We start from the raw sequence: 57,671 nt of genomic DNA, 5'->3' as shown, positions 1-57,671 counted from the left end.
TTGACACTCGGATATGTACTGACGGGGCGTAAAAAATGAAAATTCAGGACAACTCTATAATTCGTCCGAAGCCGGTTGCAGAACATGCGCTGTGCTCGCAAGACTACCTCATTCCTACTGATTCGATATCCCTGGCCTGGGAACACCTGGATATGGCGTTACGCCGACGCGCGGGCGGCTTCATTATATGTGGACCGTGGCGAATTGGTAAATCGTCGGCCATTCAGTATCTGGAGATGACCGCAAAAGCTAAATACAAAGGTCTGTATTCGGCCACCTTGGATGGTGAAACCAAATTATACGTATCGGAGCGCGATTTTTTTGCAGATATTTGTCAAGAGCTTGGGGTTAAAACGAGCGGCAGCTCTGGTGAGTGTAAAAGACGTGCGGTGGACCAAATGATTTCGATGGGCCAGTGCAACGCAAAGCGTTTGTTTTTGCTATTTATCGATGAGCCACATAAGTGGACAGATTTGCAGCTAAACTGGCTGTGTGAAATCTACGACAAATTGGAGCGCCACAACGTTAGGCTTATCTCAGTGATGGTAGGGCAACAAACTCTGGTAGAGTTTAGGAAAAATTATATCGAGCGGGCGAATGGTGTGGTGGTTGATCGCCTCATGCGGCAAGTCGTCGAGTTTCATGGCATCAGGGATCTTGAAGAGCTAAAGATGGTTTTAGGCGGGTATGACTCGATGTTCGAGTCTAATCCAGAATGGCCATTTACACGTTTTTTCTTTCCGCAAGCCTATTTAGCTGGCTTTCGCCTACAGGACGCAACCGAGATTATATGGAGTGCCTTTGTCGATGTAATTGATGCAAATGGTAAGATTTTAGAGTATTGGATTCCGATGAAGCATCTCACTATGCTAGTAGAAGCTCTGTTTGAAGACTACTGTTATAAAGATGCGCCTGATTTCACAATTGATAGGGGGTTTATTGATTTTTTGATTGGACAAGGTGATTTTTTAGTCTATTTGTCGGCTCTTGCCAGTCCATCGTCGAGGCGTTGCTATGATAGTGAGTAGTCTTAATTACTTAATTAATGCTGATCGGTCAGCTCGGCCGAATGAGCAAAGTTGCTTATCCGGTCTAACAGTTGATCGGCATGAGTCGATTTATTCCGTGTTATCACGATTTGCTCTCGAAAATACATTGAGGAAGCGAGATCTTATTAGTCTGTTTAAAAGCCGAATGCCGAGTTATTACTCCGGCTCAAGAGGCTTGGGTAATCTAGTACTAATCAAGCCTGATCAGGTAATGTGTTGTTTTGGTGTTTCCGAGTCACAGCTCAATGAGATGTTTTTTTCATGGCATCCTGTACTAAGGGTGACCATTAACTGTTTGTATTTTCGATATTGCTCCATCTGCGCCAGTGTACATCGGCATTACACCATTTTTCAGGCCGAAGCACTTCGAAAATGCCCCTTCCATTTGTTGTACTTAAGAACTGACTGTGCTTATTGTGGCGAATCGATGTTGTACGATTGGAACAGTCGGCTGTTGAGTTTTCCATTTCGCTGTGCTCACTGCCACGAACCTCTAGGAGTAAAACATGGAGGTAAAGTTTTTTTTGACCTGCACACAGAAGAGCGGGCTCGGCGATTGGCATGGGTGAATGGGTTGCGAAGTGCAGTACAGCCTATAAATGACGCTAATGTTTGCGCCAGCGGTGCGGATGAAAATGCGTGTCCTGGCTACCTGGTTTACGGTGCTTGTAATTCCGACTTTGATCAATGGTGCGCCATGGTGAACCTACCATTGCACGGACGGAATTGGACGGATAAGGATTGGAGCAGTTGTGCCGGTTATATTCAGATCAGAGGCGCGCGGGTCAGAATGGGGCGCAAACGGGTTGCGGATGATGCCGCTAGCGACTCAGCAGAACTTACCAGTTACCTCGTGCAATGCTTGAAGTCTATTTTACGTAATCTGCGCAAATGCTGGAAAATCGAGTCCCAACCCTTCGGAGAGGCCAGGCCAGTAGACACGCAAAATAGCTTGCAACGCTACCGCGAGGAGGCGTTCGGCCTGCTCTTAAGGCATTGGTGTGGAGAATCCAATCTAGCCAATGTGCCGGGTCATTTGGAGGGCAACAGCTTCTCGTGGTCAGTGATAAACAATTGGCTTTCAGCCACTGCAAAAAGCGTCGATAGGCGGGCGGGGCCCACGGCTGTCCTCTCCTGGTTTCTTGCACACCAATTCTGCGACTGGGTTGTTGAATCGATCACGACGATCGCTCGGATGATTGATCGGCCCTCCGCCATACCGGACAGCTGCCTGCTTGAGCAAATTCAGTTGCCTCGAAAACCACTGTGGTTGGTGGCATTCATCGAATCGGCAGCATGTACCTCATACCGTGTGATCCATTACCAGCACTACCCTTCATGTCTGTCCTCTGCTGAGGTCTGGTATGGCGCAAATAATATGGGCTGAAAAGATTCGCTTCAGTGCCAATCTTGCATTGATAGCTTTTGCAACACTGTCTGGAGAGTTTGACGCCATTGCGGTTCCAAGATCCGGTGCTGGCGTATTAACTTTGCCCGGGGAAGGAATAACGGTTGGTGCGCGCTACGGTACTCATGATCGGGATTTTGCAGCGGTAACGCGACCTTTCTCTTCCCTTGCCTTTGTGTCCTGGCGCTCTGCCCACCACTTCAATCACGCTCGGGTTCTGCCGATTCGTTCTGCTGCGGGTCGTCGGGAGGCAATAGAGACGTGGCTCGACTATTGAGCAGGGAGCCGGCTTGAAAGTAACCCATGACGGTGGTGACGCTGCGATGTTCGGTCATGGCCATCACCTCGCCCATTGGCACGCCTTGACGACCCGCCTCGGTGACGAACCCAGAGCGCAAACTGTGTGCCGCCCAATCGCCTTCGAGACCGGCCAATTTGGCGCGGCGCTGGACGATACGCGCCACCTGGTCGCTCGACAGCCCATCGGCGCTGACCTTGCCACCTTTATACAGGCGGCGGAACAGCGGCCCAGCGTCGGTCGGTGCCGCCTTCAGCCAGGCCGACAGTGCTTGGGCGGCCGGGCCGCGCAGCGGTTTTTCCCGGCGAACGCCGCTGGTGTCGGTCTTGGTGACGCCCAAGGTGTAGACCCAGGTATCCGCATCCAGTTGGCGCACATCACCGACTTGCAAACCGACCACTTCCGAGCGGCGCCGGCCGCCACCACTCCAGGCGAGCAGCAGCAGGGCACGATCGCGAACTCCCCGTACACCGTCGTCGCAGGTGGCGAGCAGCGCCTGCAGCGGTTCGAGCACCGCGGCTGTTTTTTTGCGCACCTGAAGCCCTTGACGGTTTTGCGCCTTGCGTGCCTCGCGCAGCAGCGTTTTGACTGGAGCGGCTTCGGTCGGGCTGCTCCAGCCATTGAGTTGGTGCCATTTGCTGAGCACGGCCAGGCGATGACTGACCGTGTTGTAGGACAGTGGGCCAGGTTTGGACTTGATGCCCGCGTCGACCAGCGCTGCGTCGATCGCCGGTGGCAGCAGGTGAGTCCAGGTGCCGTCTTCTAGCGGCCGTGCCAGATGATCGAGGATGAATTGAAGCGCAACGGCCGCTGGCAGTGGTGCGTCGCCGAGCAACTGGCCGTAACGCAATTGCAGCCAGGCCGACCAGTAGGCGAGGGCGCTGCGGTAACTGCGCACGGTGTTGGCCGCCGTACCGGCGGCAAGAAACGCCGCTGCGGCGTGCTGGGCGTTTACGGCCAGGGCATGCAGGTCCAACGGGGTATCTTCGACCAACGTCAATTGTTTTGTAATAATTATTACGTTCAACGTATTATAATTCCAGTTAAAAAATTATAGAGTCGGATAAACTTTATTTATCAGATCTAATATAGCCGGAGGTGGGCCATGGCGGTAGGGGTACCGGAACACGAGGTGTTTGCCGCCGCCGATGCGGTGTTGGCGCGCGGTGAGCGCCCGACCGTCGAACGGGTTCGCCTGGAGCTGGGGCGTGGCAGTCCGGCCCGGGTTGGTAGCTTGCTCGATCAGTGGTGGGAGCAACTGGCTGGGCGCCTGCGCGGAGAATCCCGCCTGCCCGGGTTGCCCGCGGAAGTGGCGCAGGCCTTTGTCGCAGTGTGGCAGCAGGCCATTCATTCAGCCCAGGGCGTTGCCGAGCGGGCGCTGATCGAGCAGAGACAGGTGCTGGCCGCAGAGCTTGAACGGGCGGCAGCGGTCGAAGAGCAAGCGCGCCAAGACGCGGCACAGTTTCGTCATCAGGCGGCGCAGGCGGTGGCCGCACGCCAGGCGGTCGAGTTGCGCCTGGTCGACCTGGAGCTGTTGTTGGCTCAACGCAAGACGCAGGTTGAAGACTTGCAGCAGCAGCGTGAAGGTTTGCTGCGGGAGCGCCTTGAAACACAACAGCACAATCAAGCGTTACAGCAGGATCTGCAGGAGACTCGGCGCCGGGCCGAGCAGGAGCGCGTGGCGCAGGAGAACTATGTGCGTGGCGTGGAAGATCGTGCGCTTCGCGAGGTTGACCGGGCGCGGGAGGAGGGCAAAGCCGTGACGGCCCAATTCAAGGAAGCGGGGCGGCAAATCGAGCAGTTACAGCGACGCCTGGAGTCGGCTCAAGCCGAGCTCAGCCAATCTCAGCAACGTGCCGCAGCGCAGCACGCCCGTGCCGATACGCTGGAGCAGCAACTGAAACAGGGGCGCGAGGCTCCAGCGGCCAAGCGCAAGCCCCGTACACACAAAGCCGTTCCGAAGCAGGCTGCTGAATGAAAGTGAGTGATCCGCTGCGTCCCTCCTTTCAGCGCGAAGCCGGAGCGAAGCTCTTCGGCCGTGAAGCGCAGAGCCGGATTCAACTGCCGGGATACTGGCCGCCATTAGTCAAGGGATCATGATGGTGTCCCGGTGCGGCCCATAACCATACATCACCGTTTACGTTTAGCGCGGCCTTGCCAGGCCGCCTCTACAATTTCCGGCTGATTGTTTTCGTACAAAATGCGTAACGCATTGTCGGAGAACCGAGGATGCTTTTGGCTCCCGAACTCGAACGTCATCATATTCGCTTGGTCGTTATCTATCTCTAACATCACGCGTAAGGCTTTGCATTTATTGAGGCTCAAACCAAGCTTGTCAGCGAGGGCGGTAGGGCTGAGATGGTATTTTTTCTGCAAGTCAACTTCCCGAATGGCACCAGCTGCTTCCGGATCATCACCTGAAACATACCGAACCGGCGCTCCATCCCTTTTGGTGAAGTGAACCCGAAGTGTTGGGCCTTCGCCGGTGACATTGCTAGCCAGAGCGATCAATCTAGGGAAAACCTGGTCTACCTGAGTACCGTCCTTGATCGCCTTCTCAATACGGTCAATGTCGCGCTCTGATACTTTCACGGTCTCACTTACATGAGCTTCCATCGCCAATAGCGTACGGATACGACCGCGAGCCTCGTCCCTCGCTCGTTTGTTCGGCGCCAATAACTCCGCAATGTGCCGAAATTCGCGATCTACCAGAACATCGAAACTAGGTAGCGCCGTGGTGGATAGCGGTAGTACACGAAGCGGGAGGTTGTTCGCGAGGGTGTCGGCGAAGTGCTCGACTAAAACTTCATCCAGCGTGGTAAGTAGGGCGCGGGCGGAGACAAACAAGGCATCCTCCGGAACCACGATCATCCAATGCTGCGCAGCATCTCGCATGGTATCCATCGCCCGGATAGCACCCGCTTGCGCTCCAGTCATATAGCCATTGGACGTGGCTACATTCAGAGCCTTATCAAGGCCTATCGCGATTCCTCGCTCTTTATCGAAGACCTGCTTTGCCTTTTGCACTAGCAATGCTTTGGTGAGCATCTCACTGCTGTGTTGCAAGTGAAGCAGTACAGACTCCGTTCGTCCCAAGTCGTCATGCCCATTGAACACCTCCAAGCCGCGGCGAAGGGAGGCGATGGCCTTATTCTTGAGTGTCCGGGCTTCTCGCTTCAGCTTCATCGATCTGCATCCATGGAGTGGGCTTTCAAGTATCAAAATGATAGCAGCCACCTTCGGGAACCTCGGATCAAGAGGCGAGCTATTTTGCAGTCAGCTTCACATCCCCAAGAAGGGGGCGGCCATTCTTTCCAGCCTGAACGCTATTGGCTGCCTGCAATCAGTCCCACGCGTTGTTATTCGCAGGTTCCGTAAACGGGTTACCAGATTTTTTTGCGAATAGGCTAGTGGGGAATAGTCCTCAATAGCGGGGAAAAGTTCGCTATTTTCAGTGGGTTAATTTTTCCTGTTGGTGGGGTAATAATTCCGGGACTTTTGACTGAAACAGAATGAGAAGCTTTAATGATAAAGTTTTGATCGGATTTCCCCTCCTCGATGGTTGTCATTCGCTGTGCCGAACAGCGCTTGGTTTCTTATATAAGGACTGGTGTCCGCAAAGTTAAAAGGTCGCGGAACCATTCAATTAGAAGAACTTACGTGGGATACCTGTTGAGAGGCCAGAGAACGTCTTCAATTGGCCGGTTTCTGCCTGCCACGACCGGCTGAAACCGACCCAGGCTGTGTGAAAACGCCTGCGATTGTCTAATCTTCTGATCGCCTAGATCGTGGTGGGGACGATCATGAAGCGATTCATCGAAGGTGAGTCTCGGACGCAAGTCACCTTGCTGCCGGAGTGCCTGGACGATTACGTAGCCGAAGAAAATCCAGTGCGCGTGGTCGACGTTTTCGTCGATGAACTCAACCTGGGTGCACTTGGTTTTGAGGGCGTCGATCCTGCTGCAACGGGTCGCCCCGCCTACCATCCAGCGGTCTTGCTGAAGATCTATATCTACAGCTACCTCAATCGTATTCAGTCCAGTCGCCGGCTTGAGCGTGAAGCCGAGCGCAACGTCGAGTTGATGTGGCTAACGGGGCGTTTGGCTCCGGATTTCAAAACCATTGCCGACTTTCGCAAGGACAACGGCAAAGCCATTCGCAGCGTATGCCGCCAGTTCGTGGTGCTTTGTCGTAACCTCAATCTCTTCTCTCAATCGATCATCGCCATCGATGGCAGCAAATTCAAAGCCGTCAATAATCGCGACCGCAACTTCACCCAGGGCAAAGTGAAGGCACGCATGCAGCAGATCGAGCAGAGCATTGATCGATATCTGGCGGCAATGGATTCGGCGGATCGGGCAACGCCCGAAGTGGCTGAAGCCAAAGCCGAGCGGCTGAAAGAAAAGAATGAAACCCTGAAACAGCAGATGCAGAAACTCAAAGACATCGAGGCGCAGCTTCACGACAGCCCAGACCAGCAAATCTCCCTCACCGATCCAGATGCACGCTCAATGGCCACGAGCGGCCGAGGCACCGGAACGGTTGGCTATAACGTACAAACGGCCGTCGATGACAAACACCATCTGATCATTGCCCATGAGGTGACCAACGTTGGCAATGACCGGACGCACTCAGCAATATGGCGAACCAGGCGCATGAGGAGATCAGTGCCGAGTCGCTGACGGTGGTAGCCGACCGAGGTTATTACAAGGGTCTGGAAATCCTTGCCTGCGAGCAGGCTGGTATCACCACCTTCGTACCGAAACCCCTGACATCAGGCAGCAAAGCCGAAGGGCGATTTGGTAAGCAGGACTTCATCTACCTTGCCGCATCGGACGTGTATCGATGCCCTGCGGGACAGTTGCTGACCCGGCGGCATTCTTCAGTGGAAGACGGCATGTTATTGCACTGTTACTACTTCTCGGGGTGCCAGTCCTGCTCAATGCACAAGCAATGTACGACGGGTAAGGAGCGCCGGGTAAAGCGCTGGGAACATGAAGCCGTAGCCGATGCAATGCAGGTACGGCTTGAAAATGATCCAACGATGATGAGGCGCCGCCGACAGACCGTTGAACATCCATTTGGAACGCTCAAATACTGGATGGGGAGTACCCACTTCCTGACCAAAACCCTGCCGAGGGTAAGCACCGAGATGAGCCTTCATGTGCTGGCCTACAACCTCAAACGAATGATGAGCATCTTCGGTATCTCAGGACTGCTTGAAGCGATCAGGGCGTGATCCACCCGCTTGATCGTCCGTGAGTTGCTGTTTGGGCCGCTGACGCGGCCCAAACAGCACTAACGAACGCCTATGTAACTGACTAGGGCAATTCGCGATTCCGTCTGTTGGTTTCGCAGGCAACGCCCGTAGCTCTCAGCTTTCGAAGTGTTCAGTGCGTTTTCACACAGCCTGGACCCATAGCAGCCGCTTAGGGGATGGACGTAGGCATGCAGCCTGTCGCGCTGTGCTTTGGTAGTGCCGACCCGAGCCTCCGCAGCCTCATGGCTGTAGCGGCCATCGCTTGTTTGATCATCTCCACCATCCTGAGCCTGTTGGTAATTTGAATACTGGCAAAACTGTGCTATGAAGTTGAGCAACGCAAGAAATGACGGGACAAGGACACATAGTGCAGAGCTTCAACTACATCTCCTTCGGAAATCGGAATTATCTCGCAGGGAACGACAATGAGATCTCGATGGGTCGGGGGCGCATGTTCGAATACACGCCAACCGACATTGAGAAGCGGCTTGAAATCCTCGACACCACAGCGATCGCCTTTCTGGAAAAGCTACCGACCTTTTTGTGTAGCGAGATCAAGCGAGTTAGAGACCGCGTCTCGATGCTCATCAAATACGGTCGAATTTCCCAAACTACGCCCGGGGTAAAAGAAGTCTCCACCCTATTCGAGACAGCGATCGATTTCGGTGAGGTCGAGTTCGACGACATCGAGACAGCCCAGATGGTGTTCGGCGCGGATCTATTCCAGCTCCACCGCACTCACTGGGCTGTCCGTGAAGGGGAAGCGCAGATGGTGTTGCGCCGATTGGCCAATCTTAAGCCCGCCCTTGCTCATCTCATTGACACGCCTGAGGCGCCTCGCGCCGAAGATACAACGGTCCAGCCTCCGCCTCGCGATAAAAAGATCCTTGGCATCGCCGATAGCGTGGAGTCCTTTCTTCAACTGCTCTACGCCTCGCCGGGAAAAGACGCGAGCGAAACTTTCTTCCGAGGTCATAGTAACGCCAGTTATGAGCTGACGCCTTCACTGCTGCGCAAATGGGAAAATGGTGACTGGATGTTTATGCCGAGCGAGGACCGACTCTGCAAGGAACTATTAATTGCGCATTACGATGAATTCCAGGGCGATCAGTATTGTTTTGACCGCCTTGTGCGCATGCAGCACTACGGCTTACCTACTAGACTGCTCGACATCTCTAGCAATCCCTTGGTCGCGCTTTTCTTCGCCTGCTCTGGCAAAAAAGACCAATCGGAATTTGACGGTGAGGTCATCGTCTTCAAAGTCGAGTCGCAATTGGTAAAATATTTTGACTCGGACACCGTTAGTTGCCTTTCAAATCTCTCCAACCTCACGTATGCGCAGAAGAATGACATCGATCTCGGTCTCGATAAGGACGCATTTAATGGAACTGACGTCGTAGGTAAACTGCTCCACCACATCAAGTCGGAGAAAGGTTTTTTCGAGGGGCGGATTGTCCCAGACCACATAAGTTCTATCATCTGCGTAAAAGCAAAACGAACTAATACGCGCATCAAGTCGCAGTCCGGCGCATTTCTGCTGTTTGGGCACGAGGCTGCGCTTCCTGATGCCGGCCAGGATGGGATTGAAATCGCCCGAGTCACGATCCAAAACAAACCACATATTCTCGAACAGCTCGACCGAATCAACATCAACGCAACAACCGTCTATCCGAGCATCCAAGAAACTGCTGTTCATTTGCGGGATAAGCATCAGGTTCCGCGACCTCGCAAACAAGACGCTGTTGCAGCGGCCAATAACTCTCCAGAAGTCTAATGCGACGGCCACGTTCAAGGTAGATAGCGATGTCCGCTTCGGGTCGATTTTAGCCGGTTACGACAGGCAGCAATTGGCCGAAAGAAGCCTGCTATGCTGTACGGGCAGCAAATATCAAAATTCGAGGGGCAATTTTACTGGCCGATTAAGTACCTGCCGTCACCAGCAGTCCTAGTCGCTTTGCTTCCAGATGTGACATGTATTCTACGGGCTGAAATTCAACTGAGAAGTTAGACTTGCTACGAGAGCCTTGCCAGAGCTGGACGTGTTCATTTTGCCCTGCGAGAACTAACGCGATGATCTCAATCGCAGTTAGGGGCATGTCGGGGCCGAAGTAGATGCCGGTGAGTGCTTCGGAAGGATACCGATACGCCGTGCCGGCTTGGTTATGAATAGCACGCCACTCGTGCTCATAAGCCCAATCAATCGCTTTGGTACAATAGAGATCGGAGACAGGGTCGGAGTCTTCACCGCACAGGATCGTAACGATGTCGAGAATGGGCATGTCTCGTGTATAGTTGACCTTCTTAATCTTGTGAAATGGATCGGCCAAGGTTGAAAATTCTAGGCAGAAACCTTTGCAATGACCCCCGTAGTGGGACCACATCAACAAGTTGTCCTTCTTCTCTGAATAGCAGCTGACTCCACGTTGTGACAGAAACTTTTTGATCATGTCATCTACAGTTTTTTGTCCTATGCGAAGAAGCATATCCCGAAGCACTGTAGGAAATGTCTACTCGAACTCTCGCCGGACCCCATTTTCGATTTCGGGCTTCGCTAAGTAATGGCTTCGCACTTTTTTATCATCGTCGTCAGTTGGCTCCTTGATACGCGGTGAAAGGGCGCAGTCGTAAGGATCATTGAAAGCGAGCGGGGAACCGAAATAGATTAATTGGTCCTTAAGGTTCAGAAGCGACTGAGCGGTAAAGCGCTCGTACTTGTAGAGGTGCGGCGGCGATGACATGGTTTTAATTTCCCAGATAAAAACCTGACGCTACTGTTTCGCCGTCAGTCTGTCCACTGTCCGTTGCTGTCCGATAGCGCCCGCTTGCGAATGTCCGCTTCTGGCCGATTCTGTTGAAAAAGTCGCTTTGCCGAAACGGTCTCATCGTTGATCGGTGAAAACGCCTTTTTTGCACGCTCCTACGTGAAATCGTAATCCGGGCGCCTCTGCCCAAAGCAAAGATTTCAATCTCACGCGCTTACTTTTCTGCCGAGGAAACCATGGCCGACTTTTTCAATAGAATCGGCCGGTTGCTGCCGGCCAGCGGTGACAATGGGAGGAAAGGTTTAGGGCAAAATCAGGGCCGCCACAGGCCGCAGCACGCCTTGCGCTGATTGCCAATGCCCCATTTTTTTATGGCCTAGAGCGGACCAGAGGGAAGCCTGAAGGGGTTCGAATCACTATCCATACCATCGAAGCTCGAAGCGACTGTTCGCGGCTAATAGCAATTATTGCCGGAGTAAAATCCATGTGTCTGCTATCGCTACGCTCCAGTCGCCCTAGTCTAATTTCGATCAATCGCTTCTTCGCTGGTTAGCAGTTTCTACGGAGGGTGATGTATAGAGGAACGGTCCGGCAGCCACAAGATCGGCACGGGAAGCCGAACACATGTAAGTCTTGACTTCTGCTGAGGCAACTGCAATTGCAGAATTCACGTAGGTGATTGATGCCAAGGTAAGTAGCCGTAGATTGTTGATGTGTCCATCATCGAGCGTTGATGCCTTAAAGAGAGTCACAACTGGTGAGCCTCTCTTTGACACTGGCCCGTCGGGGTTGACAATTGGTACCAACACAGCGCCTTGCGTGTATGCATTTTCATCATGCACAACTGTCTTGTCCCTCAAAGACTGGAGTACCGTAAACTGTTCGCGACCTTCCTCCGGCTCGTTCGCGAGGACTACTGATGGGTCAAGCTTACTCCGGCTTGCGCTGCGTTTGAAACACTTGAAAAACATGGTGAGCGCTGCCGTCCACAAGGCATCTGCTTCTGGGGTTCGCTGAGTGTGTTTGTGAATTAGAAGTTCAAGCCAACTGAGAGTGATCTGGAGATCGGAAAGGTGAAGACTGAGGTCTACCCAGTGCCGTGCGCTCTCGTGACGGACAGCGTACATAGGCACTTGGCCCTCCGGCAGAGGTCCTGGAGTTTGACTCAGCTCGATCTGTTGCAAATTTATTGTAATAGTTTCATTAGATGGCATGTCGCCCCCGTCATCATCGCAATGATATAAAACCGATATTCAAAGAGTTCAGGTTTTAGAGTTTCCCGCCTTGCCAGCTTGCTTCAAACAAACACTCGTGATTCCGGTACTGCGTTGCTGCCCGGCAGTCCTTGTAAAGCGGGGTGCAGGGCTTTTTTTCTTTAATATTCCAACAAAATTGGCGTGTGCCAATTTAATTTTCTTTAGCTAGGAACAATGCGTTTTCTCGCAGATCCCGCTCTTTCCACTCGGCCAGGCCTAAATAATACATTGCCAAGGCTAGGCTTTCTGGAGTATCACGGGGGGAGAATGGTTGAAATTTCGCTACAAGGCATAGAACATCAACCGCTCCTATCACTTTGTAGAAATTTAGCGGCGTACCGTAATCAATGTCAGTATACGCTCCATGAGTGATGCCGTGTCGATTCGTTTTGTCTGCCAGGGAATACTTGTCTGAGCCAGCGTACAGGTACCGTTTGAGATAGTGATCGAATGAATCCAGCATTGACTCGACTTCCTCATATGCCCCTAGTTTTAGCCTGTTGGTTTCATTTTTCGCGTAGCCCAGAAGTGCCGTTAGCATCGGCTTGAGCTCCAGTTTTCGAGCATTCCCTAAGCCAAACAGTTCGTGCAGTTGTCTGGCTGTTCCCTCAATGACGGGTACTAGTCCTGCGACAGCAACATGATTTAGTCCGAGAAAGTGTGCTTCGATTGATTCTGAAATGATGATTTTGTACTGCTTCACTATTGGAGTCTGAGGGTAGCGGGATACCACCATGGAAGCCAAATGCCCTGGAGTGTAAATCTTCTGAAGTGCAGATTCGATGTGAGTCTGACTGAGAGCCTGTACGATTTCTGAAAGCGTTCCGAAATTCACGAAAGGTGGGATGAAGAAACCAATTCTTGCGAACTCTTTTTCAAATCCTTTGAGATTACCCATACAGAAGTCCTTTGCAGGCGGGATGATTGGTGCTCAGCTTACCGTGCCGGAATAACAGGGCACAATTTTAGTGACGCACATGAAGCTCCATCGCCTTAGCTGGTCGGAGGAGCTTTTAGTTTTGATTCCGAGAGTGAGTAACGTGTCGGTGCTGCTTGAATTGGAATGACAGTCACTGGCGACAAGATTCGTAAGTGGCGGCGGGTAAGAGAGGATGGTGGTACGAAAGAGGTACGCGAAAAGAATAGACTCTCTGAAGGCCTCTATTTACAAGGCTCTCGGGATTAGGTGGTCCAATCCATCACCGAAAAAGCTGATGATTTTAGGCCGTGACCGGTAGCTATGGTCAGCCGGTCGCAGTCACTCGGGTGTCATTAGCACTGCAAGCGTCATCTTGTTGAATCCTTCATTGCGATCAATCGCAACCAGAACGCCGCGGACGTTATCGGCGACCTCCGCAGAACCGCGCTGCTCGACCCAGTTCGTAAGCTCCATGATGGCGGCTTCCAGAGCGAGTTGGTTTTCATTGATCTTGTATAGCAAGGAAGGGAGCAGGTCTGAATTTGGCATCGCGACTCCTCCGTGAGCAGAAAAGCGTAGCAGCGTCAAAACTTTATGGGAGGGATGATGGTCGGTTCTAATTCCAGGCGTATTGAACCGCATCGACAGTGCCCGAGATTGGAGCCAAAAACGGTTGCTAAAAATCTGCTACAGGGGATGAGGAAGAAGATGAAGTTTCGTTGTGGTTGACCGGCAGCAGTCGACCCATCGCTACCGTTGGTAAGCCGCAGAAAAAACGGCTATAAGCAGCTATCTGGAGTCTACCGGGCAGAGCCGGTTCAGTGAGCCACATGGTGTAAAAGTGCATCACAACCCCCGCATCGCTGGTGCTACACATGGATGTCACACCGTGCATCGACGGGCGGTCTGATTGCGATTAATCCTTAATGATAAGTCGATACACAGGGGTATTCGATCCGTTCAAGGTGATGGTTTTTTGGCAACTGGTCAATAAGCTCGTAAGCCTAGCCATGCTCGGCAAGAAAGTAGATCTAGGCTTTTTGCTCTGAAATAAATGAGCGTATATTACCTAGAAAAATCTTTATAGTGAGATCGGCGATATTGAAGGTGATTAGATGAATAGTTAAAGTGATCTATTCCCTCGGTTGTATTTTCGCCAACCGTTAGATTTAGGAGGCATGAAAGTCCGTTTCCGATGGGGCGGAATAAATTTTCTTCCGTCTCAGCTAGTTTGTCATTGGAAGTCTTTTCTATATTCCACTCCGCACCAATCCACCCCCTTGAGGCTGGAGCAAACAAATAAACCCTAGATGACTCGTATGAATATCTATCGGGTGATATATCTGTTTTGTATTCAGGGTAAGCATTACTTTGGTCTGAAACTCCATACATGGCTCTTGTCGTATAAGGTGGATCACCAAGCTCACGGGAAAATCTCATAAGTAGTGTTTGCTGCGTATTGCAGATATCTTTCACTAAATCCATTAGTTCGCGTCGCTTCATAAAGTCTGGCTGCTTTTTTAGTTCTTTCTCAGGTGGCGTTGAAGCACCTAAATTCGCCATAAAATACCAAAGGCGTTTAGTGTTTTTTGTAAAGATAAACTGGTATCCAAAATTTACTCCTTCACTTTCCCCGGAATAAATAAGCACCTTATTGTCGTCAACACCCTCGTGTTCTTCCCAGTCCGGTCCTTTTTTATATAAGTTTGAGAATTCAGAATAGGTTATACCTATCTCAAAGGATTTTTTTCCTTTGAAGGCTCCCAGCATAATATCATTATAAAATGATTTTAGAGCGGATGGTTTCCTTGTAGGAGGAATGCTGGGGGGCGGCGAAGGCAAAAGCTTATTTTGCATCGTCTTGAGAACCTCTAGCTTGCAGTTTCCCTCTGCAGACAGGGCTTTAGCTAGATCCTCTTGCAAAACGCCCTGATACTCCGCTTTTTGGTACTTTACTGCCCCGGATGCTCCTAGGTCTGCGAGTTTTTTTACTAGGCCTTTTAGTTCTGCCTTAGCGCTCGCGGAAACCTCTACGGATTCATTTACTCCAGTGTGAGACACATTACCACATGCGAAGGCAGCGTAATCTTTAATAATTTCCATTGCCTCCCTTTCTTTTGCAAACGTAGCTGTTTCAGCAGCCTCCGCACAGGCTACAACATTCAACAATGGAGCGATTAAAAGTCCAAGCGTCGCAAGTCGCATAATGACCCTCCAAGCTAGAGAGCTTTGATTTAGGAGATGGGGATTTAAATGCCAATATTTGAGCTCGTACTGTTTAGCATTGATATCTTGAGAGCGTAGTCGCTTTGTCAAGAAAAGCCTTAATTGTCGATAGGAAGGCTCATCAGGTTTTGTCAACCTATCTCTAATACCCCCCCCCCAATGCAGGGTGTAATCTAGGTCCGTTGCAAGATGGGTAGTGAATAGCCCAATTGTCTATGTATAGGCATCTGATTCCTTTTACTTTTTCCTCCCCGAAATGCGGCAGCGATAAGGTAATGGAGAGGATATAGGTGAGGACGACGACTGTCCGCAATTGGCCGATTCTGTTGAAAAAGTCAGTCCTTTCCGGCTGCATGCATACAGGCCGCTGAAAACTCCTTTTTTACGCATCGCTATGCGAAGTCTGAGCCCGGAACCCTCTGCGCAAAGTACAGATTTCAATCTCAAACGCGTATTTTTCTGTCTTAGAAACCATGGACGACTTTTTCAACAGAATCGGCCGATAGCCGCCCTCCACACATCCCTAAGGCGCCTTGCGCACCCGAGTAACCGTCACACGCAAGCTTCCGGAATTGTTGCCATACAAGCCCCACACATCATTCGCAAAACAATAGAGATAGCCCGGATGCTTCAATACCAGCGGTTTGCTTCGATGCTGGTACAACTCGGCATACTGGTGCGCAAAGGGGCTTCCATCGTTGTTGACGGCCGCGACGTTTCCGTTGTCGTTGGTGATCGCTCCGATCAAGGTGAACCAGTTCTTGTCTTCGACGCGTTTGGTGAACATGAAATCCGCACCGCTATTGCCGGTGACTTTGCTGTAGATTGGCTCGGCGGCGCCCATGAATCCGGCGAAGCTGCGGATGACGTCGCCCATGGTCAACTTAGTGTCTTCAGTGCCTTTCCAGTCGCAGGCATCCTCGCTGTCTCGCCATTCACCGGTTGCGTTGAAGGTGTATTCGATCCCTGCCTCCAGATATAGGCGGGAACGGTTCCAGTGCTGATCCGCATAGACATTGAACGAGGCGCTGTCACCGTCATTGCCGAGGATCGTTGTCGGGTAATACGCAGGGTATTCAAGGGGCGAGTTCTTCTGCCGCGCCAGTGCGCTTTCATGAAATTCCTGGGACGCGGGATGCATCGCCGGCAGGTTTCTGGGTCTTGAGCGGAGCTTGGCGAATGCACCCTTGTATGAGTTATGCAAAGCGCCCAAAGGGTTGGGAGATATGGCTGCTTGAACGTGGGAATGGAAGGGCAGGCCCGCCAATTCGCTTTCCTTGATCATCCACAGCAAGGCGCCATCGGAAAGTCCGCTGCTGGCATAACCGCCGCCTACATCCGAGTGCACTCCCGGAAACCACAACTCGGACACGTCTTTATGGGTTTGGCGATTGGTCCAGCGGGTGACACAGAAGCTTGAACGCATCTCATCGATCGCCATGGCGTGTCGACCGGTCTCTACATGATCACCCAGGTCAGTGTCGTGAAAACGCCAGGCAGCGGGGTTATCGAAAAGATTGAGCAACTCAAAGTCATCCGGTACGCCTAGCGCACCCACGGTATCCCACACCCCGATAAACCGCACCGGCGTAGCGACGCCGGCATTGAACGACTTCCAGTTTTTATTGACCTGTTTCACCGAGCGCTCGGCTCGATAACCTTCCTCATAGGCCCTTTGAACGCGTAGCCAGGCTTCCGCTGGCTTGACGCCAGCCAGGTTCAATAAGCCACGACCGAGAAAGGCACCAAGGCTGCGTGCGGTGAATGCGCCGCGACTGAAGCCGTAGAGGTAAATGTCGTCTCCCTCTTCATAGTTATTAGCCAACCAATGGTAGGCACTGCAAATATGCCTGGAGATGCCGGCGCCGACGGCGCCACCGACGACAGGCCGGATGACACCGCCCTCGCCGCCGACACCAGGGTGGTAGTACTTGTCGCTATCGGGGAGGTCAATGGCGTTGTGAATCTTGAAGACGTTTGAAGGGGCGGGCAGCCCGTTGTCTTCTTGTTGAGGATTGTTCCAGGTTCCATCGCAGCAAACGACAAGGCGTTTGGTCATTGTGAACTCCATGTTGCTGGTTGTGCCAGTTGGCCGGAATGGGTCGGTTCATGGATCAATGAACAACCAAGCACGGAACCGAGAACAATCCGAATCGATAGTGAAATCACTTCTACTGAAGTTGTAGACGATGATGGTGATTTTTGTGCTCCTTTAGGCCTGAACGAATTTCGGCGCGAGAGTCCGCTCTTGGCCGGTTTCTGCCTCTGACGAAGGGCTAAAACCGGCCAACTGCGGCCACTGGCTTCCACAACTAGATCGTCGCCTCCGGGGAGCAACCTCAATCGCGGGTAATCCTGCTTCGGCCCGAGATCGCAAGTCCTCCGTCCACAACCAGCAAAGCCTTCAATACAGTGCTGCTGACATCATTTGGATGGCACGCGGATGCCCTGCAATGACCTTTCGAAGCTATCCATTTCAGCTGGCGTAGGCGGCCAGTGCGTTCCGTTCCCCAAGCAACAGTGGTCCTCAATGGCTTTGCGCACGACTTCCTCGAAGCCGACCGGAAAATGCCCTTCGATACACTTTCGCCAGCCAAATCCGCAGACCTCGTTAAGTGCGCCCATGGCAACAATCAAGTCCTCGCCTAGACCACTCCCGCTCTGGATAAGCGGCACGGTGGCAATGGATTCGGTCGCAGCCATGGTCTCGTACTTCGAATTGCCCCACCAACTGGAAACCGCTCTGGACAGTGCATCGAAGTGCGAATCGTCCAGGTGCTCGGCTTGTTGAAGCATCGCAAGGTAACGAATGCGATTGCCAAAGCGTTTTAGCGAGCGGGGTGTCTTCCGATATTGCTGCACGAGCGGCATCCATACGCGCAACGCTTCCGAGAACGCACGCGAGTCCTTCACCTGGTAAAAATTGGTGTGCAACCTGATCAGCGTAAAGCCTGTCGCCCATAGCATGAGCACCCCAATTGGGATTGCAAATGCATACCAGGAGATCCCTCGGTCGTCACCCGGCTGTAATTCGGGCGTCGGCGTCGTGGAGGGTGCTATCAAAATTGATGGTGGGTTAACCTGACTCGGTGTATTGCCAGGAGTTACAGAGGTCGGCGCAGGCTCGCTTGTCTGCAATATAATTGCCGGTGGCGGTTCAGTGAACTGCCAGCGTGCGCCGAGATTCCATCCACATGCGATCGCAACTACACATAACGCAAGTGGCCAAATACTCAAGAACGAGCGCAGGGCCTGGCTCAGGCTTCCAGTGGTGTCTTCCTGCGATTCCAGCAGGCGTTGAGGCTCCGTGTTCAAGCTGGTAGGTACGAGGATATCCAGATTTACCAGCTTTTCCATGTAGTCACGCGCGTAGCATTGCCTGCGCTCGCGCTCCATGTATTCTTTCTCATCAGGAGATGGTGCTTCGCCAGGTCTAGAGGCAAGGTCGACCATTTCTGCTGCGATCTTCTCGAACGACATCGCTAGCGCCGCCTGTACGCGATTCGTTGCCATGCCGAAAATTACGAAGCACTTGCCTGAACTGACAAGGAAGTTGACTGCCTCCATCACGTCAAGCACGGACTCCGGCCGGCAACGGTCCAAATCGTCGATAACGATGACCATACGGTAGGGCAAGCACTGTGTTACCTCGTCAAACTGTGCGGCAAAGCGGGCACGAAAATGAGTTAATGCACTCGCGTCCTTCAGTCGAAACTGCTCGGCGGTTGCAGACAGCAAAACGGCCGGGTCAGCACCAAAGGCGGTCAAAGCCTTGCGCAACGCAACTAGCACTGTAATGCCACTTGCAAACTGCGCAGTGAGTTTGCCTAAATCAGTGGGGGATAGTTTAGTGACATCTCCGCTTGCTGCAGTGTCTAGCCAAGGCAAAATCCTAGCAACACTGTTCCAAAGTTTGCTCCATACTTCCAAGTCGTGCGTCATCAGGAACGCAATCACTGCAGACACTGCCCCCACGGTCACGAAGGCAAGCACGAAATGCTTCTTGGAGCGCAGAAACAGCAAGCGAAGCCTAAAGATCCAACCGTTCGGAGTAACGGATGAAGGCAAGGCCTGGTTTTGGATGGCATTGAGCAGAGCCGCCAGCAGCTGTTCCTCCTTTTGATGATGCCATGCGTTGAACCACACCGGCCGGCTGCGATGCCGGCGTAGGTCGTTGCACACAAGGGCCATCAGGCTGCTCTTGCCACTGCCCCAATCACCTGAGATGGCCAACGTTAACGAAGGCTCAGTCGAAGTGCTGCGCAAAAAGCGAGAAATACCTTTGGCCAAAGGCCCGAAGCGCAGTCGATCTTGCGCATAATCCGTGGTGGGCGCGTCAGTTGTGACCATCGCCTCCGCACCTTGCTCCATCGCATCAGGAGCGGGCCGCAAGGAGAGCCACCAGCACAGTCCAGCGGCGATTAGGCTCAAACCAAACCAGGGGGCGGGGTAGCGCGAATAGCGCAGCGACTGCTGCTCGGCAACCCAGGTGAGGCCGCCATCGCTTGTGGCCAGGATCTTGCCATGATAACCCACTGCCCAGCCGCGCAGGCCATCAGCGTTGAACTGCACTCCTTTCAGATCGTCCTGCACCCCGCTGGACTGTGCGGCCCAGGTGCGACCACCATTGTTCGTGGCCAAGATCGTGCCGCTATCACCCACCGCCCAGCCGCGCAGGCCATCAGCGTTGAACTGCACTCCCTTCAGATCGTCCTGCACCCCGCTGGACTGTGCGGCCCAGGTGCGACCACCATCGTTCGTGGCCAAGATCGTGCCGCTATCACCCACCGCCCACCCGCGCTGGCCTTCGGCGTTGAACTGCACCACGCACAGAGTGTTCTCCACGCCACTTTGCTGAGCGACCCAAGTACCACCACCATCGCTCGTAGCGAGGATCGTGCCGCTACCACCCACCGCCCAGCCGCGCTGGCCTTCGACGTTGAACTGCACAGCCAACAGAGTGTTCTCCACGCCACTTTGCTGAGCGACCCAAGTGCCACCACCATCGCTCGTAGAGAGGATCGTGCCGCTACCACCCACCGCCCACCCGCGCTGGCCTTCGGCGTTGAACTGCACCGCCCACAGAGTGTTCTCCACGCCACTTTGTTGTGCGACCCAAGTGCTACCGCCATCGCTCGTGGCCACGATCGAGCCGCTATTACCCACCGCCCAGCCGCGCAGGCCATCTGCATTGAACTGCACTGCCTCCAGATCTCTATGCACATCGTTGGACTGCACGGCCCAGGTGTGACCGCCATCGCTAGTGGACAGGATCGCGCCGTTAGCACCCACTGCCCAACCCTGCTGACCCTCGGCTAGGAACTGCACCGCGCCCAAAAACGGCGGAGATACACGAGTTCGCGGGCCCCAGACACTACCGCCATCGCTCGTGGCGAGAATCGTGCTCTCACCTACCGCCCAGCCGCGCAGGCCATCAGCGTTAAATTGCACCCCACTCAGAGTGGTATGTACCCCACTGGCCTGCACGGTCCAGGTGTTACCGCCATCGCTAGTGGCCAAGATCGTGCCGTACTCACCCACTGCCCAACCGCGCTGGCCATCGGCGTTGAACTGCACCCCCATCAATATTTCCCGCACCCCGCTGGGCTGATCGGCCCAGTTGCGACCGCCATCACTAGTGGCCAAGATCATCCCGTCTCCACCCACTGCCCAGCCGCGCTGGCCATCGGCGTTGAATTGCATCGCCCACAGCGTGGACTTTACTCCGCTGGACTGCGCGGCCCAGGTGCGACCGCCATCGCTTGTGGCTAGGATCGTGCCGCGCTCACCAACGGCCCAGCCGCGTTGGCCATCATCGTTGAAGTGCACCGCACTAAGAGGGGTCTTCACCCCGCTGGACTGCGTAGCCCAAGTGTGACCGCCATCGCTAGTGGATAGTATCGTGCCGTCATCGCCCACGACCCAACCGTGCCGGCCATCAGCATTGAAGTGCACCGCATAAAGAGGGGCCTTCATTCCGCTGGACTGCGCGGCCCAGGTACGACCGCCATCGCTAGTGAACAGGATCGCGCCATCAACACCCACGACCCAGCCGTGCTGGCCATCAGCGTTGAACTGAACCGCTATAGGTAAGGCCTTCAACCAGTTGGACGACCAAGTGCGACCGCCATCGCTAGTGGCCAGGATCGTGCCGTCTCCACCCACTGCCCAGCCGCGCTGGCCATCGGACAGGAATACGACTTTACGAACCCACATTTTTACAACCTGCAAACGTTGGGTGGCGTTACGTTCAATCGGATATCGAAGCAACTCGAACAAGCTTCGGTGCGAGAGGGTTTTGTACGGGTTCGGGTACGGTGCCTGTAGCGAAGCCAGTGTCAGCGAGATCAATACAATCACAATGCCCAGCAACGCCCATAATGGTTGAGCATGAAGTTGCCTTAACCCGGTTCGTACCGAGTTTTCCCCTGCAGATTCCCGTTCGCGCATTTCGCATACCTGCACTCTTGCTGACATGTGAGTGAGAGCGCCGCACTTCAGATCTGGAAGTAGTTACCGTTGCCATAGCACCTTGAGAGTTAAGTTCACGGCTTACCATCGGTCAAAACCTGGCACGTGAACGTCCAGTAACGCATTCTCCTGACCGGCGACAAAAGCGATGAACTGCGCTGCCTAGGCATAGCGTGGCTGCAGTTCGATCCCACCACACTGGCACCTACGGAGAACGAAGGACGTCTTATTTGGGGTGACTCGAGTCATTCTCGCCCTTCTGCAATGGATCGAATTTTCTTGAAAAAGCAGTATCGGCTTCCACCGCAAAAAGTACGCGCCTGAGATTGAAATCTGTCTTTACACAGAAAGTTCAAGACTCGGATTTCACGTAGCACCGTGCAAAAGAGGTGTTTTTACCCATCCATATTCCAGCGCTTTGAGCAGACCGAATTTTTCAACGGAATCGACCCTTTGCTGCCCTTCGCGAAAGGCAACAATCGGCCAGGAGCGGATGTTCGATTTTTCATATGAAAGACTGGGAATCTGACAAGCAACCTGGTTGTTTTCTTTTCAGCGCGCTACGCTAAATTACTGATTAATTCCACTTGCAGACGAAGTGTTAGATAATCAAAACACGATTTACAAGTCGAGCTAAACATTACAATACTGCTAACACCTATACATAAAGGCATTTACACCATGGAAAACAAGGAGACAAAGCCAATCGAGATAGCAACACTTATTCTTTCTGCAATTAATATTTTAATTCTCGGCATAGGTGGATATGTTTTTGTTGGGAGGCAGGAAGCCGACATGTATCGTTCGTCAACCGACCTAAACAACATTCAATTTGAGCTGTCAAAGATAAAGCTAGACGTTGCAAAATCGAATGCACAAATTGACGCACTAATAAAAAGCGCCACGATAACCGAAAAAAGCATTGAGCTTCTAGAGGCTGTTCGTCCAAAAGTTGATTTTAGGATCAACCCTAATATTGAATATAAAAATGGATATTTAACAATTGCTTTTGAATTAGTCAATAACGGGGAATACGAATTACTGATGCAACCCACCAGGCTCATTATATCTAACAAGCTATACAGGAGCAATTTGACGAAAATCGAAAATTCAGGAGTTTGGTCTGAAAACATCGATCTACAACAAATTGAAGCAACTCAAACGATCGGTCCTAACGAAAAGCGCACTATTGCATACACCGTAAAACTAAAAAACAATACGCCAAAAATAGTATACTACTATATGGAGTACTTAGCCGAAACTAGAGCCGACGTCGTTCAATTAATAGATGGGATGGCCCGGCAACTCGGACTGCCATCTGTCCTGCCAAGCTCCAAGCAAGTTACATATAGATATGGCACACTAAATTTATGATTGATCGAGAAACCTTAACTACCTCGCCTCACTTCAGTCCTTTTTCAATTTTTTTTGATTTAAATCTTTTAACACCTGCTTGGTTGTATTAGTAGACGCTATGATCAGCCGCAATAAATTTTGAAAACTAGCTGTTTTGGGTAGACTGCCTCCCTTCGTGACCGACTGCAATCGGCCAGATAGCGGACTCTAGCATCTGAAGCAAAAGGCCTGAACGGCCTGCATTCTAATAGTTATTGAGCGGCATCACGTTTCGCCAGGTCTATCAATTCAACTTGGTATCTGTAACGTGCCGCTATATGTTTATTGAAAATTGCCCCAAGCGATAATCCAAATATCAAAGCCGCCACGAGCATTAATGCCGTGCCACCAAGCTCGTCCAGGCTTGGACCAGCACGCATTGTTTTTTCCATCAACTCGATACCGCCTAGCTCTTTGGCAAATAGGTAAGCCGTTGCTAACAAACCCAGTACGGCCGTCTTGTCACCAAAGAACCAGGTGACGCGGGATTCCATTCGCTTGATTTTTAGTTCCAGCCAACATTTAGCGTCCTCTAAAGCTGGCGTCCCATGACTACGTAGCCTGTCTGCTATTGCGTGTTCGTGGATGATATCGTTTTTCATATTCTGGTGATTTACGCTCTCCCATCGATAAAGCAACCAGCCTGAAGCAACAATGGGGGCTACCAATGAGGCGATGGCAAGAACCATAGACATTATAAGCGCGGCAAGTGCAATGATTTTTGCCCAGCCATAGGCGGCTGCTGGATCGACGAAAAACACCATTAATGCCGGCGGAGTAAGCAAGGCGACTGAAAGGACCAGACTCCAATCAGTAAAGGATTTGGCCAGACTCATCGCACTAGGTCGTCGCTCCGAAGGCCCACGAGGTTTACATCGACTTAACTCTTCGACAACAGCCAATGTTTTTTCCAACGCGGCCCCTGGCTTTTCTTTTTTTTCGTAAACGCTCATGTGACGACCCGTGCTCTCAGCAAAATGTTGTTGCGCCAATCAGATTGGCGCCAGTTGATGGCTAACACAAACATCGACCGTTCGGTGTTTTTCTGAAGAGGGGTGGTGCAGATTTGCCACCTGACCAGATGGAGGTCTACCCATGTCTCCAACGTGAAATTCACGTAGTACTGAGCGTTTGGCTAGATTCTGAAACGACTGAACGACGGAGATTTATCGATCTATGTCGACTGGCTGCTTCTGGTCGATTCTGTTGAAAAAGTAGCTCTCCTGTCTGGCCTGCGGCAAAATCACTCCATCGGCAGGCGGGAGGTTACGCAGCATGATGGGACAGTTACCGAGTGGGCAGGATCGGCTGTTTTACTCGTTCAACCTCGAAGATCACATCCCAGCTAACCGCCTTCTTCGCAACATTGATCGGTGCCTCGATCTGAGCGACTTGCGCCATTACCTCGCCGATTTCTATAGCCCGATTGGGCGTCCGTCGATTGATCCTGAATTGATGATCCGCATGCTGGTCGTCGGCTATTGCTATGGCATTCGCTCCGAGCGGCGGTTGTGCGAAGAGGCCCATTTGAACCTGGCGTATCGCTGGTTCTGCCGGTTAAGCCTTGAAGATGAAGTCCCCAATCACTCGACGTTTTCCAAAAATCGACACGGCCGTTTCCGGGACAGCGATCTGTTTCGCTGGCTGTTTAATGAAGTGTTGCATCGCTGCATGGACGCGGGTCTGGGCAAGGGCGAAGGCTTTGCCGTGGACGCCAGCATCATCAAGGCGGATGCAAGTCGGCAGCGTGGCGTGCCTGGCGATGATGAGATCAACTGGAGCGACCCGTCGCTCAGTACGCGTGCCGTACGCGAGTACCTTGAAGCCCTTGATGAAGAGGCGTTGGCTGAAGCACTTCCCAAGCGCTTATCGCTGACTGATCCTTTAGCCCGTTGGACGGCCGCCCCGGGTGGGCCAGCGTTTTTCGCCTATTCCACAAACTACCTGATTGATGTCGAGCATGGCGTGATCATGGACGTGGAGCCCACACCTGCCCATCGAACGGCTGAGGTCGACAGCACCAAGACGATGATTGATCGGGTCGAAGAACGGTTCGACATTAAGCCGGATCGCCTCATCGGCGACACGTCTTACGGTACCGCGCCGATGCTGGCCTGGATGGTGGAGGAAAAAGACATCAAGCCGCATGTGCCGGTGTGGGACAAAACAGAGCGCAAGGACGACAGTTTTTCGAGCAGAGACTTCCGCTGGAACAAGACGCTGAGGAATATCGCTGTCCTGCTGGTAACGCATTACGTAGCGAATGGCGTGCTTTCAAGAACCAGCGTTCACACGTCACGAAAGCCAACACCATCAACTTCCGATCCAGGCAAACCGACTGCGCGAAATGTCCAATGAAGGCGCAGTGCTGCCCGAACGCTCCGTTTCGTAAGATTGTCCGCAGCGTTCATGAAGCGGCTCGTGATGTCGCTCGCCGCATCGCGGGGACGCCGGAGTACGTGCGCTCTCGTCACGAACGCAAGAAGGTCGAAATGTTGTTCGCCCACCTCAAGCGCATCTTGAAACTGGATCGCTTGCGACTACGTGGCATGAGTGGCGCGACCGATGAATTCACGCTGGCGGCAGCAGTACAGAACCTGCGTCGACTGGCCAAACTTACATCTCAAGGGCCACCCGCCACAGGATAGATACGCCTGTTTCAAGCAAAAACCCTCAAATCAAGCCATTAACAAAGCAGCAACGGTTAACGAAGGACCGAAAAGCCACTTAACAGTGGTGAATAGGTTCTCTGATAAGGCCAAGCTCAGCGCCACGCTTCCTGAAAATCCGACTTTTTCAACAGAATCGGCCGATTTCTGCCTGCCGTAACGGACAGAAATCGACCCGAAGCAGACATTCATGGTTTGTGAATACTTCAACAATTCCTATCGTTTTTAGTATTCACTCCGGCGTCATAAGCAACGCAAGCGTCATGTTTATAAACTCTTCGTTTCTGGTAATGGCTGCTAGCGCTCCGCGTACGTTGCTGGAGACTTCGGCTGCCCCCTGTTTCTCGGCCCAGAGTGTCAGTTCCATTATGGCCGCCTCTAGGGCCAACTGATTATGATTGAGCTTGAACAGCAGGGAAGGGAGTAGGTCTTCATTGGGCATCTCGATTCCTCCGTGGAAAAGATCAGCTTAGCCTCTTTATGCCTTGTCCTTATTCGCGCTCCAACTGCCGGGCATCCGAAGTCACTGCTTCCATGATTGAAACCAACTCCTCCAGAAGTTCGGCGTAATGACGCGTCATGTAGGCAGCAATGTTTTCATTTCGAAGGATCCGCATGAGATATCCTTTGGCTACGACCAGAACCAACATCGTCTCACCCAGGGTGTCTTCTACCTGCTTGTAGTCGTGATGCAGGTTTTCCAGTTCTCGCTCCATGCGGGCGATGTCTACAGCACTGACGTCAGAAGTCGACTTCTTCTTCGGCTCTACCAACATCTCTGGCCGGGAGGCGGCCAACACCATGCGTGCGTAATTCCTAGTGAAGCAGTTTGCCGAAATCATCATCTCCACCGTTTCGATTTGGCGGATCGGCTTCATCATTCGTAGGGATCGAAAGACATCTTGCGAGACCATTCGCACCTTAAGCATTTCGGCTGCCTCAGGCGCTATTCCTTTGAGTAGGTTTTCACGCTCGTGGACACGATCCACGTTGATTCCAAGCACCTTGGCAATTCGTTCCGCTTCAATCCCCCGCTTCATGGCGGAGATAATCATTTTGTGTTCTTGAATCGGAGTCAGCCGGTTGATTTGTCGGTTGTAGGTAAAGCCTTCGTCATCAGTCGAGACCAGGCATAGTGCTTCTTTTGCCCCCAAGGCCTTGAGCGCCTCAAGACGAAGATGCCCATCCAATAGCATGTACGAAGCAATCCCATCTTCGATAAGCGGCTTGGGATGGACAACCAGCGGTTCGACGACACCAAGTTCCTTCACTGAACTCAAAATGCTGGCATATTTTTTACTACCAACCATCAAATGCGAGACTTGGCGTGACGGCAGGATGCGCTCCAAGGGAACTGCAATGACGCGCTGTTCGAAGGCTTGTTTTACTTGGCTCGTCATTGCACATTCCCTGTTATTCGATCTGCCAACGGTTTGGGCATGTCAGGTATTTCTTCGTTACGAAGAAGGGTGCTGAAGTACTCATCAGCCAGCAGCTTGCGCATGGCGGTTACGATGATTAGAAGCCGCTGCTCATTGATGTCCGATTTTTTGATCATCACCTTTTGGCGCCGAACCTCCTTCTGGTACGCATTGAGCAGTTTCTGAGGGGTGGCTTTCTCTTTCGTCGCTGGAGCACTTTTGTAGTTCTTGCCAAACGTTTTTCGTCTATCAATCAGTCGACGTACCTTCATCAACTGCTCGCCTCTGAGCAACCCGCTTTCGTAGGCGTCTATCATGGCCTGCTGGACGTCGCTGTCTTTAGAACGAGCGATATCAATCGCCAGTTTTATGGATAGCCATCCCTTCTCGACAGCCGCGATCAGCCGCTCCTCACCTTGCCGAAGCAACGTCAAAATTCCTTGTATGTAACCTGAGTCCAGGCAAGTTTTATTCGCGATCTGAAGGCACGTATATCCGCGGTCGGAAAGGATCTGGATTGCAGTCAAAAGCTCACGATTGGAATGTTTTCTCCGTGCAAGATTCTCTACCAGGCCGATAAGGTAACGATCGGCCTCCGTGGCGCTGACCACGATACAAGGAATAGTTTTCTCACCTAGAGCTTGAAATGCTTCGAATCGACCTTGGCCACACACGATCTCGTAGGGCTCGGTACCGGTCGTGGTTGGTGCGACTGTAATCGGACGTTTGAGACCTAACGCGGAGATGTTTTCTACCAGTTTGGCGAACACCCGCTTGTTGCGCATACGGGGATTAAGCACCCTAATATCGGTGAGAGGGATGAGGCTTATCATCGACTCTTCTGCCACATGCATTGGTGCTCTATGCGGAGGTAGGATCGCGGTCGTCATGCCACCCTCCTGTATTCAACACGGCGAGACAGTTCCGAGAGGATATCCAGGGTGTCGAACCGGTAGATCTCAAGATCGGCCTGATTGCTCTCCGCTAGTCGCAACTTAGGAGATTGTATGTCGATGGTGGGCAGGATGTAGTAATCCAGTGCGGCATCTTCGAGTTCTTGCATTCGAATAGCCACAGTGATGTCAGGATTCAATCCCAGGTCAAACCGAATGTTCCAGCGCTTATGGCCAGCCACCGTTGTCAGGCAGCGACACAGTACGAGTGATATGGATAGTTCCTGGTTAACCATCATCAGGTCAGTCTGCGGATCTACCGAGACCTGACCACCGACCTCCGCGATTTTCGTTATCGTCTGCTGCAAAAGCCTGGGGTGCATCTCGCGCAGTCGTCTGTTGGCCTCAATGTAGTAATAGTCTCTCGCGGGTGTGTACCCAACCAACGAGTAACACCGGAGCAAACTCCCAAATCGACTTTGATACGCGCTGCTTGATGGACATCCCTCCGCTTCGTCGATGACCAGCCCCGAAAGAAAGCCACGGCGTTCATATATGCTCCTCAACACGCTAAGCATCTCGTCATCGGGCATACGATAGGAACGTGTCAGGATGATCGACTGAGCGGCCTGAAAGAGGATCGTGCTTACGATAGGTCGGAACGCTGCATTTGCCCGTACCCACTCTTCTGGCGGATTCTGAGTCCGTGCTTGCTTCAGCTTGAAGGAGTTGTGATTCCAGACGTTGTTTCCGATGTATTTTTCGTTGATCAACACTTGGTGCACGGTGCCCCGAGACCACATTCGTTCACGATCTGTCAGCACTCCTTGAGCATTCAACCATTCGGCAATTTCACGCTCGCTCCTGCCTTCCTCAACAAACAGTCGATAGATATTCAGCACCATTTCGACTTCACCCGGTGGGCCCGGTACCAATATCACTCGGTCTGTTTGAATGCTTTTATGTTCACCAATGCTTAGCTCATTTTTCGGTGAGCCATTGCTGTCGATCAACTGCCTTCTGAGCCCAAACCCGGCCATGCCTCCTTGGCGATATCCCAGCTCTATAAGCCGGGATTGCCCTGCGAAAACTTTTACCGACAATTCCCGGCTGTACTCACCGGCCATCATCCGCTTTACGCTTTTAACAATGTTCGAGACAGGTGATCCATCATTGATAAATTGTTCGGCACAGTATTGAACTGAAACTCCCGCCTGACGGCATCGCACCTCGTAACTGGCACTGACATCGGGATCCTGGAATCGCCCCCAACGGCTGACGTCATAAACGAGAACAGTCGAGTATTCAGCTCGGCCACTTTCCACATCGAAGAACAACTGCTTGAGTGCTTCACGGCCTTCTAGGCGGAGGCCGCTCTTACCCAAATCCGTGTAGACCTTCACAATTTCCAGTGTGTGAGTGGCGGCATAGATGCGGATGACGTCGAGCTGATTCTCAGTGGAATATTGCTGGTGCTCAGTGGACATGCGGACATACGCGGCTGCCGGGGTCGTGTTGGACTCATTACCAGCTCCACATGCATCATTGAGCCTTTGCATTGACAACGTCCTCGCCCTACCAACTACGGGTAAGGCTAACGCCAAGCGTGACCAATCACTTTTTTTCGAATCGCTCTAAAGAAGGTAGAAGATCGGGGAGGGAAAAATGTTCACGAAAACGGGTAATTCTTTTCTGGCCCAAGAACAGTACGCAGCTGCCATCGCCCATGCACTTCACAACGAGCTTGGCGAAACGCATCAAGCGACGAAAACGTTAATGCGTTGGACGAATGCCAACGAAAGAACGGTCAAGAATTGGATGGCAGGAAGCAATGGCCCGCGTGGTGACCACCTAGTTGCCCTGGTGAAGCATTCTGACTTTGCACTGGCCGCGCTTCTGGGTATGGCAGGGAGACCGCTTGCGTTGCATGCAGCAGAACTGCCGCTGCTAAGACAGAAGCTTCAAATGGCAATCGAGGTAATCGATTCGTGCCTACCGCTTAGGCAATGATTTCTTCAACTAGCCCCTCAATGGATCGAAGTCTTGTACTTGTACTCTTCTATTGTCAGTACCTGTCGCTAATAGCGATGTCTATTACTGAATACGTACGGGGTTGAGCCAAGCTGGTCAGCGAGAGGCCGCTTATGGCCGATTCTGTTGAAAAAGTCGGCCATGGTTTCCTCGGCAGAAAAGTAAGCGCGTGAGATTGAAATCTTTGCTTTGGGCAGAGGCGTCCGGATTACGATTTCACGTAGGAGCGTGCAAAAGAGGCGTTTTCACCGATCAACGATGAGACCGTTTCGGCAAAGCGACTTTTTCAACAGAATCGGCCGAAAGCTGCGACCCGGCACGGAGCCCTACCGGCCAACGAAGGGCCTGGCTTGGCTGGAACTGCGCAAGTTGCAAGTCTCAATCGGCGAAACAAAACTCAGTTTGCCCAAGCGACCTCAAGGTGTGACGGCTCTTCGGTAGGTTTCTGCCCCGTCCCTGCGGCGATGGCTCAACGGTTGGAATCTGAAGCTCTTTGAGCGCACCTGCTTGTACCAACTCCTCAAACTCATTCTCAACGTGGTTGATCAACGACCTGATGGATTGCCCTGTCTCTGTAGCCAAGGTGAGGGCTACCAATCCAAGTGGGCTCAAGCCAAGCGGAGAGCTCAAAGTCGACATCATCTCCAAGGTAGGGCTGCTTTGACCCCGCTCCAGTTTTGAAACGTAAGTTCGACTGCTGACTTCTGCCAAGTTCTTCTGAGACAGTCCTCGAGCCTTTCGCATCGCCTTGAGTACAACTGCTACAGCATTTTTGACTGACATAAAGGCTTCCTGAGTCCCGATGTACTGACATGGCCATCCTCAAGGATGAGGACGGCCATAAGCGTTCAGGCCAAAAAGGCTATCACAGGGCAGGAGCGGAAATGAGTGTCCGTCGAAGTGGTTCGTAAACCAACAGCTGCCAGGCAGGCTTCGGCACATGCTGGCGGATGATCGTATGGTAGCCGTCGAAGGCTGCCTGAGTACAGGTAACGTCCGAGGTTAGGGTATGGGCTGGGAGGTTTTTTTACAGAAACAAAAAAAGCACAAAGCCCCGAAAAATCAGGGCTTTGTCGTATGAAGATGGCGGAGGCGATGTCTTCTGTTTTGATGTTTATTGACGTCCACTGATGTTTTATTTGGTACGTAAAACAACTTCAAAAACAGCCGGTTATGAAATTTTTTGTCTTCTGGGTTCCGGGTACAACCACGGAAAGCCAGATGCCAAGGTATGGGCTGGAGTATGGGCTGAGATTCTTCTGCATTGAGTCATCACCTTTTCAATAGGAGGTGACTGGTGGCATCGCTGACGACAAAAACCGTAGAGAACATCAGTAGGGTCGGGTTGGCTGGAATAACCAATGATGGCGACGGCCTGTATTTGAAAGTTGGCCGCTCCGGTGGTTCAGCCATGCCATGGATCGAGCTTCCAGCATTTATGGCAACGCTTGAGAATGCAGACGATCTTAGCTCCAAAGCCCTGCGCTTCACCATCCTGACAGGCCTCGTGCCACTCAACTTATTTAGCCTTCAACCGAACAGTATTGAAGAGGTTTGGCAGGGAACCGTGTACCGACGCAGATAATGTAAGGTTCATCTGACGAGCACTTAAAGGTGGGTATGGGCACTGGTGCGATTGATGAAAAAAAGCCCGTCTTCACTGATCATGAAAACAGGCTTCGTTTGGGCGAGTGAGCGCTGCTTCAAACTTTATCGATCGGCACCCCGTGGTTGTTCTTCCACATCAGCACCACGGCGCTGGCGATGATGGCGACCGCGATCAAGTAAATGTTGAACATCCAGCCGATATTTTCCGAGTACAACCAGGTCGTCAGGTAAGAGGCCGTCCCGCCGAACACCGCGACGCCCAGGGAAATGCACACGCCGAACATCCGGGTGCGATAGCGGGTCGGGATCTGTTCGGAGATCGACGCCGGTTTGCAGCCGGTGATGAAGCCCACCAGCAGCAGCCCTGCAGTCTGGGCCACCATCAGGGTCCAGGGTTCACTGGAAATCAGCCCCCACAGTGGGAACAGCGTGGCGGCAATCCCGAGCAGGGAAATCAGCGCGGAAATCTTGCGGCCCCATTGATCGGAGATCCAACCGGAGATCGGCAGGAACACCAGGTAGATCACCTGGGCGATGCAACTCATGGTGAAGGCGCTGCGGGGGTCCATGCCCTTGACGCTGATGGCGTAGATCGAGGCCGACGTAACCCAGGTGTAGTAGGTCAGTGTGGCACCGGCTTCGTACAGGAACAGGCGCACGCCATGTTGAATGATTTTGCCACGACTCCAGGCCGGCTCGTTCGACCTTTCACCAGCACTTGGGCTGTGCTCGCTTTCCATCATGTTGCGTCGCAACCACAGGGCGAACACCGCCAGCAGGCCGCCGGTGGCGAACGGGATGCGCCAGCCCCATTCCTGCATTTCGCTCACTGACAGTACCGTGGTCAGCAACGCCATGTAGAAGGTCGCTAGCAATGACCCTGAACCGACGGCGAGAAACACCGTGCTTGACCACAGGCCACGACGTTTGGGTGGGGCGATTTCGGCGATATAGGCATAGGACGTGGTGGTTTCACCACCATGGGCAAAGCCTTGCACCAGCCTGGCCAGTAACAGCAGTGCCGAAGCCCAACTGCCGATGGAATCATAAGAAGGAATAAAGGCAATCAGCAGGCTGGCACCGGCCATCAGCAGCATGGTGCTGAGCAATACCGCGCGCCGGCCCAGTTTGTCGGCCAGGATCCCGAAGAAGATGCCGCCAATCGGCCTTAACAGAAAACCGGCGGCAAATACGGCGAGGGTGTTGAGTAGGGCAGAGGTGGCGTTGCTTTTATCGAAGAGTGCGGCGGCGATGTATACCGATGCGACGGTGTAGATCGTCCAGTCAAACCACTCGAGCAAGTTGCCCACGCCGGTGGCCATCAATGACTTTTTGCGCAGCGATGTATGGGTTGTCTTGGCCTGTCCGGTGGTGAAGTCGGACATGGTCTCGGTGATGTTATTCATTGTTGGCTCCGAGATGTTTCATGGACCACGGTATGTGGTGGGGGGAATCGGTGAAACGATGTCTCCAGTCAAACAAAATTCAAATGTAGGAGTGAGCCTGCTCGCGATAGCGATCCTCCAGTCACATTGCATATGAACGCTCCACCGCGATCGCGAGCAGGCTCACTCCTACAGGGGGAAGGCGGTGATCAGGCGTTGAGGTGCGCCAGCGCCACTTCCTCAATCCCGGCCGCGTCGAGCTTGTAGTGCTCATACAGATGAGTCGGCGGCGCGATCAGGCTGTATTCGTCGTAGATACCGTGGCGCTTGAGCTTGACCCCGACACCTTCGTCCGCCAGCACTTCGGCCACCGCAGCACCCAGGCCACCGAGCACGTTGTGCTCCTCGACGGTCATCATGCGTTTGCTGCGTGCGGCGGCGCGCAGGATGGCGTCACGGTCGATCGGCTTGATCGAGGCCATGTCGATCACTCCCACCGAACGCCCCTCGGCGTTCATCTTGCGAGCGGCCGCCAGGGCCGCGTGTACGGTGATGCCGCAGGCGATGATGGTCAGCTCTTCGCCTTCGATGTGTTCATGGGCCTTGCCGAACTCGAAGACCACATCGTCTTGGTAAACAATCGGATCGCGACCACGGCCAATGCGGAAATACACTGGCTTGTCGTAGGTGGCGGAGGCGCGGATCGCGGCGACCAGTTGCGGGCCGTCTGCGGGCGACACCACCGCCAGGTCGGCGATCGAACGCATGGTGGCGATGTCTTCGGTGGCATGGTGCGAGGTGCCGTAGAAACCCAGGGAAATGCCGGTGTGGTGGCCGATCAGACGTACCGGTTGCGCCGAATAGGCGACGTCCATGCGGATCTGTTCACAGCACAACAGGCCGAGGAACGAGGCGAAGGTCGCCACGAACGGCATCACCCCACAGGTGGCCAGGCCGGCCGCGGCGGTGACCATGTTCTGTTCCGAGATACCGAACTGCAGATAGCGCTCGGGGTACTCGCTGGCGAACTTGTTCAAGCCGTTGGAGTACTGCAGGTCAGCGGAGCCGGCCATTACCGGATAGCCGGCTTTGGTTAGTTCAATCAGGCCGTCGGACAGGTACGCCAGGCCGGGGTTGATGGCGTTGAGGCCACGGTACTGCCAGGAATTGGGGGAAAGAGGGGCATTCATGTTCAGATCTCCATGGCTTCAATTTCAGCGATAGCGCGTTTGGCGTCTTCAGGGTCCAGGTAACCGAGGTGCCAGCCGGGTTCGGTTTCCATATAGGAAACGCCTTTGCCCTTAACGGTCTTGGCGATGATGCATACCGGTTTTTCACGGCGTTCGTCGGCCTTCACCCGACGCAGGGTTTCGGTCACTTCGGCGATGTTGTGCCCGTCGATGACATGCACTTCCCAGCCGAATGCCCGCCATTTTTCGTCCAGCGGTTCGATACCGATCACGTCGTCCACCTGGCCATCGAGCTGGAAGCCGTTGCGGTCGACGATGGCGATCAAGTGTTTGGCGTTGTGGTGGGCCGCGCTCATGGCCGCTTCCCAGACCTGGCCTTCCTGCATTTCGCCGTCACCGAGCATGACGAACACGTCATAGACTTCGCCGGTGAAGCGCTGGGCCAGGCACATGCCCAGGCCACCGGAAAGGGCATGGCCGATGGAACCGGAAGAGAAGTCGATGCCGGGCACTTTGCGCATGTCAGGGTGATCGCCCAGAGGGCTGCCCAGGCGGGTGTATTCATCGAGCCACTCCTTGGGAAATACCCCCAGGTCGGCGAGGATCGGGAACTGACCCACGGCGGCGTGGCCCTTGCCCATCAGGAAGCGGTCGCGGCCCGGCCATTTGGGTTCCTCGGGGCGAATCGTCATCACGTCGTAGTACAGCGCCGAGAACAGTTCGGCGGCGGAAAACACCGAGGTGTAATGGCCGGTCTTGGCGATTTCGATCAGGCGGATGGTTTCCAGGCGAACGAATTTCGCCCGGTCCTTGAGCTTCCTGACGGTCTCGGTGGAGGGCACAAAGTTTGTGGCTTTCCACTGTTCGAGGGTTTTGCGGGGTGTAGACATCTCTACCTCCAATCACAGGCATGAATTTTCTGAAGTTGAATCTCAGGGGGGGCGTGAACTTCAACCCGAAGGTTGTGCGTTCAGGGTGTTATCAGGGCGCACTCAATGGGGCAGGCCCTCCAGCGCGCGCATCGCGGCGATCAGCTCGGCACAGGTCAGCGGGCCGCCCGATATCGAGGTGAAGTTGCGGGCGTGGGGGGCGTTGAGCGTCGGCTCGGCGATCTGCATCAGCAGCGCCTCATCGAAGCGCGACACGCCCAGTTCGGCCAGGTTGCGTGGCAGCCCGATGCGTCGATAGAAGCTCAACAGATCGCCCATCAATCCGGCGTCGCGATCTTCCAGCACCAGCTGCACCAGTAAGCCATACGCCACTTGCCAACCGTGAACCTGTTGCTGGGCGCCGGGGATTTTCGAGAGGCCGCGGGTCATGGCGTGAGCGATGGACAGGCCGCCGCTTTCGAACCCCAGGCCGCTCATCAACAGCACCGCCTCGATCAAGTGATCGAACGCCGGCGTCACCTCGCCAGTGCCAGCCTGGGCCAGGGCCGGTTCGGCGTATTGACGAATGACCTGATAGCACTCGCGCGCCAGGGCCAACCCGGACAACGCCGGGCGAGCGCCGAACATGTTCACGCCTTTGGACTTGAAGCATTGTTCGGCTTCGAACTTCTTGGTCAGGGCATCGGCGATCCCGGCCAGCAGGAATTGGCGCGGGGCCTGGGCAATCAGGGCGGTATCCACCAGCACGTAGCGCGGGCTGACGAGCAGGTGGCCGACTTCGCTCAACTGATGATACGCGTCGTAGACCACGTAGTTTTTCGAGGTGGGGGCGTCGTTCGAGGCCACCGTCGGCATGGTGATCAAGGCACGCCCCGAGCTGTGGGCGAGGGCCTTGCCCGCATCGATGCACTTGCCGCCACCGACGGCGAGGATCATGTCGAACTCGATCGTTGCGGCGGCGCTGCGCAGATCGGCGATGCCGTCGGCGGTGATTTCGCCATCGAAGGTGATGTAGTGCAATTGCACGTCTGTTTGCGCACAAGTGTCATCGAGCCGCGACCTGATCAGACCCAGGACAAAACTGTCGATGACCACCACGGCACGGCGGCCGCAGTGCGCCAGGTAAGTACCGGCCTGGGCGAGCACTTCAGTGCCCTGGACATATCTTCCGGGTGAACCGAAAACCAGATTCATTCAGCACCTCACTTCTACTGCTTTTTGTTATTGGAGGCTCGGCGGCAGGCTGCCGAGCATTTGGTCTTGTTGTGATGCATGATATATCATGTTTTTAGACGGTCAAGGCCTCAATCGACGAGTTGACCTCAGGCGATCGAATATCCGCCGTCTACCGGCAGTGTCGTGCCCGTGACGTAGCGCGCGTTATCGGAAACCAGGAAGGCGATCACGTTGGCCACATCCTCGGGCGCACCCCAGGCTTTCATGGGTATGCGCGCCATGATGCTTTCCGAACGTGCCGGGTCTTCGAAGGCCCGGCGCGAAAGGTTGGTCAGAATCCAGCCTGGTGCCACGGCATTCACGCGTACGCCATCGGTGGCCCAGGCCACGGCCATGCAGCGTGTCAACTCGCTGATGGCGGCTTTGCTCGAAGCATAGGCCGGGGTTTTCGCCGAGCCGAAAATGCCCCACATCGAGGCGAAGTTCACCACTGCGCCGCGGGCGGCTTTCAAGCCGGGCAGGGCAGCATTGGTGATGCGCAACACGGCGGTCAAGTTGACGTCCATGACCCGGCTGAAGCCATCAAGCTCCCACTCGCGGTTGTGATCGATGATGCCGGCGGCGTTGACGATTGCATCGACGCGCTCGAACGGCGTGAAGAAACTGTTCACCGCGTCATCGCTGGTGACATCCAGTTCCTGGTAATGGATGCCAGGCACTCGTTGCTCGGGTTCACCGAGGCCAATGGTGTGCACGTCGTAACCATCAGCAAGCAGGCGTTGTGCGGTGGCCAGGCCGATGCCCGAACCACCGCCGGTAACGATGGCAGTTTTTTTCATGGTGATTCCTCAGGGGGTGTGAAGGGCGCGTCAGGCGCCGCATTGGGCAAACAGAAATTCGGCCAGCAGGTCGATCTGGCCGGTGATCATGTGGGCGCCTTTGTGGATGACGCAGCCGCGTTCGGCGGCAGCGCTGAGCAAGGGCGTGATGTCCGGGTTCATCACCACTTCGCCGACCACGGTGCCGGGGGCCAGGGTGTCGCCCGGCACGGGCAGGGGATCATCGGCCTTCAGGCCCAGCGCGGTGCCATTGATGACCACGTTGAAACCGCTGGCATCGGCGGGGCCGGCATTGATCCGGCGCTCAGGGAACAGGCGTCGCAGCTCAACGACCAGGGCTTCGGCCTTGTCCGGCGTGCGATTGTTGATCACCAGCTCCTGAATGTTTTCGGCCAGCAGCGCGTGGGCGATACCGGTGGCGGCGCCACCCGCGCCGAGCAGCAGCACGCGTTTGTCGTGCAAGTCATGGCCCTGTTTTTTCAGGCCGGCGACGAAGCCGTCGCCATCGAACATGCGCCCGCTGAAGCGCCCGTCAGACAGTCGCTTGGCGACGTTGCAGACGTTCAGCAGGCTCGCCGTGCCTTTGAGTTCATCGCACAATTTCGCCACCTCCAGCTTGTGCGGCACGGTGACGATCACCCCCGCCAGATTCTCTATGCCGCGCAAACCTTCCCAGGCCGTGGCCAGGTTGTCGGGCGAAACTTCCCAGGGCACCAGCACGCCGTCGTATCCCAGGCGCTCCAGCAGCGGGTTGAAAAATTCAGGGGTGCGCAGGTGTTTGGCGGGGTAGGTCAGGTGGACCACCACGCGGGTTTTACCGCTGATAGGCATCGCAATATTCCTTTGGACAGGGACTAGAAAGAGGAGGCGGCCAACGCGCCGCGTCCCAGAATCATGTCGGCGGCTTTTTCGCCGATCATGATCGACGGTGCGTTGGTGTTGCCGGAGATCAGGTTGGGCATGATCGACGCATCGACCACCCGCAGATTGCGCACGCCACGCACACGCAATTCGGGATCGACCACGGCCATGTCGTCGACGCCCATCTTGCAGGTGCCGACGGGGTGGTAAACGGTCTTGGCCCGTTGGCCGATGTAGTTCAACAGGGCTTCGTCGCTGCGCACGTCCGCCCCTGGAAACACCTCTTCGCCGGTGTAGTTTCGCATGGCCGGTTGGGCAAGCACTTCACGCGCCAGGTTCAAGCCCTTGATTGCCACGCGACGATCTTCCGGGTGCGCGAAGTAACGCGGGTCTACCCGCGGCGCCGCTTCGGCATCGGTTGAGGCCAGGCGGATTTCGCCTCGGCTCATGGGGCGCAAGACGCAGGTATTGATGGTGGCGCCGGGTTTTTTGATCGGCTCCTGATCCAGGTCGAAAAACACGATCGGCACGAAATGCATTTGTGCGTTGGGCCGCGCCGAGGCGTCATCGGTATTGATGAAGGCACAGGCTTCCGTCACGTTCGAGCTGACCGGGCCGCTGCCGAACAACAGGTACTGCAATCCGTTCTTGACGGTGTTCAGAGGGTTGTCCTGACCGTAGTAACCGTACTTGCCATGGCAGTAGGCAATGGTCCCGACTTCGGCGTGATCCTGCAGGTTCTGTCCGACGCCGGGCAGGGCGTGGCGCACCGGGATGCCATGGCGCTCGAGTTCTTTCGCCGGGCCGATGCCCGACAGCATCAGCAGTTTGGGCGACTGGATGGCGCCGGCACTGAGGATCACTTCCTTGCTGCCCCGGGCCTCAACCAATCGTCCTTTGTGGCGGTACTGGACACCGACGGCCTGGTTGCCCTCGATCAGAATGCGCTGGACGCTCGCGTCGGTGATGACGGTCAGGCGCCCGGATTTTTCCGCGCTGCGCAGATAGGCCACCGCCGCGCTGCAACGGCGATTGTTGCGCGCAGTGATCTGGTTGAATCCGACGCCGTTTTGGCGTTCACCGTTGAAGTCTGGGGTGTAGCGGATGCCGGCCTGTTGCGCGGCACGCACGAAGCCACGAGACAACTCGCACACCTGCTTGAGGTCCGAGACGCCGAGCGGGCCACCCGTTGCGTGATAGCGGTTATCGAAGCGCTCGTTGTCTTCGGCGCGTTTGAAGTACGGCAACACCTCGCCAAAGGACCAGCCATTGCAGCCAGCGTCAGCCCAGTCATCGTAGTCCTGGTGCTGACCGCGAATATAGATGAGCGCGTTGACCGAACTGCCGCCTCCCAGCACCCGGCCCTGGGGAAGGATGCGCGTGCGCCCGTCCATGGCGGTTTGGGCCTGGGTTTCATGACGCGACAGCAGGGGACTGGACAGCAGTCGAGTGAAGCCTGCCGGGATATGGATCAGCGGGTGACTGTCCCGTGGCCCGGCCTCAAGTAGCAGGACAGAGGCGCCGGCTTCGATCAGGCGCCCCGTTAAAGCACAGCCCGCTGACCCGCCTCCAATGACAACGTAATCGTGCATGCCTTCCTCCAAATGGATTGTTCTTGTTTTCATGCATCATATATCTTCATCACCCCCAAGCGTCAATCATGACTTTTTGGCGCTGAGTCAGTGGGGTGAAAAAGCTGTTGGCAGTGAAAAACAAAACATGATATATCATCCATCAGTCGAGAGGCCGACCTCTCGCACACGTCCTCAAAGCAATAAAAAAAGCCTCCAAGACGGGGCAGGGATGACGATGACATGACGCAAATTTTTGCTGCGCCCGGCCGCTACATTCAGGGCTATAAGGAACTCGATCGGCTGTACCGGCATGTCGCCTGGTTTGGTCGGCGGTTCATGGTGATCACCACCCAGGGCCGGCTCGATAGCCTGATACAGACCTTCGACGCCAGCTTCGACGCTGAGCGTACTGAACTGCACTACGGGATTTTTTCCGGCGAGGTGACGCGCCAGGAAATCCAGCGACTCACGGCCAACATGAATGCGCTCGAGTGCGACGGGGTGATTGGCGTGGGCGGCGGCAAGGTGCTCGATGCCGCCAAAGCCGTCGCCCACCAGGCCAAGGTACCGCTGTGCATCGTGCCGACCATTGTCTCCAACGATGCCCCCACCAGTTCGCTCTCGGTGCTGTACACCGAGGCGGGCGTGTTTGATGACGTTCTGTTCTATGAGCGCAGCCCGGACGTGGTGGTGGTCGATACGTGGATCATCGCCCAGGCCCCGGTACGGCTATTGGTGGCCGGCATGGGCGATGCGCTGTCCACCTACTTCGAGGCCCGCACCTGTGTCGAGGGCTACCACGACAACTTTCTCGGCAATGCCGGTGCCGGAATGAAGGAGGGCGCCAGCGGCAGCAAATCAACCCTGACCTCCATGGCCATCGCCGAGCTGTGCTATCGGGTGCTGTTTGAGGATGGCCTGCAAGCCAAGCGCGCCGCTGAAAACCAGTGCGTGACCAAAGCCTTCAATCGAGTGGTGGAGGCCAATGCCCTGATGAGTGGTATCGGCTTCGAGAGTAACGGTGTCGCGACGGCCCATGCGGTGTATTGCGGATTCAGCGAGCTGGGCAGCAGGGCCACGATGTACCACGGCGAATACGTGGCGTTCGGGACTCTGGTGATGCTGCTGCTTGAAGGCAAATCCAGCCGCGAACTGGATGCGGTACTGAGGTTTTGCCTGAGCATCGGCTTGCCGGTGACGTTTGCCGACCTGGGCCTGGCCGACATGACTGCCAATGAGCTCGACTGCGTGGCGCGCACGGCCGCCGACCCGAACCAGACCAGCAAGGTCGAGCCATTTGAAGTCACGTTCGATGAAATGAGGGCGGCGCTGATTTCGGCCAGCGATCTGGGTGAACTCTATAAAAAAGGTGGCTCGCTGCTGGCGGTTTGAGCCCGTGTGCAGTGCCCCCCCAATAACCACAGGTGAACTGATGAAAGCATTTCAGGCAACTCTGCCGTTGACCCTGGATTTTGAAGTCGGCGCGATCAGGCGCATGGGTGAAAAGGTTGCGCCATTCGGCAAAAAAGCCTTCCTGATGATTGACCCGTTTTTGCAGGGCAGTGACCTGGTGGCGCAGATCATCGCCAGTTTCGCCGAACGCGGCATCGCCTTTATCGAATGCTATGACATCGTGCCCAACCCCCGGCACACCATGATCGACCGTGCGGTCGAGCAAGTGCGCGAAGCCGGTTGTGATGTGGTCGTCGCGGTGGGCGGCGGCAGTGCCATCGACTCTGCCAAGGCGGTAGCCTTCGTGGCCGTTCATGGCGGCTCCTGCTGGGACTACACCGAGCGGCTGGGTGAAACCGTGACCCGGCCGCAAAGCCGTGGCTTGCCTTTGCTGGTGGTGCCCACCACGTCCGGCACCGGCACCGAGGCCACGCCCTTTGCGGTGATCAACAATCCGGAACTGGGCCTCAAGTGCGCCATCGTCAACCCGTTCATCTACCCGGATGTCGCGCTGATCGACCCGCAGATCCTGGTGTCGAAACCAGCGAAGCTCACCGCGCTGACGGCGGTCGATACCTTCTGTCATGCGCTGGAAGCCTACATCAGCATTCACTGCACGCCCTGGGTGGAAATGGTGGCGCTGGAGTCGATCCGTCTGTTCGCCGCCAATGCCCTTCAGTGTGTAAAACACGGTGACGACCTTGAGGCGCGTGCGCGCATGGCCTTTGCCTCGACGCTCGGCGGCATGGCGATCGCCAGTGCCGGCGTGACGGTTTCCCATGCCCTAGGTCAGCCGCTGGGGGCGATGACCGACGCCCCCCACGGTGGCACCGTCGCGGCCAGCACACCCTATGTGATTGGCTGGACTCTGCCGGTCTGCGCCGACAAGTTCGCGCGCGTGGCCGGGATACTCGACCCCTCGACGCTGAGTTTGAGCGAAAGCGAGCGTGCGGAGCGCCTGCCGGGGATTCTCAAGTCATTGTTTGCCACTCTCGGGGTCATCGACACGTTCCGCAGTTACGGTTTGCAGGTGGAACAAATAGATGAATTTGCCCAAACCGTGTGGACCAGTTTCAACCAGGACCTGGCCTGCCATCCGAAGAAGATCAACAGCAAAGAGGAGGTCGCCGAGATCATAAGAATGTGTTGTTAACCGCCGTAGTGAAGCAGGCGCTGTCAGGCTCGATAGCGCACCTGAGAACGTTCTGAAGACGTTGTATTGGCCGACCTGTCAGTGAGGTCGGTGGGGTTCTGTGCGCTCGAAAAACACCAAAACCAACAATAAAAAAACAGTTTCGGGAACAACAATAATGACCAGGAAATACAGAGTGGCCGCCGGGCTGCTGAGCGTTTGTGCCTGCGCGGGCGCCCACGCAGCCGATTACTCGCCCAACAACTTTTTGCTGGGCGACTGGAACGGCGAACGCACTCGCTTGCATGAACAGGGCGTCGATTTTCAACTGACCTACGTTAACGAACTGGCCTATAACACCCAGGGCGGCGACGAGCACAAAGGTACTTACAGCGACCAGTTGATGATCGACACCAACTTCGACTTGCAGAAGTTGCTGGGGTGGCAGGGTGCAAGCTTTCGCATGACCTTCACCAACCGCAACGGGGAGAACCTGACGGCCGAAGCCGGGACCAACACCTTGCTCGCCGCGCAGGAAATCTACGGCTACGGCAGCGTCACGCGCCTGGTGCAGTTCTACTACCAGCAAGCGCTGCTGGATGATCGCCTGGTGGTCAAGCTCGGTCGCCTGCCCATGAGTGGCGATGTCTTTCCGTTTTCCTGCAAGTTTCAGAACCTGACGTTCTGCGGCACGGTGCCAGGCTACATCACGCCCAACTGGTTCACCTGGCCCGTCAGCCAGTGGGGGGCGACAGCGGCGGCCAAGCTGACGGATGAATGGTCCGTCAACACCGCGCTGTATCAGGTCAATCCAAGCTTTACCAAGAATTCCCAGGGCCTGAACTTTGGCAGCCCCTCCGGCACCACCGGCTATCTGGCGGTCGGGGAACTGGCGTGGACACCCATCATCAATGGCTTGCCCGGCAGCTATCGGGTGGGTGTCTGGCGCAACACCGGCGATTTCAGCGACGTCTACGAGGACGTCAACGGTCGGCCGATCGGTGTGACGGGCGACGCGCCGGTTCAACACGATGAGGCCAGCGGTTACTACGCCCTGGTCCAGCAACAGGTTTATCGGGATCCGGGTGACAGTGCCCGGGGCATCAACCTGTTCGCCAACTTCATTCAATCGGATCGCGACGTGTCCTACGTGGAGCGAGTCTGGCACGTCGGCACGTTTATCAGCGGGCCATTCGCAGCACGGCCACAGGATGAAATCGGCCTGGCGATCGGTCGTCTTGAAGTGAATGGAAAATCCGCCAAACGTGTCCGTCAGCAAAACGGTTACACCCAACCGGCCGGCGATACGGAATATCCGATGGAGTTGTACTACGGGGTCAGCGTCACGCCAGCCCTGACACTGCGTCCCAATGTGCAGTACGTGGTCAACCCCGGCGGCATGAGCGGGGACAAAAGCGTGGTGGTCTTCGGGCTGAAAACCGAGGTCAGCTTCTAGGTCATTGAAGAACAAGTGTTGTGAGAGAACCCCCCGTAATCAGGGCCTTTCCACGCCTGTGATTTAAGTAATGCATGATATATCGTCGTTGGGCGCCTACGCCTAAAGCCATTCGAAAAGGAGATGCGTGCTTATGAATACCCTCGTTGATTTTGCTGCGGTCCAGCAGCGCGTCGCTGCCCTGAAACTTCCGGGGCAGGCTTTCATCAACGGTCGCTTCGTCGATGCACTGAGCGGCGAAACCTTCGCCAATGTTTCCCCGCGCAAGGGCCAGGTCCTCAATTACGTCGCGTCCTGCCAGGCCGAAGACGTCGAGGTTGCCGTCAAGGCTGCCCGCCAGGCATTCGACAGCGGCGTGTGGTCGCGCCTGGCGCCCAAGGAGCGCAAGAAAGTCATGCTGCGTTTTGCAGCGTTGTTCGAGCAGAACATGACTGAACTGGCGCTGCTCGAGACATTGGACATGGGCAAGCCGGTGGCCGAAAGCGCCGGTTTCGATGTGCACGCGGTGCTCGAATGCCTGCAGTGGTACGCCGAGTGCTGCGACAAGGTCTATGGCGAAATCGCCCCTTCAGGGCCCGGTGCGCTGGGCATGATCACCCGCGAAGCCATCGGCGTGGTGGCTGCTGTAACCCCGTGGAATTTCCCGATGCTGATGGCGATGTGGAAAGTCGCCCCGGCCCTGGCGATGGGTAACTCGGTCATTCTCAAACCCGCCGAACAATCACCATTGACAGCCCTGCGCATCGCCGAACTGGCCGCACAGGCGGGTATTCCGGCGGGGGTTTTCAACGTGCTGCCAGGCTTTGGTCCAACGGCTGGTCGCGCCCTTGGCCTGCACATGGATGTCGACACCCTGGTGTTCACCGGTTCCGGTGAAGTCGGCAAATTGTTCCTGCAGTACTCGGGGCAGTCGAACATGAAACGGGTGTGGCTGGAGTGTGGCGGCAAGACACCGAACATCATCCTCAATGATTGCCATGACCTGGGAAAGGCCGCGAACACAGCCGCCCGGTCGATGTTTTTCAATCAGGGCGAAGTCTGTGTGGCGCCTTCGCGGTTGATCGTCGAGGCAGGTATTCGCGACGAGTTTGTGGCTGAAGTCCTCAAGGTTGCCCGAACCATCGCCGTTGGTGATCCGCTCGATCCGGCCACGCAATTGGGCGCGATGGTCGACCGTGCACAGATGGATCGGGTGCTGGGTTACATCAAACAGGGCAGCGAGGAGGGCGCGCGCATCATCCTCGGCGGCGAACGCGCCAGCGGTCCTCTGGCCGACGGTTTCTACATCCCGCCGACGATCTTCGACAACGTCACCAATGACATGACCATTGCCCGGGAGGAGATCTTCGGCCCGGTACTTTCGGTGATCACCGCCAGCGACCATCTGGACGCCGTACGCATTGCCAATGATTCGCCCTACGGCCTGGCCGCCAGCCTCTGGACCAGCGATCTGTCGCAGGCCCACGCGATTATCCGCTCGCTGCGTGCCGGTAGCGTCTGGGTCAATTGCTTCGACGGCGGCGATATCACCATGCCATTTGGTGGTTACAAGCAATCGGGCAACGGTCGCGACCGCTCGCTGCACGCGTTTGACAAGTACTCGGAGCTCAAATCCGCCTGGATCGATTTACAGGCCTGACCGGCAGTTACGACTGCAAGTCCGGTGTTGCGCCACGCAGCACCGGATACCCGCTTCAACGATCAAATCAGCGCACTGGAGAACAATAATTATGAAGCTGTCAGCTGTTCGTTCGATCACCGCGTTTGCCCTGGCGAGCCTCATCGGCACCCATGCCTGTGCGGCCGGCAAACATGAAATCTATAGCTTGATGCCCAACACTGCATTGTCGGGTGTCATCGATCCCGACATGCCCGATCGCACGTCGATCAATAAGGCCTTGCCGCTTAAGAAGAAGGGTGAGCGCCTGCGCATCGGCTGGTCCGAAATCACCCTGGGCAATCCCTGGTTCGTCTCGATGATCGATGACGCCAGGACAGTGGCTAAAAAATACAACTACGACATCGAGCTGCAAGTGGCGGACAGCGATGTCGCTAAGCAGAGCGCACAGGTCGATAACTTCATCACGCTGGGCGTCGATCTGATTGTCATCGACCCCACCGATATCCAGGGTTCGGTGTCCGATGTCGAGCGTGCGGTGAATGCCGGCATCCCGGTGATCACTGTGGGCACCGCGCCGGATGCCCGGGCGCCAGTGATCACCACCAGTACCGGTAACCCTTACGGCAGTGGCTTCGAGGCCGGCCGTTACGTGGCATCGAAAACCGATCCGGCGACCGTGATCAATGCCGCCATGGTCATTGGCGTGATGGGTAATTCCACGTCCGAAAGTCGCCTCAATGGCATGATTTCCGGGATCGTCTATGCCCGTTCGCAAGAGCGCCGGCTCGGTCTGTCCAAAGAAGACGCCATGCTCAAGGGCTTCAAGCTGTTCCAGCAGGTCAAGGCCAAGGGCAACTTCAGCTGGCCGGAAGGCGGCTTCAATGTGTTGGCGTGGGGTCGCGGTGACTGGACTGAAGAAGGCGGACTGACCGCTACCGAGGACATCCTCGCGTCGCAGAGCGACACACTAAACCTGGTGCTGGCCGAGAACGATTTCATCGCCATCGGAGCAATCAATGCCCTGGAAAACGCTGGCAAGAAAAACAGCGTGATGGTCGCCTCCGGGGCCGGCAGTTTCCGCGTCGCGCTGGACTTGATCAAGCAAGGCAAATTGCTGGTCAGCGCTACCAACAGCGGATCGGAAACCGGGGTTGCCGCCATCGAGCTGATCCACCAGATCCTCAACAAGGGACTGGACGCGAACAACTTGCCGCTGGCGTCGTACTTCCCGGTCACGCTGATCACGCCGGATAACGTCGATACCTATATCGCCGCCGACAGCCTGCCACCGTCCACCGAAACCGTACCGCCATTCCGTTCCATCGAGCAGATCAAAACCGCGATGAAGTGATGGATCGAAGATGAGCCGGACGGCGGTCGTCATTGCTGGCGGCTGTCGTTCGATCGGCAGCAGTTTCAAAACGGTGAACACAATGAATGCGATGCAAGAACCAGCGGTGGAGATGCTCGACATCTCCAAGAAATTCGGTGGCATCAGTGCCCTGGACAGCGCCAGGTTTTCTGCCCGTGCGGGGGAAATCCACGCACTGATGGGTGAGAACGGCGCTGGTAAATCAACCCTGATGAAGATCCTGTCGGGGGCTTATGTGCGCGATGCCGGTGGGGTCAGTCTCAATGGCCAGACCGTGGACATTCGCAAACCGGGCGATGCCCTCAAGCTCGGTATTTCAATCATCTACCAGGAGTTCGCACTGGCCGCGCACCTGTCGGTGGCCGAGAACATCTGTATCGACGATCTGGGCAAGAGCAAAGGCTTTGTCCAATGGACAGACATGCGCCGCAAGGCCCGGGCGATTCTCGATGAACTGGGGTTTCACGATATCGACGTGCGCCAACCGGTCGGCAGTTTGCCGGTGGCTTACCAGCAAGCGGTGGAAATCTGCAAGGCGCTGTCACGCAACGCGAGGGTGCTGATATTTGACGAACCGACAGCGGTGCTGACTTCCCACGAGGTGGAAAAACTGTTCCGGATCCTGGATGAACTGCGCCGCAAAGGCGTGTGTATCGTCTACGTCTCCCACCGCATGGATGAAATCTTCCGCATCTGCGATCGCGCCACGGTGCTCAAGGACGGCAAGACCGTGGGGACTCTGGATTTGGCGGACATCACTGAGCGCGGCCTGATCGAGATGATGATCGGACGCGAGCTCAGCGATCTGTTCCCGGCACGCCAGGCGCGGATCGGCAACGTGTTGCTCAAAGTCGAACACCTGTGTGCAGGGCGCCTGGTGCGTGACGTGAGTTTTGAAGTACGCGCCGGTGAAGTCCTGGGCTTTTGTGGTCTGGTGGGCGCCGGGCGCACGGAAGCCATGCGCGCGATCTTCGGTGCTGACCGGACAACCTCCGGCGCCCTGTACCTCGATGGTCGGCAGATCCACAACCGCACGCCACGTGACGCCATCGCCAATGGCATCGGTTTATTGCCGGAAGATCGCAAGCAACAAGGCGTTCTACTGGAGATGTCGATACGGGTCAACGGCGCCTTGCGACCGAACAGTCCCTACACCGGCCGCATGGGCTGGATTGCCAATGGCCGGGAGGCTCAGGGTATTGAAGCCTTGCGCAAACAGCTGGCGGTCAAGACCCACTCGATCGAGCAATTGGTTGGTGATCTATCGGGCGGCAATCAACAGAAGGTCGCGCTGATGAAGTGGGTCGATGCCGGCTGCCGCGTGCTGATTCTGGATGAGCCCACCCGCGGCGTGGATGTGGGCGCAAAAACGGAAATCTACCGGGTCATCAATGATCTCGCCGAACAAGGTGTCGCAATCATCATGGTCTCTTCGGAAATGATCGAAATCATCGGCATGTGCGATCGCGTGCTGGTGATGCGCGAGGGCGCGATCGCTGGCGAACTGGCGGGAGAGCGCATCAAGGAACAAGCAATGATTTGCCTGGCAATGGGAGTCGAACACCATGAGTAACCCAAATTCCAAGTTGGCCACGGCTGAACTGGTGCAGGAAAGCCGTCGCGTACACGACGACAAATTAAGCCTGCGTTCGTTGCAACGACTGTTTCTGGAGCACAACGCCCTGGTGATGTTGGTAGTCCTGGTAATTGTCGCCAGCGTGCTGTCGGCGGACTTCTTCACCTTCCTGAATTTAGGCAACCTGTTGCGCCAGTTGACGCCTTTGCTGTTGGTCAGCATCGGCATGCTGATTGTGATCCTGACGGCGGGTATCGATTTATCCGTAGCCTCGGTCGCGGCGGTTGGCGGCATTGTGGTGGCGATGACCCTTAATGCCCTGCCCGTTGAAGGCAGTGTCGCGCTGTTGCTGGCAGTTGCCATTGCCGTGGCCAGTGGTGTGCTGATGGGCTTGGTGACCGGCACCTTCATCGCCTATTTCCGCATGGCTCCCTTCATTGCGACGCTGGCGATGATGACGGTAGCCCGGGGCCTGGCCTTCATCCTGTCGAACGGCCAGCCTCAACGGCTGGATGATCGACTGGTCAGTGCGCAGTTGCTGCGTGATTTCGGCCGGCTGGCCGATGGTGTACTGGGGGTGCCATGGCCCGTGTGGCTGGCAGCGCTGGTCACTGTGGTGTTCGCATTGATCCTGAGATACAACGCCTATGGCCGCCTGATCATTGCCAGTGGCAGCAACGAAACGGCGGTGCGCCTGGCGGGCATTCCGGTCGAGCGGTACAAGCTCGCCGCCTATGGCATCTGCGGCGGCCTAGCGGCGTTGGCCGGCGTAGTGATCGCTTCGCGTTCAGGCGTCGCCACACCCAGCGCCGGCATGGCGCTTGAGTTGGATGCCATCGCGGCATGCGTCATTGGCGGCGCATTGCTGTCGGGGGGCAAGGGCACGATTTTCTATACGGTGGTAGGCGTGCTGGTACTGGGCCTGATCGGCAACATAATGAATTTGCTGAGCGTGCCGGCCTATCCGCAGCAAATCATCAAAGGTGCAATCATTGTCATCGCGGTGTTGTTGCAGGGTGTCGGTCGACGAGACGCGCGTATTTGACGAAACCGTCGGACGGAGTGGCAGGCGCTAGTTGATGATGTATGATGCGTTATCGTCAATTCACGTCGGCAGATTCACAAGTCTGCCGCTGCGGCGAACAGTAATCGACCATGGAGATCGAGTCATAGTGACCGTGCATAAGCCCATTGATAAAGGCAACTTGAGCGAACGGGTGTATTCCATTATCCGCACCGCGTTGATGGATGGGCAGTACCAGCCAGGCGATCGGTTGCGCATCAGTACACTGGCCGAAGAGTTTGGTGTATCGATCACACCGGTGCGCGAGGCGATCTTCCGTCTGGTCAGCGACCATGCGCTGGACATGAAGGCCGCGACCTCGATTTATGTTCCAGAGTTGACCGTCAGCCAATTGCGAGAGATCCAGTTGATTCGTCATCTGCTGGAAGGCGAGGCCGCTGGTGTCGCGGCACTGCGCATCACCCAACCGGAACTTGAAAAGCTCGAAGCCATTCAGGATGCGTTCCAGAAAGCGGTACCCGTCGATTACAGGCAAGCCGCCTTACTGAATCGTGAGTTCCACTTCGGTTTGATCTCTGCCGCGCGCATGCCGGTGGTGTCCAAGACTCTTGAGAACATGTGGGTCATCATGGGGCCGCTGCTGAGCCGCTTCCACGCCGAGGTGCCCAAGCGGGAACTGGCGAGCGCCAAGCACAAGCATTTCGAAGTACTGGAAGGTTTGCGCACCCGCGATTCGGCCAAGGCTAAAGGGGCGCTGCAAGCGGACATCGCCTGGGGCGAGTTGATGATCGACTGGCTGGAAAAAAAGGAGAACCTGGTGGAGGCCTGAACCACAACGCCGCCATCGAGTCCCCCTGAACCCATCGCCCGATCTCCTGCCAGGAGTCTCGGGCGATGTCATTTCAAGGTTTGGAGTTGCCGAGCGTGGCAATCCATTTTCCACCTTCGCCACCCTGTTTGAGCGCATGCAGGGCCTGGGGAAGGTTGTAAAAATCGAAAGCCTGACGATGCGGCATCGACAGGCGACCGTCCAGCGCCTGCTCCAGAAGGCGTTCGCCTGCTTGTCGCAACTGCTGGCGGTCGCTCGAACTCGCATGGGCATGGAAGCTGTTGAGGGCCACTTCGTGCAGGGAAATCGCAGTGCTGAAGGCCGGTAATGGCGCGCTTTCCTGACGGTCCTGGATGCAAACAAGATGGCCGTTGTAGCCCAGCAGCGGTGCCAGGCTCGCGGCATGGGGGCCGCTGACGGTGTCGAACAGCGCATGCAATCGACGCTCGCCCAAGGCGGCCTGCAGCGATTGTTGCCACTGATCATCACGGTAGTCGAACACACCGGCCGCACCAAGCGCTTTGAGCTGCGAATGGTGTCTGGTCGCCGCCGTTGCCCACACGCGACAGCCGCGTTGAACAGCCAGTTGCACCAGCAACAGACCGACCGCGCCGCCGGCACCGACCACCATTACATCCCCCGGCGCCATGGGTACTTTTTCCAGCGCCTGCCAAGCCGTCAGACCAGGGCAGGGCAGGGCGGCGGCAACGCTTTCATCGAGCGCCTGGGGCACGTTCAAAACGGTACTGGCATCGAGCATGCAGAATTCGGCAAAACTGCCATCGCGCGTCAGCGACTGGTGATACGCAACCACAGTCCCGACTTTCAAGGTGACCCCCGTGCCTGCCGCCACGACCTCGCCCACGCCATCCACGCCCGGCACATGGCCGGTCTTCCATGCGGCATGACCCCACTCGATGATCTTCCAGTCCACTGGATTCAACGCCACGGCGCGATTGGTCACGAGCACTTCGCCAGGACCTGGCTGGAGCAGCGGTTTACGAATCAATTTCAAGCCATCGATGCCTTGATCCGATGTCCAGGACCAGGCGGCATAATCTGTCTGCATGGGTGAATCCTCATGGAAATTCGTCAATCAGGAGTATCCCTGCCAGCGCTGCTCGGCTAAATGTCAATTGGCGCAAAGGTGTTGTGAAGTCAAATCAACAATCGCTGCAAGCCCGAACTTGCAGCGGCTTGTTAGTGATGCAAGGCAAACATCTGAACCCATCAGGATTTCGGCTGGCTCGGGACTCTGAGTCGCTCAAGTATGACCTTGCCAACATCTAGCGCAGAACCAGGGTTTTGACCTGTCACCAGTTCTCGATCGACGACCACGTGCGAGGCCCACGGCGAAGTGTTGCTGCTGAATACCCCTCCAGCCAGTTCTAATGCTGTCTGCGGATAGAACTTCATGGCGCCCCCCTTCAAAAGCCCTTTGGCCAGTTCCTCTTCCTGATTACTGATGACTGTGAATTTGTAGCCGGCGTAGGTCCAGTCTGACTTCGTGGTTTTGGTGCCGGCTTCAAGTTTCTGAGTGAAGGTGGTCGGGTCGGGCAGCGTCGAGAGCAAGGCAATCGGTCCATGGCAAACCAGAGCGGTTGTCTTGCCTTGGTCATGGAAGTTGGTCAGCAGTTTCCCTAGTTGCGCGCTATGGAGAAGGTCCTGCATCGGTGCGTGGCCACCGGGTACATAAATCGCATCGAAGTGCTCGTAACCAATCTGTTCGACGCGCGACAGGCTGATGACCGGCGACTCACCCACGGAGGTGATCTTGAGCTTTTCCAACAGCGCCTTGTGCTCCTGCAGTGCGCTTGCGTCATTGTTGAAATACATCTTGTCGTTGGACGAGGTGTCCAGCGTGGGTGCCTTGCCCGTCGGCGTGGCAAAGGTCACCGAATGCCCCGCATCGAGCAGCAGTTTCACCGGCTGCATCAACTCGTTCAGGTAGAAGCCTGTCGCAAAGACTTTATTGTCCTTGAGGTCGAGGTGGTCTGAATCTGACAGCACGATCAGTACATTGCTGGCCTGGGCGTTGAAAGCCGAAGTGCAGAGAGCCATTGCAAGAGCAAGACGGGTAATGGGGCGCATGGGATTTCCGGACAGTGGAGGGATGTGTGTTCGATCAGCAGTCGCCTGATCGTTGATGCAACTATATTCATGCCTTCATGGGCGATAAACTTGCTAAAAAGAAAAGCACTTGTTCTTTGGGGGTAAAGGTGAGCCGTCGATTCGATTATCTTGCGGACGTAGAAGTCTTCATCACCGTTGTGGAGAAAGGCTCGCTGAGCGCCGGGGCCGTTGTTCTGGCGACCACCCCTTCTGTGGTCAGCCGGGCGATCTCACGCCTGGAAACACGCCTTGGCGTTCAGTTGTTGCGGCGCACGACTCGACGCCTGAGCCTGACCGAGGCGGGTTTGCTGTACCTCGAACAATCCCGTGCGGCGTTTTCGTTAATCGATGATGCGGAGCGGGCGATCCTAGGGCAGGAGGGAGCATTGACTGGCCGGGTACGACTCAGCGTGCCGACGACCTACGGGCATTTCCGGTTGCCGGCGTTGCTCTGCCGTTTCAATCGGCAGTACCCGCAGGTGCGCATCGAAATGAGCATCAGCAATCGAAATGTGGACCTGGTGGCCGAAGGGTATGACCTGGCTATTCGCCTTGGGCAATTACCTGACAGTGGCCTGATCGGCCGCAAGCTTGAGGATGCGAGTTTGTGCGTGGTTGCCGCGCCGGATTACTTGCGGCACGCCGGCTCGCCGCGCAGTGTCGACGAACTGTCTGCGCATGCCTGCCTGCCATTTGTGATGCCCAGCAGCGGCCGCATAGCGCCGTGGTTGTTCTGCGAGCAGGGGATTGATAGGGAGTGGGTTCCCGAGGCGAATATTCAAGTGTCCGACGATGTGCTGGGCACTGTGTCTTTGGCCGAGCACGGCGCGGGAATTTGCCAGACCTACGACTTCATTGTTCGCGAGCGAATTCAAAGCGGGCGCCTGGTGCCGCTGCTCGAGCGGTCGGGTGGAAGGTCCCGACCGTTTTCTGTGATTTTCGCGCCTCATCGCCAGTTATCGGCTGCGTCCCGGGCGCTGATCGACTTCCTGATCCGCGAAGTGGCGGATCAGGCCCAGGCACCACTTATCGAGCGTCAAGCAGTCGAGTAGGGCGGGTAATCGGTATAACCCTTGGCTCCGCCACCGTAGCTCAGTGCGCGGTCTGGTTTTAACAGCGGCCAGTCGTTGTACAGGCGTTCGACCAGATCGGGGTTTGCGATAAATGGCTCGCCGAATGCTGCGATGTCGATCAATTCTTCACGCAAGAATTGCTCCGCACGCGCTTTGGTCATGCCCCCGGCGAGAACCAGTGTTCCCCGGTAGTGGCCACGGAATTTCTTCAGAAAATCGTCTGGAATCGGCGAGCTGCCCCGAGACAGTTGATCCATGAAATGAACGTAGGCCAACCCACGCCGAGAAAGCTGATCGGCGACATACAGGTAGGTTTGCTCGACATCATCGTAAAGCTCCATGTCGAACAGTCCGCCAAACGGTGACAGGCGTATGGCCGTGCGGTGCGCACCAATACGATCTATGACGCTATCGACCACCTCGAGCAAGAAACGAGTGCGGTTTTCCAGTGTGTCGCTGCGGTACTCATCGGTGCGGTCATTGACCAAAGGATTGAGGAATTGCTCGATCAAGTAGCCGTTCGCTCCATGCAGTTCAATGCCGTCGAAGCCGGCATCGATTGCGTTGGCGGCGGCCTGGGCAAAGTCACGAATGACTTCTTTGGCTTCCTGTGTACTGAGGGCGCGGGGGGCGGAAACATCGACTGGGCCAGGCTCGCCACGCTCAGTCATACCCCAGGCCTGGGAATTGCGTGCAATTTGGGACGTCGAACTCACCGGTGCAATCCCGTTCGGCTGGATGCTGACATGGGAGACGCGCCCGACATGCCATAGCTGGGTAAAGATAACGCCACCGGCATCGTGGACAGCCTGAGTCACTTTGCGCCAGCCATTGATCTGGGGCGTCGTGTAGATACCAGGGATGGCCAGAAACCCTTCGGCCGAGCGTGAAATCGGAGTGCCCTCGGTAACGATCAGCCCGGCACTGGCGCGTTGGCTGTAGTAAAGCGCGGTCAGTTCATTGGCAACGCCATCGGGGTTGCGAGCACGCGTCATCGGTGCCATTGCGATTCGATTGCGCAGCGTTAGTGTGCCGGTCTGGCAGGGGTCAAATAATGTACTCATTGAATCCGCTCCTCACTTGATGGTGCTCAGGAGCGTAAGCGCCCTTTAGCCCACTGATAACCTGGCAACGATGAACATGTTCTGTGAGCAAGCTTCATAACTGCGCGGGGAAAGCGGGTAAAGGCATCCGGCATATCGGCTGTACATGTGAAATAGATTCCAAAGTTAAGTGAACGTTCTCCTAGGCTTCCTATGATTTTTAGGGGAGCGCTTGTGATATTTTTTCACGAGTCATTCAGAGGAGACAGGACGTGGATAACAGAGCAGGTGAGATGTCGGTATTCGTGCGGGTTGTTGATGCTGGCAGCTTTTCCCAAGCCGCGCGCCAAATGCTGATGACGCCTTCAACAGTCAGCAAACTGATTGTGCGCCTGGAGTTGCGCCTGGGTGTTCGCCTGCTGGAGCGCTCCACGCGCAAGCTGTCATTGACGGATGAAGGGCGCGTTTACTATGAACGCAGCCATGCACTGCTGGCAGAGCTTGATGATGTCGAAAGGGTATTGGCGCAAGGTGCACAGAAGGCGCGTGGAACAGTGCGAATCAATGCCTCAGTGGCATTTGGCACGCTGGCGATCGAACCCAATTTGCCGGCGTTCTGGGAAGCGCATCCCAATATTCAAATCAACCTGTCCCTGTGCGATGACATCGTCGACATGTACCTGGACAGAACGGACATTGCGTTCCGGGTAGGCGTACTGAATGACTCGACGCTACGCGCGCGAAAGATCGGAATTGCCCGGCGCAAGATCGTTGCGTCGCCCGATTACCTGGAAAAATACGGGGTTCCCGAAACCCTGGAAGACCTATGCGAACACAATTGCTTGAGTTTCAATTTCCGTCGTTCCAGCCCGGTCTGGCCCATGCACCAGAACGGCCGTATCGTTGATCGTATCGTCCAGGGCAACCTGCAAGCCAACAATGGCGAAACGGTTCGGCGCATGGCCATTGCCGGCGTCGGGATCGCCAGGCTGGCGGACTTTCATGTTGATGAAGATCTGGCCACGGGGCGTCTGGTCGAGGTGCTCGCACAAAGCGGTCATGATTGCGAGGAAGTCCATGCGCTGTATCAGGGTGGACAGCATGTGCCCCAGCGTATCCGGACGTTCCTCGACTTTATGGTGCCACGCCTGCAAGCCTTCATGGATCGCGAGTGAACCAGCTGCCTTGGTCAGTGGCTGGATTCAATAATGGCCTTGAGGTTCTCCAGTCCTTGGCGATACAAAACTTCAAAATGCTCAATGACCTGTGCTTCATCGGCTCCCTGGACCACAAAACTGCTTGACCAGGATGCCAGGGTTCCGCCCTTGCCATCGGATTGCGCGGACATTCTCCCGATGTAGTCAATAACCGGCGAAGGGCCTTCCAGCAAGGCATAGCTGTAATACCTTTCACCCTCATCAAACGTGAGTAAACGCTCGACAATCGTCGCGCCATTGGCGGTTTGCAGATGACGCAGGCGTCCTCCGTCACTCAGGCTGCTGCTGGCGATAACATCGAGCCAGCGGGGCAACCAGTCAAAGCCACCAAGAAGTGACCAGACTTGTTCGACGGGGCGCTCGATGGCGATCCAGATGCGGACTTCACTCATGTGTTTACCTGTTTTTTGGGGGGAGTTGTTCATAGGATGACTGAGGCGACCAGCCATAAATTGGCGGCACTGATCAGCAGGAAAATCAACCAGGCCACGACAGCGACCGGGCGTGAAATCGCGAAATCGCCCATCAGGGTTTTATCGCGGGTAAAACGAATCAGCGGATAAACCGCAAACGGCAGTTGTATCGACAGCACCACCTGGGAAAACACCAACAGGTCGCCCACTGCGTGATCCCCCAGCCAGAGTATTGCGCCAAGCGCCGGCACAATGGCGAGCAGACGGGTGACGATGCGCTGCTTGCTCAATGAAACCCTGAGGTTCAGGAAACCCTCGAGCACCACCTGGCCGGCGAGGGTGCCCGTCAACGTCGCGCTTTGTCCGGAGGCAAGCAGAGCCAGGGCAAAAGGTACGGCGCAAAGGGTGCCCCCCATCAGCGGCGCCAGCAGTTGGTGGGCTTGCTCGATGCTGCCAATTCCGGTGTGGCCGTTGTCATGGAGTACTGCTGCGGCCACTAACAGAATGGCGACCTGTACGGCGGCGGCAATCGACAGCGCGCGGATCGTGTCGATTGAACCGTGGCGCAGGGATTGCCTGACCTGCACTGCGTCATTCAGGCGACTGGGGCCTCGGGCCAGGGACGAATGCAGGTACAGATTGTGTGGCATGACGGTGGCGCCGATGATGCCCACCGCAATGAACAGCGCCCCAGGTTCAGCCAGCGTGTCCAGTGAGGGAATGAAGCCTTGTAGAGCAGCGGTTGTATCGAGTGTGATCAGCGAAAGCTCTATGGCAAAGCACAGGACAATGATCGCGACCAGTGCCAGGACAATCTTCTGCACTCGACCATTGGCGGCGCCCTTCACACCCAGGATGACCAGCGTACTGATAGCCGTCAGCACGATGCCGATGCTCAGCGGCAGGTTGAACAGCAGTTTGAACGCTAATGCCGCGCCCAACACTTCGGCGATGTCAGTGGCGATGATGGCTATCTCTGCCATTGTCCAGTGCGCAAGTGTGGCTTGCCGGCTGTAGCGAAGACGGCAGGTCTGGGAAAGGTCCTGACCGGTGACCACGCCCAGGCGCAAGGCGAGTGTTTGCAAGAGCATGGCCGCCAGGCTCGACAACACCACCATGAACAGCAGGCTGTATCCCAATTGCGCTCCGGCAGCGATCCCGGTAGCCCAGTTGCCAGGGTCCATGTAACCCACGGCAATCAACAGTCCGGGCCCCATCAATAGCGAGAGGCGCCGGGGTGCCGGCGATCGTTGATTGGCCAACTCACCGGGATGCTCCGAAAGTGACGCCTGTACTGTCATCGATCAAAGTCTCCTGTGTCGCCGGGCGCGCTGGGGCAGGCGCGCCAGCACCAGGGTATGAATGAACAGCAGAAGGCCGGTCACCGAGAGGACCGCCGATACGGCTCCACTCATGGCCTGGGCTGACAGCAGGCACACCAGCGCCGCCAGTTGGATCAGCAGGCGCTGGGCCAGGGAGCTGCGTGAAGCTTTCGACACTTCAAACAGGCAAGCGGGCCAGGCCTCTGGCATGGCCCGCGAGAACTGTGTGACAGCGATGGCCACCACGACATAGAGCCCGATCCCGACACCGGGAATGCCATCGGTCAGCGCCAGGACGATAGCGCTGATCGTCAGCAACACGGCTATTACAGTGAACGCGACACGGCTATGGCTCATGGTGTTTCGCTCAATCCCATCGGCGCGTCCACTCGCAGGCGCAACACATGAAACGGTGGCTGACTGTCGTCCTCACCCGCATTGAGCAGAG

General features: G+C 55.6%; 46 protein-coding genes and 2 pseudogenes (2 of these 48 cut by a window edge). 20 read left to right on the top strand and 28 right to left on the bottom strand.

Annotation, left to right across the window (positions count from 1 at the left end; translation table 11 throughout):
* Positions 1–39: the 3' portion of a Mu transposase C-terminal domain-containing protein gene (locus HNO86_RS17770; protein WP_175378233.1), read on the top strand. It extends 1,845 nt beyond the left edge of the window; the window shows 39 of its 1,884 coding nt (coding positions 1,846–1,884); its start codon lies off the left edge, out of view; it ends in the stop codon at positions 37–39.
* Positions 36–1,028 carry an ATP-binding protein gene (locus HNO86_RS17765; protein ID WP_175378232.1) on the top strand — a complete coding sequence of 331 codons (993 nt, stop codon included), beginning with the start codon at positions 36–38 and terminating at the stop codon, positions 1,026–1,028. Before HNO86_RS17770 ends, HNO86_RS17765 begins: the two co-directional genes overlap by 4 nt.
* Positions 1,029–2,657: 1,629 nt before the next feature.
* On the opposite strand, the gene HNO86_RS17760 is transcribed toward HNO86_RS17765, so the two are convergent.
* Positions 2,658–3,782 carry a site-specific integrase gene (locus HNO86_RS17760; protein ID WP_175378231.1) on the bottom strand — a complete coding sequence of 375 codons (1,125 nt, stop codon included), beginning with the start codon at positions 3,780–3,782 and terminating at the stop codon, positions 2,658–2,660.
* Positions 3,783–3,860: 78 nt separating this feature from the next.
* Here HNO86_RS17760 and HNO86_RS17755 point away from each other — a divergent pair, with 78 nt between their 5' ends.
* Positions 3,861–4,733 (top strand): DNA-binding protein, encoded by an 873-nt coding sequence (locus HNO86_RS17755; RefSeq protein WP_175378230.1) that lies wholly within the window; start codon positions 3,861–3,863, stop codon positions 4,731–4,733.
* A gap of 152 nt (positions 4,734–4,885) precedes the next feature.
* Here HNO86_RS17755 and HNO86_RS17750 read toward each other — a convergent pair whose 3' ends face one another.
* Positions 4,886–5,941 (bottom strand): hypothetical protein, encoded by a 1,056-nt coding sequence (locus tag HNO86_RS17750; RefSeq protein ID WP_175378229.1) that lies wholly within the window; start codon positions 5,939–5,941, stop codon positions 4,886–4,888.
* A 617-nt stretch (positions 5,942–6,558) separates the two neighbouring features.
* Between HNO86_RS17750 and HNO86_RS17745 the strand changes: the two are divergent.
* Together HNO86_RS17745 and HNO86_RS17740 are read left to right on the top strand one after the other, a co-directional pair.
* Positions 6,559–7,994: pseudogene (locus tag HNO86_RS17745) on the top strand (IS1182 family transposase).
* A 388-nt stretch (positions 7,995–8,382) separates the two neighbouring features.
* Complete coding sequence (locus tag HNO86_RS17740; protein ID WP_175378228.1) at positions 8,383–9,789, top strand: FRG domain-containing protein; 1,407 nt, start codon at positions 8,383–8,385, stop codon at positions 9,787–9,789.
* Between the two features lie 145 nt (positions 9,790–9,934).
* Here the strand turns inward: HNO86_RS17740 and HNO86_RS17735 are convergent, their stop codons facing one another.
* From HNO86_RS17735 to HNO86_RS17710, 6 genes are all read right to left on the bottom strand, one after another.
* Entirely contained in the window at positions 9,935–10,396 is a 462-nt protein-coding gene (locus HNO86_RS17735; protein WP_256672675.1) for a DUF2971 domain-containing protein, read from the bottom strand.
* Between the two features lie 1,788 nt (positions 10,397–12,184).
* Complete coding sequence (locus HNO86_RS17730; RefSeq protein WP_175378226.1) at positions 12,185–12,931, bottom strand: hypothetical protein; 747 nt, start codon at positions 12,929–12,931, stop codon at positions 12,185–12,187.
* A gap of 360 nt (positions 12,932–13,291) precedes the next feature.
* Positions 13,292–13,501, bottom strand: coding sequence for a hypothetical protein (locus tag HNO86_RS17725; protein WP_175378225.1), 210 nt, complete (start codon positions 13,499–13,501; stop codon positions 13,292–13,294).
* 516 nt (positions 13,502–14,017) lie between these two features.
* Positions 14,018–15,157, bottom strand: coding sequence for a hypothetical protein (locus HNO86_RS17720; RefSeq protein ID WP_175378224.1), 1,140 nt, complete (start codon positions 15,155–15,157; stop codon positions 14,018–14,020).
* Positions 15,158–15,701: 544 nt separating this feature from the next.
* Positions 15,702–17,237 carry a DUF2235 domain-containing protein gene (locus tag HNO86_RS17715; protein WP_175378223.1) on the bottom strand — a complete coding sequence of 512 codons (1,536 nt, stop codon included), beginning with the start codon at positions 17,235–17,237 and terminating at the stop codon, positions 15,702–15,704.
* A 365-nt stretch (positions 17,238–17,602) separates the two neighbouring features.
* Positions 17,603–21,628: a YCF48-related protein gene (locus tag HNO86_RS17710; protein WP_175378222.1), complete on the bottom strand. Its 4,026-nt coding sequence runs from the start codon at positions 21,626–21,628 to the stop codon at positions 17,603–17,605.
* Between the two features lie 702 nt (positions 21,629–22,330).
* Between HNO86_RS17710 and HNO86_RS17705 the strand changes: the two genes are divergently transcribed.
* The gene (locus HNO86_RS17705; protein WP_175378221.1) at positions 22,331–23,023 is read left to right on the top strand and encodes a hypothetical protein; all 693 of its coding nucleotides are present in this window, start codon (positions 22,331–22,333) and stop codon (positions 23,021–23,023) included.
* A 233-nt stretch (positions 23,024–23,256) separates the two neighbouring features.
* Here HNO86_RS17705 and HNO86_RS17700 read toward each other — a convergent pair whose 3' ends face one another.
* Positions 23,257–23,997 (bottom strand): hypothetical protein, encoded by a 741-nt coding sequence (locus tag HNO86_RS17700; protein WP_175378220.1) that lies wholly within the window; start codon positions 23,995–23,997, stop codon positions 23,257–23,259.
* Positions 23,998–24,319: 322 nt separating this feature from the next.
* On the opposite strand from HNO86_RS17700, the pseudogene HNO86_RS17695 reads away from it, so the two are divergent.
* Positions 24,320–25,692, top strand: a pseudogene (locus HNO86_RS17695) (transposase).
* Positions 25,610–25,873, top strand: coding sequence for a hypothetical protein (locus HNO86_RS17690; RefSeq protein ID WP_175378151.1), 264 nt, complete (start codon positions 25,610–25,612; stop codon positions 25,871–25,873). The pseudogene HNO86_RS17695 and the gene HNO86_RS17690 overlap by 83 nt, the downstream one beginning before the upstream one ends.
* A gap of 72 nt (positions 25,874–25,945) precedes the next feature.
* Here the strand turns inward: HNO86_RS17690 and HNO86_RS17685 are convergent, their stop codons facing one another.
* Genes HNO86_RS17685 through HNO86_RS17670 form a run of 4 tightly spaced genes read right to left on the bottom strand, consistent with a single transcriptional unit; the run spans position 25,946 to position 29,586 of the window.
* A complete protein-coding gene (locus HNO86_RS17685; protein ID WP_175378219.1) occupies positions 25,946–26,155 on the bottom strand; it encodes a hypothetical protein in 210 nt (69 codons plus the stop codon).
* Positions 26,156–26,204: 49 nt separating this feature from the next.
* Positions 26,205–27,113, bottom strand: coding sequence for a plasmid partitioning protein RepB C-terminal domain-containing protein (locus HNO86_RS17680; protein ID WP_160104745.1), 909 nt, complete (start codon positions 27,111–27,113; stop codon positions 26,205–26,207).
* The gene (locus HNO86_RS17675) at positions 27,110–28,024 is read right to left on the bottom strand and encodes a ParB/RepB/Spo0J family partition protein (protein WP_256672673.1); all 915 of its coding nucleotides are present in this window, start codon (positions 28,022–28,024) and stop codon (positions 27,110–27,112) included. The genes HNO86_RS17680 and HNO86_RS17675 overlap by 4 nt, the downstream gene beginning before the upstream one ends.
* Positions 28,021–29,586: a recombinase family protein gene (locus HNO86_RS17670; RefSeq protein WP_175378218.1), complete on the bottom strand. Its 1,566-nt coding sequence runs from the start codon at positions 29,584–29,586 to the stop codon at positions 28,021–28,023. Before HNO86_RS17670 ends, HNO86_RS17675 begins: the two co-directional genes overlap by 4 nt.
* Positions 29,587–29,692: 106 nt before the next feature.
* Here HNO86_RS17670 and HNO86_RS17665 point away from each other — a divergent pair, with 106 nt between their 5' ends.
* Positions 29,693–30,037 carry a hypothetical protein gene (locus HNO86_RS17665; protein ID WP_175378217.1) on the top strand — a complete coding sequence of 115 codons (345 nt, stop codon included), beginning with the start codon at positions 29,693–29,695 and terminating at the stop codon, positions 30,035–30,037.
* A gap of 399 nt (positions 30,038–30,436) precedes the next feature.
* Here HNO86_RS17665 and HNO86_RS17660 read toward each other — a convergent pair whose 3' ends face one another.
* Positions 30,437–30,841 carry a helix-turn-helix domain-containing protein gene (locus tag HNO86_RS17660; protein WP_175378216.1) on the bottom strand — a complete coding sequence of 135 codons (405 nt, stop codon included), beginning with the start codon at positions 30,839–30,841 and terminating at the stop codon, positions 30,437–30,439.
* Positions 30,842–31,355: 514 nt separating this feature from the next.
* Between HNO86_RS17660 and HNO86_RS17655 the strand changes: the two genes are divergently transcribed.
* Positions 31,356–31,643 (top strand): DUF4102 domain-containing protein, encoded by a 288-nt coding sequence (locus HNO86_RS17655; protein ID WP_175378215.1) that lies wholly within the window; start codon positions 31,356–31,358, stop codon positions 31,641–31,643.
* Positions 31,644–31,761: 118 nt separating this feature from the next.
* Here the strand turns inward: HNO86_RS17655 and HNO86_RS17650 are convergent, their stop codons facing one another.
* The 7 genes from HNO86_RS17650 to HNO86_RS17620 form a co-directional block, all read right to left on the bottom strand.
* Positions 31,762–33,072: an MFS transporter gene (locus tag HNO86_RS17650; RefSeq protein WP_175378214.1), complete on the bottom strand. Its 1,311-nt coding sequence runs from the start codon at positions 33,070–33,072 to the stop codon at positions 31,762–31,764.
* A gap of 188 nt (positions 33,073–33,260) precedes the next feature.
* Entirely contained in the window at positions 33,261–34,241 is a 981-nt protein-coding gene (locus tag HNO86_RS17645; protein ID WP_175378213.1) for a transketolase family protein, read from the bottom strand.
* Between the two features lie 2 nt (positions 34,242–34,243).
* Positions 34,244–35,131, bottom strand: coding sequence for a transketolase (locus tag HNO86_RS17640; protein WP_150770838.1), 888 nt, complete (start codon positions 35,129–35,131; stop codon positions 34,244–34,246).
* 102 nt (positions 35,132–35,233) lie between these two features.
* Positions 35,234–36,325, bottom strand: a complete 1,092-nt coding sequence (locus HNO86_RS17635; RefSeq protein WP_175378212.1) for a glycerol dehydrogenase — start codon at positions 36,323–36,325, stop codon at positions 35,234–35,236.
* A 128-nt stretch (positions 36,326–36,453) separates the two neighbouring features.
* Positions 36,454–37,146 (bottom strand): SDR family NAD(P)-dependent oxidoreductase, encoded by a 693-nt coding sequence (locus tag HNO86_RS17630; protein ID WP_175378211.1) that lies wholly within the window; start codon positions 37,144–37,146, stop codon positions 36,454–36,456.
* 30 nt (positions 37,147–37,176) lie between these two features.
* On the bottom strand, positions 37,177–37,977 hold the full coding sequence (locus tag HNO86_RS17625; protein ID WP_175378210.1) for a shikimate dehydrogenase: 801 nt from the start codon (positions 37,975–37,977) through the stop codon (positions 37,177–37,179).
* A gap of 23 nt (positions 37,978–38,000) precedes the next feature.
* Entirely contained in the window at positions 38,001–39,599 is a 1,599-nt protein-coding gene (locus HNO86_RS17620) for a GMC family oxidoreductase (RefSeq protein ID WP_175378209.1), read from the bottom strand.
* Positions 39,600–39,821: 222 nt separating this feature from the next.
* Between HNO86_RS17620 and HNO86_RS17615 the strand changes: the two genes are divergently transcribed.
* From HNO86_RS17615 to HNO86_RS17580, 8 genes are all read left to right on the top strand, one after another.
* Positions 39,822–40,973 carry a glycerol dehydrogenase gene (locus HNO86_RS17615; RefSeq protein ID WP_175378208.1) on the top strand — a complete coding sequence of 384 codons (1,152 nt, stop codon included), beginning with the start codon at positions 39,822–39,824 and terminating at the stop codon, positions 40,971–40,973.
* A 40-nt stretch (positions 40,974–41,013) separates the two neighbouring features.
* The gene (locus tag HNO86_RS17610) at positions 41,014–42,186 is read left to right on the top strand and encodes an iron-containing alcohol dehydrogenase (RefSeq protein ID WP_175378207.1); all 1,173 of its coding nucleotides are present in this window, start codon (positions 41,014–41,016) and stop codon (positions 42,184–42,186) included.
* 157 nt (positions 42,187–42,343) lie between these two features.
* Complete coding sequence (locus tag HNO86_RS17605; protein ID WP_175378206.1) at positions 42,344–43,621, top strand: carbohydrate porin; 1,278 nt, start codon at positions 42,344–42,346, stop codon at positions 43,619–43,621.
* Positions 43,622–43,754: 133 nt separating this feature from the next.
* Positions 43,755–45,260: an aldehyde dehydrogenase gene (locus tag HNO86_RS17600; protein ID WP_175378205.1), complete on the top strand. Its 1,506-nt coding sequence runs from the start codon at positions 43,755–43,757 to the stop codon at positions 45,258–45,260.
* Between the two features lie 91 nt (positions 45,261–45,351).
* Positions 45,352–46,593, top strand: coding sequence for a sugar ABC transporter substrate-binding protein (locus HNO86_RS17595; RefSeq protein WP_175378204.1), 1,242 nt, complete (start codon positions 45,352–45,354; stop codon positions 46,591–46,593).
* An 82-nt stretch (positions 46,594–46,675) separates the two neighbouring features.
* Positions 46,676–48,187, top strand: coding sequence for a sugar ABC transporter ATP-binding protein (locus tag HNO86_RS17590; RefSeq protein WP_175378203.1), 1,512 nt, complete (start codon positions 46,676–46,678; stop codon positions 48,185–48,187).
* A complete protein-coding gene (locus HNO86_RS17585; RefSeq protein WP_175378202.1) occupies positions 48,180–49,235 on the top strand; it encodes an ABC transporter permease in 1,056 nt (351 codons plus the stop codon). Before HNO86_RS17590 ends, HNO86_RS17585 begins: the two co-directional genes overlap by 8 nt.
* A 34-nt stretch (positions 49,236–49,269) precedes the next feature.
* On the top strand, positions 49,270–50,043 hold the full coding sequence (locus HNO86_RS17580; protein WP_256672672.1) for a GntR family transcriptional regulator: 774 nt from the start codon (positions 49,270–49,272) through the stop codon (positions 50,041–50,043).
* 73 nt (positions 50,044–50,116) lie between these two features.
* On the opposite strand, the gene HNO86_RS17575 is transcribed toward HNO86_RS17580, so the two are convergent.
* Together HNO86_RS17575 and HNO86_RS17570 are read right to left on the bottom strand one after the other, a co-directional pair.
* Positions 50,117–51,112 carry a zinc-binding dehydrogenase gene (locus tag HNO86_RS17575; protein ID WP_175378201.1) on the bottom strand — a complete coding sequence of 332 codons (996 nt, stop codon included), beginning with the start codon at positions 51,110–51,112 and terminating at the stop codon, positions 50,117–50,119.
* A gap of 161 nt (positions 51,113–51,273) precedes the next feature.
* On the bottom strand, positions 51,274–52,134 hold the full coding sequence (locus HNO86_RS17570; protein WP_175378200.1) for a type 1 glutamine amidotransferase domain-containing protein: 861 nt from the start codon (positions 52,132–52,134) through the stop codon (positions 51,274–51,276).
* A gap of 128 nt (positions 52,135–52,262) precedes the next feature.
* Here HNO86_RS17570 and HNO86_RS17565 point away from each other — a divergent pair, with 128 nt between their 5' ends.
* The gene (locus HNO86_RS17565; protein WP_175378238.1) at positions 52,263–53,207 is read left to right on the top strand and encodes a LysR substrate-binding domain-containing protein; all 945 of its coding nucleotides are present in this window, start codon (positions 52,263–52,265) and stop codon (positions 53,205–53,207) included.
* Here HNO86_RS17565 and HNO86_RS17560 read toward each other — a convergent pair.
* On the bottom strand, positions 53,192–54,292 hold the full coding sequence (locus HNO86_RS17560) for an alkene reductase (RefSeq protein WP_175378199.1): 1,101 nt from the start codon (positions 54,290–54,292) through the stop codon (positions 53,192–53,194). The two genes, HNO86_RS17565 and HNO86_RS17560, sit on opposite strands and share 16 nt — an antisense overlap.
* A gap of 251 nt (positions 54,293–54,543) precedes the next feature.
* Between HNO86_RS17560 and HNO86_RS17555 the strand changes: the two genes are divergently transcribed.
* Entirely contained in the window at positions 54,544–55,446 is a 903-nt protein-coding gene (locus HNO86_RS17555; RefSeq protein WP_175378198.1) for a LysR substrate-binding domain-containing protein, read from the top strand.
* Between the two features lie 14 nt (positions 55,447–55,460).
* Here the strand turns inward: HNO86_RS17555 and HNO86_RS17550 are convergent, their stop codons facing one another.
* The 4 genes in view from HNO86_RS17550 to HNO86_RS17535 are tightly spaced (at most 29 nt apart) and all read right to left on the bottom strand, a layout consistent with a single transcriptional unit that may run on beyond the window.
* Positions 55,461–55,880 carry an SRPBCC family protein gene (locus HNO86_RS17550; RefSeq protein ID WP_175378197.1) on the bottom strand — a complete coding sequence of 140 codons (420 nt, stop codon included), beginning with the start codon at positions 55,878–55,880 and terminating at the stop codon, positions 55,461–55,463.
* A 29-nt stretch (positions 55,881–55,909) separates the two neighbouring features.
* Complete coding sequence (locus tag HNO86_RS17545) at positions 55,910–57,202, bottom strand: Nramp family divalent metal transporter (protein WP_175378196.1); 1,293 nt, start codon at positions 57,200–57,202, stop codon at positions 55,910–55,912.
* A gap of 3 nt (positions 57,203–57,205) precedes the next feature.
* Entirely contained in the window at positions 57,206–57,580 is a 375-nt protein-coding gene (locus HNO86_RS17540; protein WP_175378195.1) for a hypothetical protein, read from the bottom strand.
* Positions 57,577–57,671, bottom strand: partial view of an L-dopachrome tautomerase-related protein gene (locus HNO86_RS17535; RefSeq protein ID WP_175378194.1) — the 3' portion only. It continues 967 nt past the right edge of the window; 95 of the gene's 1,062 nt are visible here — the last part of the coding sequence; its start codon lies beyond the right edge, outside the window; the stop codon is at positions 57,577–57,579. The genes HNO86_RS17540 and HNO86_RS17535 overlap by 4 nt, the downstream gene beginning before the upstream one ends.

Source organism: Pseudomonas sp. C1C7 (genome assembly GCF_013359595.1).
Classification (GTDB): Bacteria; Pseudomonadota; Gammaproteobacteria; order Pseudomonadales; family Pseudomonadaceae; genus Aquipseudomonas.
The sequence above is the reverse complement of the archived record's forward strand: the minus strand, read 5'-3'. Positions and strand labels throughout refer to the sequence as shown.

Bases quoted from the DNA above. Each gene is read 5' to 3' on its own strand.
- HNO86_RS17755 (WP_175378230.1), top strand. From the start codon at position 3,861: ATGGCGGTAGGGGTACCGGAACACGAGGTGTTTGCCGCCGCCGATGCG.
- HNO86_RS17650 (WP_175378214.1), bottom strand. From the start codon at position 33,072: ATGAATAACATCACCGAGACCATGTCCGACTTCACCACCGGACAGGCC.
- HNO86_RS17620 (WP_175378209.1), bottom strand. From the start codon at position 39,599: ATGCACGATTACGTTGTCATTGGAGGCGGGTCAGCGGGCTGTGCTTTA.
- HNO86_RS17700 (WP_175378220.1), bottom strand. From the start codon at position 23,997: ATGAGCGTTTACGAAAAAAAAGAAAAGCCAGGGGCCGCGTTGGAAAAA.
- HNO86_RS17560 (WP_175378199.1), bottom strand. From the start codon at position 54,292: ATGAGTACATTATTTGACCCCTGCCAGACCGGCACACTAACGCTGCGC.
- HNO86_RS17545 (WP_175378196.1), bottom strand. From the start codon at position 57,202: ATGACAGTACAGGCGTCACTTTCGGAGCATCCCGGTGAGTTGGCCAAT.
- HNO86_RS17550 (WP_175378197.1), bottom strand. From the start codon at position 55,880: ATGAGTGAAGTCCGCATCTGGATCGCCATCGAGCGCCCCGTCGAACAA.
- HNO86_RS17590 (WP_175378203.1), top strand. From the start codon at position 46,676: ATGAATGCGATGCAAGAACCAGCGGTGGAGATGCTCGACATCTCCAAG.
- HNO86_RS17585 (WP_175378202.1), top strand. From the start codon at position 48,180: ATGAGTAACCCAAATTCCAAGTTGGCCACGGCTGAACTGGTGCAGGAA.
- HNO86_RS17720 (WP_175378224.1), bottom strand. From the start codon at position 15,157: ATGCGACTTGCGACGCTTGGACTTTTAATCGCTCCATTGTTGAATGTT.
- HNO86_RS17710 (WP_175378222.1), bottom strand. From the start codon at position 21,628: ATGCGCGAACGGGAATCTGCAGGGGAAAACTCGGTACGAACCGGGTTA.
- HNO86_RS17750 (WP_175378229.1), bottom strand. From the start codon at position 5,941: ATGAAGCTGAAGCGAGAAGCCCGGACACTCAAGAATAAGGCCATCGCC.
- HNO86_RS17570 (WP_175378200.1), bottom strand. From the start codon at position 52,134: ATGCGCCCCATTACCCGTCTTGCTCTTGCAATGGCTCTCTGCACTTCG.
- HNO86_RS17610 (WP_175378207.1), top strand. From the start codon at position 41,014: ATGAAAGCATTTCAGGCAACTCTGCCGTTGACCCTGGATTTTGAAGTC.
- HNO86_RS17575 (WP_175378201.1), bottom strand. From the start codon at position 51,112: ATGCAGACAGATTATGCCGCCTGGTCCTGGACATCGGATCAAGGCATC.
- HNO86_RS17595 (WP_175378204.1), top strand. From the start codon at position 45,352: ATGAAGCTGTCAGCTGTTCGTTCGATCACCGCGTTTGCCCTGGCGAGC.
- HNO86_RS17625 (WP_175378210.1), bottom strand. From the start codon at position 37,977: ATGCCTATCAGCGGTAAAACCCGCGTGGTGGTCCACCTGACCTACCCC.
- HNO86_RS17660 (WP_175378216.1), bottom strand. From the start codon at position 30,841: ATGTCAGTCAAAAATGCTGTAGCAGTTGTACTCAAGGCGATGCGAAAG.
- HNO86_RS17675 (WP_256672673.1), bottom strand. From the start codon at position 28,024: ATGACGACCGCGATCCTACCTCCGCATAGAGCACCAATGCATGTGGCA.
- HNO86_RS17730 (WP_175378226.1), bottom strand. From the start codon at position 12,931: ATGGGTAATCTCAAAGGATTTGAAAAAGAGTTCGCAAGAATTGGTTTC.
- HNO86_RS17725 (WP_175378225.1), bottom strand. From the start codon at position 13,501: ATGCCAAATTCAGACCTGCTCCCTTCCTTGCTATACAAGATCAATGAA.
- HNO86_RS17605 (WP_175378206.1), top strand. From the start codon at position 42,344: ATGACCAGGAAATACAGAGTGGCCGCCGGGCTGCTGAGCGTTTGTGCC.
- HNO86_RS17580 (WP_256672672.1), top strand. From the start codon at position 49,270: ATGATGTATGATGCGTTATCGTCAATTCACGTCGGCAGATTCACAAGT.
- HNO86_RS17640 (WP_150770838.1), bottom strand. From the start codon at position 35,131: ATGTCTACACCCCGCAAAACCCTCGAACAGTGGAAAGCCACAAACTTT.
- HNO86_RS17765 (WP_175378232.1), top strand. From the start codon at position 36: ATGAAAATTCAGGACAACTCTATAATTCGTCCGAAGCCGGTTGCAGAA.
- HNO86_RS17685 (WP_175378219.1), bottom strand. From the start codon at position 26,155: ATGCCCAATGAAGACCTACTCCCTTCCCTGCTGTTCAAGCTCAATCAT.
- HNO86_RS17645 (WP_175378213.1), bottom strand. From the start codon at position 34,241: ATGAATGCCCCTCTTTCCCCCAATTCCTGGCAGTACCGTGGCCTCAAC.
- HNO86_RS17735 (WP_256672675.1), bottom strand. From the start codon at position 10,396: ATGTGGTCCCACTACGGGGGTCATTGCAAAGGTTTCTGCCTAGAATTT.
- HNO86_RS17670 (WP_175378218.1), bottom strand. From the start codon at position 29,586: ATGCAAAGGCTCAATGATGCATGTGGAGCTGGTAATGAGTCCAACACG.
- HNO86_RS17540 (WP_175378195.1), bottom strand. From the start codon at position 57,580: ATGAGCCATAGCCGTGTCGCGTTCACTGTAATAGCCGTGTTGCTGACG.
- HNO86_RS17600 (WP_175378205.1), top strand. From the start codon at position 43,755: ATGAATACCCTCGTTGATTTTGCTGCGGTCCAGCAGCGCGTCGCTGCC.
- HNO86_RS17680 (WP_160104745.1), bottom strand. From the start codon at position 27,113: ATGACGAGCCAAGTAAAACAAGCCTTCGAACAGCGCGTCATTGCAGTT.
- HNO86_RS17635 (WP_175378212.1), bottom strand. From the start codon at position 36,325: ATGAATCTGGTTTTCGGTTCACCCGGAAGATATGTCCAGGGCACTGAA.
- HNO86_RS17615 (WP_175378208.1), top strand. From the start codon at position 39,822: ATGACGCAAATTTTTGCTGCGCCCGGCCGCTACATTCAGGGCTATAAG.
- HNO86_RS17630 (WP_175378211.1), bottom strand. From the start codon at position 37,146: ATGAAAAAAACTGCCATCGTTACCGGCGGTGGTTCGGGCATCGGCCTG.
- HNO86_RS17715 (WP_175378223.1), bottom strand. From the start codon at position 17,237: ATGACCAAACGCCTTGTCGTTTGCTGCGATGGAACCTGGAACAATCCT.
- HNO86_RS17690 (WP_175378151.1), top strand. From the start codon at position 25,610: ATGAATTCACGCTGGCGGCAGCAGTACAGAACCTGCGTCGACTGGCCA.
- HNO86_RS17665 (WP_175378217.1), top strand. From the start codon at position 29,693: ATGTTCACGAAAACGGGTAATTCTTTTCTGGCCCAAGAACAGTACGCA.
- HNO86_RS17705 (WP_175378221.1), top strand. From the start codon at position 22,331: ATGGAAAACAAGGAGACAAAGCCAATCGAGATAGCAACACTTATTCTT.